Genomic DNA, 55,800 nt, shown 5'->3' on the forward strand with positions numbered 1-55,800 from the left:
TCGAGTCCTGGGATGGAACCGTGGCGGCCCAGAAGGCCCTCTCGACCATCTTCCGGGTGCAGGAAGGTTTTGGCGCGGGGCATCTGGCCGACGTGCTGGTCGGCAAGCTGACCAAGGCCGTCGAACGCTGGGGTCACGAGGCGGTCTCGACGTTCGGCATCGGCACGGAGCTTTCCCGGCCGGAGTGGCTCAGCGTCTACCGCCAGCTGGTGGCGGCAGGGCTGGCCGACGTGGACATGGAAGGGTATGGGGCCCTGAAGCTCAATGCCCACAGCTGGGAAGTCATGAGAGGCGGGCGAACCGTGGCTTTGCGCCGCGATCCGGTTCCGGTCAGGGGAGCGCAAAAGCCCCTGGCGCCCAAGATGGCGGAGGTGTCCTCGCCCGAGGCCCGGGAACTGTGGGAAAGTCTGCGCGCATTGCGGCTGGAGATTTCCCGCGAGCAGGGCGTTCCGCCCTACGCGGTTTTTTCGGACCGGACTCTTTTGGAGATGGTCCGCTACAGGCCACGGGCCGTTGCGGACCTGCATGGCATAAGCGGGGTGGGGCGGATGAAGCTTGGAGCTTACGGGGAGCGCTTCGTCGAGATCCTGCAACGGCACGAGTCCGAATACGGCCGCCCCGAGGACGTGCCGGTCGCTCCTGCGCCGCGCGTCCAGAAAACGAAGCCCGGAGCTCAGGTGCTGTCCGGCACGGAACAGACCAGTCTGGATTTGTTCCGGGAAGAGGGCGCTGTCGAGGCGGTGGCCGGAGCCCGGGGGCTGAAGCCCGCCACGATCTACGGGCACCTGGTCAAGGCCATCGCCCTGGGACATGTCTCGGCGGCGGAGGTGACGGGCCTGTCCCGTGGGCAGCTCTCGCGCATAGAGGACATGATCGGGTCCATGCGGGTGCGCGGCGTGGCCTCGCTTGGCGCGGTGATCGAGGCGCTCGATGGGGAATTCAGCTACGAGATCCTGCGTTGCGTCCAGGCCGGGATGCTGAGGGAACAAGCGGAGCAGGCATGAAAATCTATCTTGTCGGCGGGGCGGTGCGCGATCAGATGCGGGGGCAGACCCCCGTGGATTTCGATTTCGTGGCCATCGGCGGAGATGAACGGGAACTGCGCAGGCGGGTGCCGGGCCTGACCAGGGTCGGGCAGGGCATCCCGGTCTTCGTGCGCGGGAAAAGCCAGTACACAATCTCGGATTTTTCGAGCATCGAGGACGACCTGTGTTCCCGCGACCTGACCATAAACGCCCTGGCCAGGGATGATTCCGGCCAGATTGTGGCCCACCCCAAGGCGCTTGCCGACCTGCGCGATAAGATTCTGCGCCCCGTAGCTCCGGCCAATTTTTTGGCCGATCCCTTGCGGGTCATTCGCGCGGCCCGTTTTGCCGCCGCGTTTCCTGATTTCACGGTGCATGAGCAATTGCTGGCGGCCATGAGCGGCGTTAGCGCCGACGCGCTTGGCCGCGTGGCGGCGGAGAGGGTCGGGCAGGAGGTTCTGAAAGCCTGCGCCGCACCCGCACCGGGAAATTTCCTGCGCGTATTGCAGGCCGGGGGCAGGCTTGCGCCGTGGCTGGCTGAATTCACGGACGCGCACTCCATACCGGCCGGTCCTCCTGAGTTTCACGATGCGAGCGTGCTGGAACACACCGCCCGGGTCATGGACAGGTGCGCCGGAGACGCCCTTGGGGCCTGGATGGCGTTGTGCCACGACCTGGGCAAGACCGTGACTCCAGCCGAGCTTCTGCCCCGGCACCACGGGCACGAGGCGGTCGGCCCGGACATGGCGCAAGGCCTGGCCCTGCGCTTGCGCCTCCCGAACCGTCACGGCGCGGCCGGACGGTTGGCCGCACGCTGGCATATGGCCGCCGGACGCTACTCGGACCTCAAGCGGTCAACCCGGGTGCGCCTGCTGCTGGAACTCGACAAGGCCGGGATCATGAAGAATTTTTTTCGGCTGGTGGCGGCGGATCGTGGCGGCGAGCAGCTGGAGCTGGCGCGGCGTGAACTGGCTGTGATCAAGTCCGTTCGACTGCCGGAAAAACATCGTGACCTGGGTCCAAGGAGCGCGGATATTCTTTTGATGCTGCGGTGCGAGGCGCTCAACGAAAATTCCAGGGCCCAAGGGGCCAGCGAAGATGGAAGTGCTGGCATGCGGGGGTGAATCCCGGAGGAGGTCTCATGAAGTGGTCTGTTGCAAGCGGTACGGCGTCGATTCTTGTTTTCTGTCTTTTTGCGCTGACCGGACAGGCCGCTTCCGGGGCGGCGGACGATGTTCTGGTCTATGAGCGTCAGGGCTGGATCTGGAGCTGCGATGGCGAAGGCGGCAAGCAGAAGCGTCTGATCCGGGGCGCAAGGCCAGGTGTCAGCCCGGACGGACGGCTGATCGCCTTTTTTCGGCCTAGCGAGGCCGGGCATGAGGACATGTCCGACTTGTGGATTTTCGCTCCACAGAGCGGAAGGGAAACGCGGATCGCCTCGTCGCTTTTCGCCGCATCGGCTCCGGTCTGGTCCGGGGTGGGCGCCTGGCTCGCCTTTTTGGCCCGTGACGCCCGCGCGCTCACCAGTCTTGTGGTCATGACCGCCGACGGCTCGGTAATGAGCACTCCCTTGCGGGAGGACGGCGAGGGCGTGGGGTTTCTTTGCGCACTGTCCGTGACGCCGGAAGACTCGCTGCTGGTGCATGACATGGTGAATGCCTACTGGGTGGACCCTGATGGCGGGGTGCTCAAAAGCGTTCCGCTGGCGAAGATCATGGGCTCAAGGGCGCAAGGCGTCACCAGTCTGGACAGCTTCTCGGTTTGTCCGACGGACCTGACGGTGCTGGTCTTCAGCCACGCGGTTTCCGGGACCCCGCGTTTCGAGAGCGTCATGCATGAGCCGAGTTCCGCCCTGTCTCTGCACGACAGCTGGGTCGGCGTGGGCAAGAACATGCAGATCACGCCGCGTGAGATCACCGCCTTTGATCCGGTCTGGTCCATGGACGGTAGGCGAATCTATTTTGTCGGCTACCGGGATACCCAGGCCGCCGATGCGGAGCTGTTCCGGATTTTGCGTGTCGACCGTTTCGGTTCGGGGCTCAAGGAATTGACTCTGGGTGAGAGCGTAAGCGTCGGGTCAAGGTCCGCCGGGCGTTGATGGGGGGCTTTGGTCTTTCTTATCTGATCTGGCGTCTGATGGCCGCGAAACACAGGAACAGCCCGGCTGCCAGGATGGCGACCTTGCCGAAGTCAAAGCGGGCGTCCCTCTCCAGGGCGTTTACGTAGGGCAGGGCGGGCAGGTAGAAAACGGCGCTTCTGCCCTTGGAGATGCCTGCGCTCATGGCAGTGCCGATGGTCTTGGTATTGCCGGGGATGATCCGTCCGTCGGGGAGGGTGAACTCAAAGCCCACCGAGTAGCTGTAGCTGTTGGCCACGGGCGCCTGGCGGTCGCCGAGCTCGCGGCGGATGACGGTGATTTCGCCGGAGGCCCGTGCGCCGATCACGGGCAGCAGGGGAATGAACGTGCCGTAAAGAGTCAGGAGCAGTCCCACGACAAAGACGATGATCCTGGGGAGAAGCGGGGTGTTTTTCGGGGTTTTGGGCATGTCGTTATGTTGTGACGTCCATGCCTATTTTTGATATTTCCTCGGCATGGGCAGCCGCCATTTTTCGTAGATCGGGGCCAGTTTGCCCTGATCGGCCAGTTCGCGCATGCCCTCTTCAAAGATCTGGCGCAGCTCCCGGCCGCGTTTGGAAGTGGAGAAGACGGGGAAATACTGGCGAAACCCCACGGATTCCATGCGGTAATCATTTTCATCGAAGGGCGTCTTGAGCGCTCGCATGGATTCTGTGATGAGGTTGCGGTCGTCGACGTAGAAGTCGGCCCCGCCGCGGACGACCCGCTCCAGGGCTTCGATTCCGCTGGTGGTTTCGCTGAACTCGATAGGCACCGGGAAATCCTTGGGGCTGTAATATCCGAGCCTCCAGACCAAACGTCTGTTCGTCATGGAAGACACTCCATCCCAGAAGGGGAAGGCGGCCTTGCGGAAGATGGCGTGGAACTCGCCTTCATACATGGGTTCTTTTGCCAACTCCAGGCCGTCCACGGGGTCCGACAGACATGTGTAGGTGTCGATGGTGCCTTCGCGGACCATGATGAGCCCCCGCTTGGCCGGCACCTCCAGGTGACGGACCGTATTTCCGCCGGGGCCGTAGATGGCGCGCATCAGGTCATGGTAAAGTCCCTGGCCGTCGTGGCTGGTGAAACCATCCCAGAGCGGGGACCCGGTGAGCACCTGGTCGGCGCGCCCGGACGCGGGGATCGCCAGGAAAACGAGCATGGCAAGGAGGAGCCGGTACGGGTTTCGGGGGCTGATCATGAACAATGCGCTTACCGCAGCCTGCTTTCACGAACAAGAAGAATCTGCTTTTTTGTGCCGATTGTCGCCATTGCGGGCTTGCGTCCGCGCTCCCGACATGATTTGTTTTGCCTTGACTCAAAAGGGACATATCGGTCCCGGCCCGCGTTGATCCGCTTTGCGTCAAGGTCAAGGCCGCGCGTGTTTCATCATTCAACCGTTGAAGGCTTTCATGCAGGATATTCTGAATCGATCCGGGCAGAAGATGGTTTCACTTCTGGATCTGACCTCCCTGACCGGCGTCGAAACCGAGGCCGATATCGAGGCGCTTTGCTCCCGGGCGTCCGGACCGTGCGGCCAGGTTGCCGCCATCTGCGTCTTTTCACGCCACCTGCCCTGGGCGATAGCCGCCCTCAAGCGCAGGTCTCTTGAGCGGATCGGTCTGGCCACGGTGGCGAATTTTCCGGGAGGCGATCTCGACCCGGCGGGGACCGTGCGCGAGATCGACGAGGCTCTTGCCCTTGGCGCCACGGAAGTGGACCTTGTCTTCCCTTACCGGGCATTTCTGGATGGCCGCGAGAGGGAGGTGAAAGACTTTCTGGATGCCTGCCGCCGGGCCTGTCCGGTGCGGCTCAAGGTCATTCTCGAGACCGGAGTGCTCGGGAGCCGGGAGGCGATCCATGCGGTCGCCAGCCTGGCCGTGGATCACGGCGCGGATTTTTTGAAGACCTCCACGGGCAAGGCTGCGGTCCACGCCACGCCCGAAGCGGCCCGGGTCATGCTTCAGGTCATCGCCCAAAAGGGCACCCCGACAGGTTTCAAGGCTTCGGGCGGATTGCGTACCATGGCCGATGCCCAGGTCTATCTGGATTTGGCGGAGGAGATCATGGGCAAGGACTGGATCGGTCCGCACACTTTTCGCTTCGGGGCCAGCAGTCTGCTGGATGATATCCTGGCCCGGACGAACTCGTCGGAGAGTGCATGAGGCGGGTCTGCCTGCTTGTGCTCGACTCCCTGGGAGTGGGCGGTGCTTTGGACGCGGAACAATTCAATGACCTTGGCGCAGACACGCTGGGGCACATCGCCACGGCCTGCGCCCAGGGATTGGCCGACGTGGGTCGCAAGGGGCCGCTTCGGCTCCCGACACTTTCTTCGCTGGGGCTGGGATTGGCGGCCGAACTGTCCACGGGTGAGCTTCCTCCCGGCCTTGAGGTGTCCGGACCTGTTTCCGGCAAATATGGATGCGCCTCGGAAATCAGCCGGGGCAAGGACACTCCGAGCGGTCACTTTGAAATGACCGGAGCTCCGGTGCTCCAGAATTGGGGGTATTTCACGCCGGACACGAATTCCATCCCGAAGGAACTGCTGGACGAGCTGGTGGCCCGCGCCGGTCTGCCCGGAGTGCTGGGCAACTGCAAGGCGTCGGGTATCGAGATCCTGGCCCGCCTCGGCGAGGAACATCTGCGCAGCGGCCGTCCCATCGTCTACACATCCGTGGACTCCGTTTTGCAAATCGCGGCCCATGAAGAGGCCTTTGGTCTTGAACGCCTGCTCGATGTTTGCGCCATCGCCCGGGAACTGGCGGACAAATACCGCATCGCCAGGGTAATCGCCCGGCCCTTTGTGGGTGACGGCGGCACGTTCTCGCGTACCGGCAACCGTCGCGATTTCTCCATCCCCGCGCCCTCGCCAACCATCCTTGACCTTCTGACGGCGGCTGGAGGGACGGTCTTGTGTGTTGGCAAGGTCGGAGATATTTTCGCCCATCGGGGAGTAGGCAAGAGCATTCGCGCCCATGGCCACGACCACCTCATGGACGCGACCCTGGCCGCCTGGGAGGGTGCCGGAGACCGGACGCTGGTCATGACGAATTTCGTTGATTTTGATTCGGTTCATGGTCATCGTCGGGATGTGGCCGGGTATGCCCGCGCGCTTGAATCCCTGGATGCCCGTCTGCCCGAACTCTTGTCGCGTCTCATGCCGGGCGACCTGTGCATTTTGACCGCCGACCACGGCTGCGACCCGACCTGGCCCGGCACGGACCATACCCGGGAGCGGGTGCCCGTTCTGGCTTATGGTCCCGGAATTGTCGCCGGATCCATGGGGGTCCGCGACTCGCTGAGTGATATCGGGGCCTCCGTGGCGCATTTTTTCGGCATCGACGGAACCGGACATGGCCGGTCGTTTTTTGCTCACGATGAGCTCTCAAACCTTTCCTAAGGAATACTCATGACCCCTGATTGCGGCCAAGGACCGGCCAATTTAGCCGAACGGATCATGCCCGCGCTGATCAGAATCCTGGTCTGGGGCGGCGTGTTCGCAGTCGTTTTCATACTGCGTTCCTTCTTTTTGCTTCTCTTTTTGACCTTTGTGTTCGGTTATATCCAGAATCGCGGCGTGAACAGGCTGCAGGGGCTGATTCCGAACCGACCGTTCCGGGTCGTGCTGGTGGCGAGCATATTCCTGGGTGTGCTCATTACCGTGGGAGTGTTTCTGGTGCCTCGGGCCAAGGAGCAGACCGTTCTTTTCATCACCGAGCTTCCCCAATATGTGGAGCGCCTGGACCAGGAACTTGGTGTCCTGGGTGAACGTTATCCCATGATCGCCAATGCCATCCCGGAGCTTGGAGCCCTGGCCGAGCACACCACGCCGAGCCTCGGCAGTTCGAGGGTCGCGGCCCTGGTACAGCAGCTCTTCGGCATGATCGACCATCCCGAAGGGCAGCACAAGGTCAATCAGTTGCTTGATCTGGTGCGCGGCGTGGGTGGCCGGATCGCGGCCATCGCCTCGGCTTTTCTGCTGGCCCTGCTCTTCTCTTTTCTCATAGTTCTCGATCTGCCCCGGCTTTCGGCCAGCGTGTGCTCCCTTGAAAATTCCAAGCTCGGTTTCGTTTATCGCGAGGTGGCCGGCAGCATCCAGGATTTTGCCATGGTCTTGGGCAAGGCCTTGGAGGCGCAGTTCGTCATCGCTTTGGTCAACGCCGTACTCACGGCCATTGGCGTGTCGTTGCTGGGTCTTGGTTCGACCATGGCTTTTTTGACCGTCATCGTCTTTTTGTGCAGCTTCATTCCGGTGTTGGGCGTTTTCATCAGCTCGGTGCCCATCTGCCTCATCGCCCTGCAAAGCTCGGGGCTGACCACCATGCTGCTGGCCATCGTCATGATCACGGTGATTCACCTGCTTGAGGGATACGTGCTCAACCCCAGGATCTATGGCTCCTACATGCGCATAAATCCCGTCATCGTGCTCGTCATTCTGACCATCGGAGCCAAACTGTTCCAGATCTGGGGCCTGGTGCTGGGCGTGCCCATCTGCACCTATATTTTTGGACATGTCATCCAGCACAAGGAAGAGGAGCCCCAAGCCTCCCTTGAATGCACCCGGGAAGACATGCCGGATTGAAATCGGGTCAGCCGTGCGCGTTCGCTACAGTCCACCCAAAATGCAGCGTCGATGAATGACAAGTAAATATTGATGGAGCCAAGAGTGGAAAATGCACTGCACATCGTGATTGTCGAGGAGCCCTGCCTGTCGCGCAATGTTCTGGTCAAGGCGCTCGGGAGCTGGGGCTATTCGTGTGAGGCTGTCGAGGACGAGGATGGAGCCTGGAAAGCTGCCCTGGCCGCGACTGTTCCGGTGCTGATTCTGGCGGACTGGCATTCGGATTTCATGGGCTGTGACGAGTTTTTCTGGCGGGTGCGCAACGAGCAGGCCTTGCAGGGTGCGTATCTGCTGGGCGGAATCCCGCGCGGGGCCGTGGGGGCGATCCGTCAGTGCATTTCCTCCGGAGCCGACGATTACGTCTATCGTCCCTATGACCTCGATGAAGTGCGCGTGCGACTGCATCTGGCATCCAAGGTCATGGGCCTGTCACCGGCAGGGGGCGTTTTTCCGGACTGATCCCCTCCCGTTCCCTTTTTCACCTTGTGGCGAAATCAGCCGGTCTTGGACCAGCGGATTTCGCCTCTTTTTTTCAGAGGGTCGTGGACCAGAAGAGGGCGTTTTTCTGGATCGCCATGTTCATCTCGGGCTGGACGAATTCCCTGGGACCTTCGACAAAGGGCAGATATTCGATGCTCGCCTCGCCTGCGCGCAATGATCCGCCCTGGATTTTGGGAAACAGGTTCTTGCGTGCCGGAGCCAGACGACCAAGGACCACGGGCAGGGCCTGGAAGGCCTCTTCCCTGGGCAGGGTCACGGGATGCAGGGGCGTGCGGGGCAGGATCTCAAGCGCCGGGGCTTCGGGCTGGTACAGGCTGACCTGGGCGCTCAGGTTCAGGAAAAGCCCGGGCCTGATCTTGAAGGCTGGGACTCGAAAGGAAAAGGCCGTCGATTCCATCCAGGGCAAAAGGGCGCGGGGCAGGTTGGTCAGACGGATCAGGTCGGCCCAGGTCTGGAGCCTGAATCCCCTGGCCTGGACGCTCAGATTCCAGAAGGGCAGGTAGATGTCCGGCTTCTCCTGCGTGTGCAGAAAATGAGGGGTGATGGGCTGGCCTCCCTCGGGACCGGGCTCCCATGCCGTGTCGCAGTGCGGACAGGTCTGCACCAGGCTCTGGCGGTCCCCGATCAGGTCCCAGCCGCATTTGGGGCAAAGGGTCGAGCTGAATTTGAGATTGCCGGGGGCCTTTTGCGCCTCGGAAGGGTCGATGCTGGCCGGTCCCAGATGTTCGCCGGTGATAGCGTCTACAAGCTCGTGGCTTTGAAAGACGGGCTGGTAGACAAGCGAGAGATTGTCGCCCACGCAGGCCGTGAGTTTGGGTCCCCTCTGGGCGGGCAGGCCGGGGAGGGCGCGCAGGAGCCGGGATTTGAAATCAGCGCTTGGTATGGTCGGGGGCAGAAAGAGGCCTTCCGTCGTCGGTTCCACGAAGGACAGTTCCATGGCCTGAGCGCGCAGCCCAAGAGATGGGGGCAGGGCCGGATTGTCCACGGCCAGGAGATTTGAATCGAGAATCTTGTGCTGCGTGTTTTGCGGTCCAAGCACAAAGGCGTTGCCCCTGAATCGCCAGTAGGGGACATGAATGAGCGTGCCCGGATGGCTGATGCGCGGCTTCAGACGATACTCAAAGGGTCCGCTGGAGTGAATGAACAGGCGGACCTGACAAAACGGACAGGAAAAAATCCTGTCCGTTTCCTCAAGCGCCACCGGCGCGCCGCATTGCGGGCATTGATGGGAGAGATGGCCGGTCATGGTCAGGCCATGCGCTCCCCGCAATGGTTGCAGAACGTGGATGAGGCCAAATTTTCCTGACCGCAGGACGGACACTTTGCCGTCTCGCGGATGCTGCCCGCCTGTCTGCCGCAGCGGGGGCAGAAGCGCGTGCCCGGAGCCAGATTTTTCCCGCACCCCTTGCACTTTTCGAAAACGACCAGCTGGTGTCCGCAGGAGGGGCAGAACTTGTCGTCCTGGCGGATGGACTGGCTGCATTCCGGACATTTGAGGCCGTTTGGCTGCGCGGCCGGAATCGTGGCGGACTGTCCTGCCATCTGCATGGCCTGGGCCATGAGCGAAGGCATCATGAAGCCCACCCCGAGGCCCATGGACTCGCCCGCGCTGCCGGGGTTCGCAGCCGCCTTTTCCATGGCGGATGCGGCCTTGAGCTGCATCAGCTTGTTCATGTCGTCGAACATGCCAAGCTTGGTCTTGTCGTCCATGGCCTTCTGGACTTCGGGCGGCGGTGTGATGGCGTTGATGAAGAGCTGGTTGAGCGACAGCCCGAAATGGCGGAAATCCTCCTGCAGACGTTCCCGCAGGCCCGCGGACCATGCTTCGTAACGACTGGGCAGGTTCAGGATGGTGTCCATGTTTTCGCCCAGGTAGTCATTGAACCTGGAGACGATGACCTTGCCCAGATAGTCGCTCAGGTCGGTCACGGAAAAGGAGCCCATGGTCCCCACCAGGGAGTTGATGAAGAGCAGGGGCTGCACGATCTGGATGTTGAACATGCCGTAGGCGCGCAGGCGAATGAGCCCGAGTTCCGAGTCCTTGAAGGCCACCGGCTCCCGGGTGCCCCATTTGAGGTTGGGGAAGACCTTGGTGTTCACCATGTAGGCTTCCGCCCGCAGCGGGCTCTCAAGCCCCCAGGGGATGCCCATGATCTTGTTCAGGATGGGGATGTTGGCTGTCTTCAGGGTGTGCCTGCCCGGTCCGAAGACATGCACGGCCTTGCCGTTGTAGAAGAAGATTCCGGCCTGGGATTCGCGTACGACCATCTGCGCGCCGTACTTGATTTCGCCGGAGCCTTCCTTTGGAAATCGCTGCGCGAATTCCTGCCCGCTGTCGTCAAACCATTCGATGAGCTCAAGAAAGAAAAGATTGTCGACGCCCATGTATCCTCCTGAATGTCCCGGAAATTTATCGTCACGAACCATAGGACGATTCACTTGCAATTACAACTTGGGGCCCTTAGTGAACAAGGCTTGTCACACGAAATGGAGGGGATCCCATGCACCGCAGCAAGGAAATCATGGCCGCTCGCGATATCGAGCGCACGCTTGACCGTCTCGCCTGTCAGATTCTGGAACAGATCACGGACCACGAGTCCATCGCCCTGGTCGGCATCCAGCGGCGCGGCGCGGACCTCGCATGCAGGCTGTGCGGCCTTCTGTCGGAACGGACCCGGCGGAAAATTCCCTGCGGTGAGCTGGACATCAATCTGTACCGCGATGACTGGACCTCTTCCACGGCCACTCCGAACATCAACGCCACGCGCATCGATTTTTCCGTGGAGGACAAGACCATCATCCTCATCGACGATGTGCTCTTCACCGGCCGCACCATCCGGTGCGCCCTGGAAGCCATTCTGGATTTCGGCAGACCCGAGGCCGTGAAACTTCTCGTGCTGGTCGACCGCGGGCATCGCGAACTGCCCATTCAGGCCGATTTTGTCGGCAAGACCGTGGCCACGGAACGGGACCAGCAGATAAATGTTTTCCTGCAGGAGCGCGATGACAAGGATCAGGTCGTGCTGGGCTGATTCATTTTTGCGTCAAAAAGATAAAGGCCGCCTCCCCATTGGGGAAAGCGGCCTTTTTTCATGTCGTGCCGGGTGGATCAGATCAGTCCCTTGTCGGCCAGAAATCCGCGCAGTGTCTCGGCGTTGGCCGGACTCATGGGGGTCAGGGGCAGACGCATTTCAAGGTTGATACGACCCATGAGAGAGAGGGACGTCTTGACCGGAATGGGGTTGGTTTCAATGAACATCATGCGTGAAAACGAGGCCAGCAGGAAGTGCATTTCCCGCGCCTTGGGCAGATCGGCCGCGAACCAGGCCGAGCAGAGCGCGCTCATCTTGTCGGGCAGGATGTTCGAGACCACCGAGATGACACCGCATCCGCCCACGGACAAAAGCGGCAGCACAGTGAAATCATCACCGGAGAGCACCTGGAAGTCGGGACCGCAGAATTCCAGAACCTGCGAGACCTGACTCAGATCTCCCGTGGCTTCCTTGATGCCCACCACGTCGGGGATGTCCTTGTTCAGCCTCGCCACCGTGTGCGGAAGCATGTTGACGCTGGTGCGACCGGGGACGTTGTAGAGGATGAAGGGCATGGACACTTCTTCGGCGATACGCTTGAAGTGCTGGTAGAGACCTTCCTGGGTCGGCTTGTTGTAGTAGGGCGTGATCAGCAGCGCGCCGTCGGCGCCTGCTTCCTTGGCAAAACGGGTCAGTTCCACCGCCTCGGCAGTGTTGTTTGATCCGGCTCCGGCCAGAACCGGCACCCGGCCCTTGACCTGGTCCACGCAAATTCGGATCACCCGCTTGTGTTCGTCGTGGCTCATGGTGGCGGACTCTCCGGTGGTGCCGCAGGGCACTACGCCATTGATCCCGCTCTGAATCTGCCATTCGATCAGTTGTCGATAGGCTTCCTCGTCAAGCTGGCCGTTTGAAAACGGGGTGACCAGGGCTGTAAACGCTCCTTTGAATTGCATCGTTTCCTCCCGGATTGGGGCTGTGGTTTATAAGCTGGCCGTCTTGCGCCTTAAAGGCCCAGGGCGGCAGGGCAGAACTCGCCCTTGTAGACGAGCTGGGCTTTGCCGCGCAGGAAAATGTCCGAGCCGTGAACCTTGATTCCGAGCACCTCGGACCCCGAGGTGGTCACTCGGGCCTCGGCATCGCAGAGATTCAGCGCGTGGGCCACGGCCACGGAAGCGGCGGCGCCGGTTCCGCAGGCGTAGGTCTCGCCCTCCACGCCACGCTCGTAGGTGCGCAGCAGGAGTTCCTGGCGGCTTAAGACCTGAATGAAGTTGGCGTTGGTCCCGGCCGGGGCGAAGCGGTCGTGATAGCGGACCTTGGCTCCAAGATCCTTTATATCGAGATTCTTGACGTCGTCCGTGACGATGACCGTGTGCGGAACGCCGGTGTTGGCGAAATGGGCCGTGAAGGTTTCACCGCCAAGATCAAGGGTGAAATTCAGGGCCATGTCCCGCGCCGGGGTCAGCTGCACTTCGACCTCGTCAGCTTCGGGGAAGACTTGGGCGTACACCGTGCCCGCGTCGGTGAGCATGAGGTGTTCGGCCGGGGCCATGCCCAGCTTGTGGGCCAAGAGGGTTGCGCAGCGCGAGCCGTTGCCGCACATCTCGGCGCGGGAGCCGTCGGCATTGAAAAAGTGCCAGCGCGTCGCGGCCTGCCCTGAGTTATCGATTTCAAGAAAGATGATGCCGTCCGCGCCGATGCTGAAGGCGTGCGGGCACAGCGTCTTGGCCCAGCGGGGCATTTCGGCGGGGGATATGGTCTTGGCGCGGTTGTCGATGACGATGAAATCGTTGCCGCTGCCTTGCATCTTGTAAAAAAATTGGGTCGGACCCGTGAAAATGGACATGCGTGTTCCTTCAGATATAATTTATTATGCGTGTCAAATTATGGGGAATTGCGCCAAAATGCAAGGAATTGGCTAGGGATTGAAGATGGCGTTGATTTCCGGGTCCGATGCGACGTCGCCGCCAAGAGGCGCGGACGTCGGCAAAACAGTGGTCTGCGGTTCCCAGACGATCTTGGCGCCTGGCTTGGGCAGACTCGGGATGGTCACGCCGAGGACGCTTCTGCCCTTGGTGAAGGCCCGCACCCAGAGCAGCGAGTTGTCGCGCAGGTAGAGACCGGCATAGCCCGGGCCGGGTCCCGATCCGAGAATGATGTCGAAAGCCGCGCCGTGGCGGTCGATGAAATCCTGTTCCCGGTTCGCACCCCAGGTGCTGACTCCGATGATCAGGTTGTACTTGCCGTCCTTGCGCACGGACTCGGCCAAAGCGGCGGTCTTGTCCTCGATATCGGGGTCGTGCTGACCGCTGTCGGGGAAAAGGATGAAGGCCAGACTGCCGTCTTGGACTTTGCGGGTGACCAGTTGCGGTTCGTCGAACGGGCCGACCCACTGACCGGCTTCGATACCTGCGTGTTCAAAGGCGACGGCGTCGTTGGGCGCGCGCAGCGCGATGTCGTAGCCAAGCAGGTCGTATGCCCTCTTGAGCATCGAGATGACCGAAGGATGTCTGTCCCTCTCCAGACCGAAGGGGGAAAACTCGTACCCGCCGCTGACAATGACGGTGTCCGCGTTCTCGCGCGCGGCTTTGAAATAGGTGGCCCGCCGGGCCAACCCTCCGTAGGTTTTACCCCCTCAACTGGGGCAGGGGGCGAATTCGCCCAGGCTGTTCGCGGAAAATATGATTGTCGTCTCGGCTCCGGCGAGGGTGGGCACGAAAAGGCCCAGGGCCACGATGATCCAGAGTGCGGCGCGGATGCTTGTTTTCATGAAAGTCTCTTTAGATCAGGGGTTTGAGAATTGGGCTGCGGGAGATGAGATCTTTGAGTCTGATGCGGCGTTCCATGATTTTCTTGGCGATCTCGCGAATGTCCTGCGCCGCCTGACAGGTGGGCGCGAATTTCAGGAGCGGAACCTGATGGCGGACGGATTCCGTGACCATGGGGTCGCGGTGAACCACGCCGAGCAGGCTGATGGGCAGGCTCAGGAAATGTTCGCAGGCCTGGGCCAGGCGGTTGAAGGCGTTTTTGGCTTCCTTCTGCGATTCGGCCATGTTCACGATGATCTGGAAATTTCTGATCTGACGCTGGGTGCAGAGCACCTTGATCAGGGCATAGCTGTCCGTCAGGGACGTGGGTTCGGGGGTGATGACCACGATCCGTTCCTGGGGCATGGCCGCGAACGAGAGCACCGTCGGACTGATGCCGGCTCCAAGATCGAGGATCAGGAAGTCGTAGCGCCGGAACAGGGCGTCGAGCTTGCCCAGCAGCAGACTCTGGACGTCATCGTCCATTTCCACCAGTTCGGCCACGCCCGAGGCCGAAGGGAGCAGGACAAGACCGTCTCCCGCCAGGGGAATGACCACGTTTTCGGCCGAGGTATCGCCGAGCAGGTCTTGCAGGTTTTTTTCAGGGGAGAGGCCAAGGAGCACATCCAGGTTGGCCAGTCCGAGGTCGGCGTCCAGCAGGACGAGGGTGTTGCCGAGTTCATGCAGGGCAAGACAGAGGTTCAGGGCGAGATTGGTCTTGCCCACGCCGCCTTTGCCGCTGGCGACGGAGATGCTGAGTGTCGTGTTGGCTTCGGTCATGTCGGTCCTTGTTCTACTCCGCGCTTGAAGATGGATCGGAGAATGAGGAAAAAAGAAAGCGTTTTTCGTTCTGGTGCACCAGCGACTGTTCCTCTCCGTGGACGAGGTCCAAGATGGGCGAGGTTTCGATCCTGTTTTTTCCGGCCCGCTTGGCCCGGTACAGGGCCTTGTCCGCCTCGGCCAGAAGTTTGACCGGGTCGGGGGTGAGTTTGCCCCGATAGCTCGCCACGCCCATGGACATGGTCATGGAGATGCGTGCGTCGCCGCAGATGATCCCAAAGCCCTGAATGACCGCCTGGACGCGCTCCAGGAGTTTCAGGGCCCGTGCCTGTCCCGTGCCCGGCAGCAGAAGGGCGAACTCCTCGCCGCCGATGCGGGCCGCCGTGTCGATCATTCTCATTTCGGCAAGCAAGATCGACGCCACGGCCTTGAGAACATCGTCTCCGCAGGGATGCCCGTGAGAGTCGTTGACGGCCTTGAAGTTGTCCAGATCCATGATGCACAGCGTCAGAGGCGTCTTGAAGCGCGAGGAACGTTCCACCTCCATGGCCATGGCCTGGTCGAACCCCCGGCGATTGGCCAGGCCGGTCAGTGCATCCAGGCCCTGCAGGACGGTCAGATGCTCGATGTGCTTCTTGAGCCCGACCAGCGCCGGAAATTTGTCGCCCTGCAGGGGCAGGACGACCCACTGTCCCAGTTTTTTCTGACGCAGTCGTTCGGCCCAGGACGGATCGGAGCCGATCAGGCGGACCAGGGCCGCCACCTCGGAGCTTGCCTGAGGCAAGCGCAGTTCCTTTTCCAGGGTCTCCAGCTCTTCCAGCAACGCTTCGTCAGGGGGGAGATTATGATTTGCCATGCAGGTACAGGAGATAGTTGTGAATGAATGCATCGATGTTGCCGTCGAGGACCGCGTCGACATTGCTGGTGTCCGTGCCTGTGCGGTGGTCCTTGACCAGACGGTAGGGCTGCAGGGTGTAGGTCCTGATCTGGGAGCCGAACGCGATGGCTCCCTTGGCGATATACTCGGCCTGCCGCTCGCTCGCGATTTTTTGCAGTTCAAGCTCGTAAAGGCGGGCTTTAAGGACTTTCATGGCCGCCTCCTTGTTCTTGTGCTGGGACTTTTCGTTCTGGCACTGCGCCACCAGGCCCGTTGGGATGTGCGTCACGCGCACCGCCGAATCCGTCGTGTTTACGGACTGACCTCCCGGTCCGCTGGAACGAAAGATATCGACCCGGATGTCCTCGTCGCGGATTTCGATTTCGATGTCCTGACCTGCGTCAGGGTAGACGTCGACGGAGGCGAAAGAGGTGTGCCGCCGACCGCTGGAATCGAAGGGCGAGATGCGGATCAGGCGGTGGGTTCCCTTCTCGCCCTTGAGTTGGCCATAGGCGTAGGGGCCGTGAATGTGCAGGGTCACGCTCTTGATGCCCGCCTCGTCGCCGGGCAGAAGATCAAGCAGCTCGACCTTGAAACCCGTCCGCTCGGCGAAACGGCGATACATGCGCAGCAGCATCTCGGCCCAGTCCTGGGACTCGGTCCCGCCCGCGCCGGGATGAATTTCGAGGATGGCCTCGCTTATATCCTCGGGATCGCTCAGCAGGGTGCGCATCTGGGCGGCCTCCAGCTTGGCGCTCAAGTCCTCCAGGGCCTCATCCAGCGCATGCAGCATCTCTTCGGTCTGCTCCGAGGCGGCCATCTCGACCCATTCCAGGGCGTTGTCACGGGCTTGCAGAAGGGCTTCCCATTCATCGACACGGCTTTCGAGCTGGGTCTTTTCCTGGAGTACCGGGGTCAGCAGTTCGGGTTTGTCCCAGGCTCCCGGCGAGGAAAGTTGTTTTTCTATTTCGTTGAGGCGTTCCTTGCTCCTGCGCAAGTCAAAGCCGCCTCCAGAAGTCGCTGAAGCGTTCGTCCAGTTGCGCGGCCCTGGCCTTGAGTTCTGAATATTGCAGCATGATGTTCTCGATTATGTGTGTGTTTGTCGACCTGCCCGCCAAAGCACCCAAAGAAAGGCGATCGTCAGGATGGGAAAGGCCATGTGAATCAAATAGAAATGTTCGTGGTAAAAGGTCTTCTCTGTCAAGAGCGGTATGGCCGGATCGTGCGCAATTTTGGTCGAGAAGAGTGTCGTTGGGCCGCGTAGGCTTCCATCAGGACCGATAAAGGCGCTCACGCCGGAGTTGGTGGAGCGGATGATGGCCCGGTTCTGCTCCACTGCGCGCAGTACGGAGAGATGCAGGTGTTGCCACGGCGCTGACGAGTGGCCGAACCAGGCGTCGTTGCTGATGTTGACCAGTACGTTGGCCCCAAGCTCGACCTGCCTTTGGGCCAGTTCGGGAAAGATGGCTTCGTAGCAGATCAAGAGGCCCATTGCCATCGGGCCGGACTGGAGCGGTTCGGTGTTGCGGCCGGGCCTGAATTCGAACTGCCCCGGGACCAGCTTGGTGATGAAGGGCAGCCATTTGCCCAGGGGCACGTATTCGCCGAAGGGTACGAGGTGCTCCTTGTCATAGGCGGCCAGGGGTTCCCCGTTTGCGCCCAGAAGATAGGCGCGATTGTGCAGGACATACGAGGGCGCATCCGGTTCCATGGGGATGGAGTAGGCCGGGGCTCCGGCCAGGACCGGCACCTGCATCCGCGCCACGCCAAGGCGCATGTTCGTGGTCAGGTCGGACGGGTCCTGGAAATAGAAGGGCATGGCAGTTTCCGGCCACACGACAAGGTCCGGCGCGTTTTCGGCGACGGCCTTGAACGAAAGGTCCAGATAGGTTTTAAGGATGTCCGCCTGCATGCCCACATCCCATTTGAGGCCCTGATCGATGTTACCCTGGATCATGGACACCGAGGCCGTGGCCTCGGGATTTCGGGGGCTGGACGTCAACCCGGGCAGCAGGCACAGGCCGATCAGGGGGAGTATGGCCACGCGTGTGGCACTATTGCCGATGAGAAGGCTATGGCTCACGCACACAATCAGTCCGGATATCCCGAAGCCGCCTACCCAGGCGGCCAGGCCCAGGGTCGTAGGCCAGGGGGCCATGGCCTGTGCCAGGGTCAGCCAGGAAAAGCCGGTCAGGAAATGGTTGCGAACCAGCTCCAGACTGGCCCACAGCAGCCCAAGGGTAAGCATGGCCAGGGGCTGGAATATCTGGGGTTTGATCAGGTGCACGCCCATGCAGAAGAGCCCTGCGTAAGCGGCGAGCAGGGCTCCGACCAGGACCGGGCAGGGCAGGGCCAACACCCATGGCAATCCGCCGTGGTCGTGCACGGGTATCGCCAGCCAGTAAAGGCTGGCGGCATATCCGGGCAGCGCGGTCAGGAATCCGTTTTTGAAGGCCTGGGCATGGCTTTGGGCCCAGAGCGCAGACAAGATAAGCGCGGCGGGCAGCAGCAGTATGGCCATGGGAAAGTGCAGGAGCGGATTGGCAAAGCCAAACCAGGTCCCAGCGAGAGCCATGCCCATGGGACCGAAACGGTTCAGGAGAGAATCATGACACTGGCTTTGAGACGATGACCCATTGGATTTGTTTGACATCTGCTTCCTTGATGAGAAACGTGTAACCCTGCAGCTCCAGGGATTCGTCGGTCTCGGGAACGCGGCCGAGCTGTTCGCTGATGTAACCGCCCACGGTTTCGACCTGTTCGGATTCCAACAGGATGCCGCATTCCTCGTGCAAGTCTTCAAGGATGGTTCGTCCTGAAACCAGATACGTGCCTTCATCCATGGGCTGGATATCCTCGGGGCGTATGGGGTCGTATTCGTCCTCGATGTCGCCGACGATTTCTTCCAGGACGTCTTCGAGAGTGACCAGCCCCGCCGTTCCGCCGTATTCGTCCAGAACGATGGCCATGTGCTGTTTGTTGCTCTGGAAATCAAGCAGGATGTTTTTGACGTTCTTGGTTTCCGGAATGAAATATGGTGGCCGCAGGACGGACGCCAAGTCCGCCGGGGCCTCTTCGTCGCCGACAAAAAAGCGCAGCAGCTCCTTGCAGTGCAGCACGCCTACAATCTGATCCTTGGTTTCCTTGTAGATGGGCAGACGCGAGTGCCCGCTTTCAAAGAATTTTCTGGCGACTTCCGTGATTGTTTCGTCGATTTCGGCACAGACGATGTCCGTGCGGGGAATCATGATTTCGTATGCTTGTTTGTCATCAAGCTGCAGAACGTTCAAAAGCATGGACATTTCATCGTTCTGCAGTTCACCGCCGTCTTTGGCTTCCTGTATGGCTTCTTCCAGATGGCATTCGCCCTTGCGTGAAAAAAAGCGTCTCAGTGTAGTCCAAAGTCGACTGTCAGGGCCCTCATCCATAGATACGTAGTCCTCCAATGGAAGGTTTACAGGTTGAAAAACGATTGTTCATCTAAACAATTTCCCGTTCCCGGTAAAGCTCCAGGTGGCGCTTGAAAACCCAGGTGACCAAATCGTCGATGCCGCGTTCGGGATCGATCTTGACCCAGTCTATGGTTTCCGTGCCATCGGTTGAGCAGCATTCCACGAATTCGTAGCCGAGCATTATGACCCCATGATCGGGGTCATGGGCCTTGGTGCGCAGTCTGGCCGCCATGAAGTACGGAGGAAACTCCATTTTATCGGTCCGCTCAAGCTCCAGACGCATGAACAGGACCGGATGCCTGGCCACGAAATCATCCAGCCCGTCGTAAAGGTGTGGATCAAAGGACAGCTTGATGCCGCCGCCGGAAAGGTCCAGCACCTTCAGTCCTTCAGGGGCGTTGCGGGTATAGACGGCCAGGGGGGCGGGCCAGTTTTTGGGGTCTGCCTCGAAATGGAAGCTCCCGTCCTCGGTTGCCGGCCAGATGCGAAAATCCTTTATGTCTCTGGGTGGAAGCTCCAGCCGCAGATGCTTGCGTTTCTGGCCAAGCTCGATTTTGGGTGGCAGGCCGAGGATCACATAGGAGATGTCCCCTTTCTTCCAGACGCCGACCACCTGGGATGCGAAGGTGTAGTAATAGGGCTGCTTGTTTTCCCGGGGAATGCGGAAATAGCATACCATGAGCTTGCCGATCCATGCGTCGGACGGATTCACGCCAAGGGGCATCTCAAGGGTGATGCCCGTGTCCGCCAGTTCGAAAAGCGTGCACGAGATGGTCTGGCGGGATGTGGTTATGGGATGGAAGCTCATGTCGATGCGGCTGCGCAGGACCATGGCCTGTTCCATGATGGAGGAGATGTCTTTGGGTATTACGGTGGCCCCGGACTGCCGGTTCCAGGGCGCCCCCCCGCCGAGACGTTTCCAGATGATGTAGGCCAGAATGACCGCCCCGACCAGAACCGCCGTGGTCACGATGCGGCTTTCTTCAGGCTGATGTCCGCCGGAATTGAAGAAGGCCAGGGATATCTGCCGTAGCGGGTTTTCCGAGGCCTGAATTGAAAACAGGTCGATCATCTTCTGTCTCGCTCAAGGTTGTTCCGGTCGGTGAATGGCAGCCAATGTGCATACTGGGTTGTCCGGCGAATGTTTCGCGGTGGCCAAGGCGGGGGCCATGCTCCGTCGCATCGTTGCGCGCCCCGTGTTTCTTGCATTGCGCAGGCCCTTTTGCATGGCCGGATATGCGAAAAAAAGCAAGAATTGAAGCAACAAGGGCCAGACTCAAAAGAATGTGTCCGTTTGCGATTAAAGCGCGGGCGGGCGCAAAAGCATCTTAGAGCAGGCCCGGCATTGCTCCGGGCGTGTTTCGGTCCAGCGCTCCGGATTCAAGCAGTTCGCTCAGTTCTCCCAGAAGCCTCACCTTGTCGCGGGGCAATCGTCCGGCGAGGGGCAGGATGTTGGAGCTGTGGTCGGCCCGAAACACGGTTCGTGCAAGCTCCAGACCTAGAAGGATGTCGCGCAGTTCGCGCACGGACTGCTCTTCGGTGAGTTCCGTGAAACTCCCATCCGCGATGCGGCGCGCAAGGGCCGTGCCCGCAATGGGGACCAGACGCAGGCAGGACAGCAGGGACGGCTGCATCGCGTTCAGCGCATCTGCGGTCTGCCGGGCATGCATCGCGGACAGCTCCTGTCCGCCAAGCCCGACGAGGACCATGACCGAGACGGTCAGCCCGGCGTTTTGGGCGCGCAGGCAGCCGTCGATCATTTCGTGGACCGTGCCGCCTTTGGCCATGCGGCGTAGGACTTCGCCCGAACCGCTTTCAAGGCCGAGATACAGCGTATGCAGGCCTTTTTGGCGCAGGCGCTCAAGCTCGGCATCGCTCTTTCCCGCCAGGGCCTGTCCGGAGGCATAGCAGTTGACCCTTGAAAGTCTTGGAAAGGCCGCGCGCGTCGTTTCCAGAATGGTTTCCAGCATCGTGGCTGGCAGGGCCAGGACATCGCCGTCGGCCAGAAAAATCCGCCGGGCGTCCGGGTCCCGCGCGGCGGCCAGGGCGATGTTCCGGCTCACGGCCGCCTGGTCGTGCACGCGGTAGGCAACGCCCCTGTACATGGCGCAGAAAGCGCAGGAATTGTGCGGGCAGCCGTCGGCAACGCGGATGAGGGCGCTTCCTGCTTCGGCGGGCGGCCTGAACATGGTGTGTCCGTTTTGGGTCATGCCTGCCGCGCCGTCGGCATTGAGCGCAGGAACCGCTCCAGATCCTGTTGGGAGATGGGCTTGGCCAGATGTCCGTTCATTCCAGCGGCCATGAAACGCTCGGTGTCGGAAGGGAACGCATGGGCGGTCATGGCCACGATGGGTGTCTCACCACCCTCGGACTTTGGCCAGGACCGAATGATGCGGGTCGCTTCCAATCCATCCATTTCAGGCATCTGGATGTCCATGAGCACCAGATCAAAAAACTCGTTGCGCATGCATTCAAGCACTTCCTGCCCGGTTGTGGCCAGAGTGGGCGTGTGCCGCATGCCTTCGAGGAACTTCATGGCGATGGTGCTGTTGACGGGATTGTCCTCGGCCACGAGCACCTTGAGCGGAGCCATGGGCTGTTCGTCGTCGAGCTGCGGTGCCGGGGTGTTCTTGAGCTCGCGCGGCGGCGCGGATTGCAACGGCAGGCAGACGGCAAAGAGCGATCCGCTCGGGCTCGATTCAAAGGCCAGGGAGCCGCCCAGCAGTACAACCAGATGTTGGGTGATGCTGAGGCCAAGGCCCGATCCCTCGAATTTGCGGGTCTGGGTCGAATCGGCCTGCGCAAAGGGCGCGAACAGGCCGGGCTGGGCCTTGTCGGGGATGCCCACCCCCGTATCCTCCACCTCGATGAAGACGCGGTGCTCTCCGGGTTTGACGGGAGTCAGGCTTGAGACGCGAATCTCGACCTTGCCGCGCAGGGTGAATTTGACCGCGTTGCCGATGAGGTTGGTCAGGATCTGCCGGATGCGCACCGTGTCCCCGAGCAGGGCCGGGGGGACGGTTTCATCGACAGTGCCGCGCAACGCAAGACCCCGGTCCAGGACCACGGCCTGAAAGCTGTCCGTCAATTCTTCCATGAGTTCGCGGAGGTCGAAAGGCTCCTGCATGACTGGCATGCGTGAGGCTTCCAGCCGGGACAGGTCCAGAATGTCGTTCAGAAGCCGGAGCAGGCTGCGGGAGGAGCGCATGGCCGTTTGCAGATACTGCTGGATGACGGCCGGATCGGAGTTGTCCATGGCCAGCTGGAGCATGCCCATGACACCGTTCATGGGCGTGCGGATCTCGTGACTCATGTTGGCCAGGAATTGGGTCTTGGCCTGGGTCGCGCTTTCGGCCTGCTCCTTGGCCAGCGAAAGTCTGGATTCGGCGATGCGCCGCTCTTCGACCTCCTCGCTCAGTTTGGTGAAGGCCTCAAGCAGTCCGCGTCGCATTTTCTCCAGCGAAGCGGTGACCTGATCAAGTTCGTCGTTTCGAAATTTTTTGCCCAAGGCGATGGGCTGCTCAAGATTGACGGGGGAGATGTCCCGGACTTGGGCGGCCAGGGCATGCAGATGCATGCCCACCTGGCGGTGAAAAAGAAATAGCAGGGCCGAGACCAGCAGCAGTGCGACAATGGTTTCGCCCACGAGGAGGTCCAGGAATTCGCGGCCGACCTGGGCCCTGATCCTGTCTAGAGATGCGACCAGCACCAGTTTGCCAAGCGCATAGGGCTGATCATTGAAGGAAAACGTGAGGTCGAATTCACGCCTTATGGATCTCTTGGCATCGACACGGCCGGCCTCGGCGATGGTTTTGCCGGACTGGACAATGGCCGCGTGCACGAAGTTCGGCCGCGCAACGAGTCCTTGCAGCTGGATGTCCAGCAGCGTGGTGTCGAGCTGCCACAGACTCGCGGAGATGCTGTTGAGATCGCCGGATGCCACCTGATCCATCGATCCATGCACGGCCGCGATGTTGCTTTTGTATTTGAAATGAAGCTGGGCGGCGGCCAGGATGGTGCTGGCCACCAGGCTCAAAAGCCCCATCGAGATGATCAGGCGCAGGCTGAGGCTGTGGCGGGTAGAAAACATGCAGATCCTTGGAGTGGTGCTCCAGCGGGGGGTAACGGCGATAACGAAGTCCATGCCAGCGTGTGCCGTCTTAAAGGAGGGTGAACGCTAGCGTTTCATGTTTTTTTTGACAAGAGCGCAATTTTTGCCCGGGTCTCTCTTTTGCCAACAGGCCTGCGTGCTGGTAAGGCTGCTGGTCATGAAACATGGCATGCACTTTGGCGACTATCTCGACCTGGAATGGTTCCTGGAAAAGGACAGGATTCTTGATCCCGGAGAAATCCTGGACCGGGATCGTAAAATCGGGCTGGCGGCCCAGGCGGACTCAGTGCCTCAGACGCTGCAAGGCGCATACTGGCTGGAGCGTCGCCGGGACACAGGCACCGGGGGGCTGCCTTCGCACTCGCTGAACTCGGTCCTGATCGCACTGCGTCTGCTGTTTGGCTTCGGCGGCCTGCTGGCGGGCATATCCCTGGTGCGGGCGCTGCTCATGTATTCGGGAGTCGAGCCGGTCAATGTCTCGGTTTTTTTGCTGCTGGCCGTCCTGCCCCAGGCTGGTCTCAGCCTGCTGGCCGCCGGACTGCTGCTGTTCAGAGGGCTGCGCCGGACCGAATTTCGCATTCCGCTGCGCCCCCTGTTCGATCTTGTCTGGCGCAGGCCAGGCAGCCTTTCGCCCCAGGCCGGATTTGTCCGTGCACTTATTCTGCGTCGAGGCTGGCCCGCGCGGATGCTGGGCTGGGAAAGCTTGCGGCTCATGCATCTTGGTGGTTCCTGTCTGGCTTTCGGCTCTTTGGCGGGATTGACCGTCAGCGTCGCGGTCACGGATCTGGCGTTTGGCTGGCAATCGACCCTGCGGGTCGGGGCGCAGGGCATGCACACCCTGGTCATGGCCCTGTCCACGCCGTGGTCCTGGCTGCCTGCCCAGTGGGGCCTGACACCGACCCTGCTCCAGATCGAGGGCAGCCGCATCATCCTGAAGGACGGCATTCAGGCCCTGGCCAGCGCGGATCTCGTCGCCTGGTGGCCGTTTCTGTGCATGTGCCTGCTGGTCTATGCCTTGCTGCCCAGACTCATTCTGCTGGCGTCGGCCCACTGGATGCTGCGCCGCGCGGAACGGCGTTTTGTCCATCCCGACCTCGGGCGCATCGTCGATCGCATGCAGGCGCCGTTGCTTGGCTCTGCCAGGGTCGGGGAGATCCCGGCCGCGCCTTTGCATCTTGGCGTCAACGCGACTGCGGGTACGGAGCAATCCAGAGGGCAGGACCAGACCGGAATCGGCTGCGTGCTGCTTCTGCCGCCGGAGCTTCTGGGGCGAATCAGGGATGATCTCCTTTCCGATTTGACACGGCGGGTCTGTGGCTATCCTCCCGGGCGGGTGATTCCCGTCAGTCTGGAAGTGGACGGAATCCGGCAGATGCTGGACGATTGCGCCGGACTCGACTGGGCCGGAGGCTTCGAGCGTTATGTGGTGCTTATCGAGGCTTGGCAGCCGCCCATCCGTGAAAACCTGCTGGCCCTGACGCTGCTTGGTCAGGAAAACGACCGCGGCCGGAATCTGATCCTTGTTTTTTGCGGCCGTCCCTCCGGTGGTGACTGGCTGACCGCCCCCGATGAAGCCGCGCGGGAGGTCTGGACCGATGCCGTGGCGCGTCTGGCCCCGCTGCGTGTTGACATTTTTGGAGCAAGCACATGAAATCCATGCCCATTTTTGCCGTCATAGGTCACCCCAACGAAGGAAAATCCTCGGTGGTGGCCACCCTGGTCGAGAACGACCGGATCCGCATCAGTCCCCGTCCGGGCGAGACCATGGAGTCCATGACCTATCCGGTCAGCATCGACGGAGAAGACGTCATCGCTTTCGTGGACACCCCTGGTTTTCAGAACCCGGTGCAGACCCTGGGCTGGATGCGAAAATTCCGGGGACCGGAAAGCGAGGTTTTCGCGGCGTTTCTGGCCGAGTTCAGGGACGATCCGGGCATGGCTCACGAGTGCGAATTGCTGACCCCGGTGCGCGACGGGGCCGGGATCATCTATGTGCTCGACGCCTCCCGGCCCCTGCGGCAGGTCGACAAGGCCGAGATGGAGATTCTGCGCCTGACCGGCAGGCCACGCATGGCCATCCTCAACTGCAAGACCGGGGAGGAGCAGTTTCTGGAGGAATGGAAGACCGAGCTACGCAGGCATTTCAACATGGTGCGGACCTTCAACGCCCTGCGCGCGACCTTTGCCGAGCGCATGCGCCTGCTTGAAAGCCTGCGCGCGCTCGAACAGGACTGGGAGGATGCGCTGGGTCTGGTGGTGGATGTTTTCGCGCGTGACTGGCAGCGCAGGAATGCGGAGTGCGCGGCCCTGGTCTGCGATTTTCTGCGGCGGGTGCTTGGCATGGCCGAGACGGCGAGTCTTGCCGACCCAGACCGCAGGGCCGAAGTGGAGGCCCGCCTGGTCACGCGACTGGAAGAGCGAATCCGGCAGGAGGAGGAAACCTTGCACGAACAGGTCTGTCTGCAATTCCGCCATGACCGGCGTTCCTTTGTGCTGCCGGAACAATCGGTGCTGCGCCAGGATCTGTTTTCCCGCACCACCTGGACCGTCCTGGGCCTCAGCAAGGGCAAGCTCGTGGCTGCGGCCGTGGCCGCCGGTGGAGCGGCGGGGGTCGCGCTTGATCTGGCCACGCTTGGCAGCAGCCTGGGGCTTTTCGCCGCCGTGGGCGGAGCCACCGCCGGACTCGCGGCCCTGTTTCAGGGCGAGCGGCTGGTGCGGGGCAAGGTTCTGGGGCTGGGCATCGGACAGCGCAGCGTGCAGGTCGGTCCCCTGGACACGGTGCAGTGGGTGTTCGTTTTGCTGGATCGTTTCCTGCTGCATTACTGGTACGTGATTCACTGGTCCCATGCCTTGCGGGACGAAGACTTTCTGCCGGCCCTCGCCGACGAGGGCGGCAAGCAGGGATTCACCAGCACCTGGAACAGGGAGTCGCGCGGTCTTTGCGCGGAGTTCTTCAAGGTCGCCACTGCGGGAGATGACTCCCGGGCCATGGAACTTGAAGCGGAACTGCGTCGTTTTCTGGAGGAGGAACTGGAGCGAATGTCCAGGCTTTAAGGCGATGCGATCCGTTCGGCGGGTCGGCGCATGAAGCGTGTCATTTCCTGCTCGCCGCCCACAGGTGCAGCGACAGGACGAAGGTGGCGGCGGTCTCGAAGCGCAGGATGCTCGGACCCAGACTGACCGGGGTGAAACCGTGATCCAGGAAGAGGCGCGCCTCCTTGTCGTCAAGTCCGCCCTCGGGGCCCAGAACCGCCACGCTGCCCCGCGAATCCATCAGCGCCTCCGGGTCCATGAGGCGTGCGTCCTCCTTTTCCCAGCACAGCACCCTCGATCCCATGTCCCCGGCGGCCCGGGCCACTTCGAGAGGTCCCCTGAAGGTCCGGATGCCCGGCAGCCAGACGGCTCCGCATTGCTTGGCCGCCGCCGCGAGCTGCCGGTCCCATCCCTGTTTTCCTTCCTCCGGGATGTCCCCCTGCGATCTGGCGGCCTGCCAAAACCAGATGGCCGAAGCGCCGAGCTCAACGGCCTTTTCCAGCAGAAATCCGCGCCGCAGCCCTTTGGACCAGCCCACGGCCAGGGTCAGGGGCGAGGCTGGCGCAGGAACAGCGTATTCCTCGATGAGGTTCAGGCCTGCGTCCCGTTTGTCTATCCGATCGATGCGAAAAAGCCCCCAGCGCCCCTGGCCGTCGAAGAGGCGAACCGTTTCCCCGGCCTTGGCGCGCAGCACGCGGGTCAGGTGGTGAAACTCCTCCCCTTCGAGCAGAAAAGGCTCCCGCCACAGGACGGGAGCCAGATAAAAGGAGTTGAGGCGTGACATCTAGGAGAGTTTCCTGCGGGCCGTGCCGGCGGTGTAGAAGGGCATGTCCGCGCGTGTGGCTTCAAGGGTGGTGCGCGGTCCCTTGACCGTGAAGTTTTCGGCGTCGGCCATGTCCTCGCGGACAAAGGCCATGGCCACGCAGTAGCCAAGGCTTGGGGCGATGGAGCCGCTGGTGACCGTGCCGACCTTGGTCTCGCCCACAAAGACCTCGTCGTGATGGCGGGCGCTGCGGCGGCCGTCGATGCGCAGGCCGATCAGCTTCTCGCGCATATTGCCGAGCCCGGATTTGCCGATGTACTCCGCTTCGCTCTTGAGCATGCCGCCATAGCCTGCCTCCACCGGGGTGTGCTGCGTGTCCAGGTCCTGGCCGTAGAGGGGTAGCCCGACCTCAAGGCGCAGGGTGTCGCGTGCGCCAAGGCCCGCCGGGCGGACGGTTTCGTCGGCCATGAGCTTCTCCCACAGCACTTCGGCCTTGTCCCAGGGCAGGTAGAACTCGCAGCCAAGCTCGCCCGTATAGCCTGTGCGGCTGACAATGAGCCTGAATCCTTCAAACTCCACTTCGCGGAAGGCGAAGTAGCCAAGGCCGGTCCAGTCTCCGGGCATGACGCGGGCCAGCACGTTAAATGATTCCGGGCCCTGCAGGTCGATCTTGGCGATGTCGAAGCTCTGGTCGATCAGGGTCAGGCTTGCCGGGAGGTGGCTTTTTATCCAGGCGAAATCGGATTCGATGCATGCTCCGTTGACCACGAGCATGTATTTTTCCGTATCCAGCCGGTAGACGATGAGGTCGTCGAGCACGCCGCCTTTTTCATTGAGGAGGAATCCGTAGCGGCACTTGCCCGGGGCCAGGGTGGCCAGGTTGTGGGTCACCACGGTGGCCAGCGCTTCGGTCGCGCCGTCGCCTTCAAGCAGGAATTCTCCCATGTGGGAGATGTCGAAGATGGACGCGTGGGTTCTGGTGTGCTTGTGCTCCTCAAGGATACCGACATATTGGACAGGCATGTCCCAGCCCGCGAAAGGGACCATTCTGGCCCCGTTGTTCTTGTGCCAGGCATGAAGGGGGGTGGTCAGCAATTCGGACATAGGTGTTTCCCGCTGTTATAGGGTGATGGGGTTACGCTTCGGTCTTTGTCTTGCGTATGGCTTTGAGTTCGTCAACCAGGGAGACCAGTCTTCGGTACAGCTTTCTGATCGTGACGCCGTTTTCGGTCAGTTGGTCCTCTTTTGGCGTCATGTAGGTCTTGATCAGGTAGCGGTCGTTGAGCATGGCTTCGGAATAAAAGATGGCCTTGGAGACCAGTGGTGCGAAATAATTGGCGAATTCAAATTTCAGGTCGGCCAGGATGCCGGTGCTCAGGCGCAGCATCTCAAGATAGGAGATCTTTTTCCCCTTATGGGTACGGTTTTTCAGGTCCTCAAGTTCTTTGATCTCCCTGGCCTGCTTGATATAGCTGTACGTGGTCCAGACTTCCTGATGGAGTTCGTGGTGCTCGCTGAACTCCTCGGCCAGCGCGGGGTTGTTCAGGTATCCGTCCAGCACGCGAACGATCTCGCCATAGAATTCATCCGAATATCCGATCATGCGCCGTTGGTGCTTGCTCAGCCATGAATGCAGGAATTTGAGGCGCTTCTCGTGGGTCTCGGTGTTTTCGACGATGTCGTTCTTCTTGTAGACCACACGGCCCAGAAACTCTCCGCGCACGATGTCGTTGAGTTTGAGGCTCATGGTATACGTGTCTTTCAGCAGGTTGACAGAGGTGCAGACCTGTCCCGTGAGGGGATGGATGATCTCCTGCCGCCAGACGGACAGGGCGCGGTCCTGGCGGACGTTGTTGATGTCGAACTTGTGCTGCCGGTACACCACCCGTAGGATGACCGTGCGTCGCTTGCGGTCGAAGAAGTAGCCTTCCTTGTCCAGGTAACCCAGCACATCCATGCCGCGAATTTCCACGGGGACCAGGGCTATCTTTTCCACGCGCGGATAGGGGTGTCCGGACTGCGTGCTGAAAATGGAGGTCAGGGTCCGGTCCGACTGACCCAGGGCCTTGATCAGGAAGTTCTCTCCCATCTTGTGCAAACGCCTGGCGAAAATGGCGGCCGAGGTCTTGCGTTCCGAAGAGATGGGGTAGCCGTAGAGTTCCATGAGAAACTGGTACACGAATTCGCGGTTGTTTTCGTAAAGCAGGTTGTCGTTGGACTTGAATTTGCGGCTCCTGAGCCCGAAACGCTTGAGCTCCGTGTCCAGATCCGAGGGCAGGGACGCGTAAATTCCGGACAGGTAGAATTGCCCGTCGCGATCCAGCGAGAGGACGTGGGCGCGGTCCATGCGGCTCAAAAATCCGACAAGCAGGGAATAGGAGGCGATGTCCGAGATCTGGTGGTTTTTTGTAGCTTCCTTGAATTCCTCGCGCATCTCTTTTGACATGTGAGCCAGGAAGCAGGCCAGGTTCTTGCAGTGCAGCGAGGACTCCAGCACGCAGCTTTCTCCGAGTATCCGGCTGCCAGGGTCGCGGCAGGTGTGCAACAGGTCGAACTGGAAAATTTCGTTGAAGTAGTCCAGGGAACGCCCGAAGGCGACCATGGAGAAGCCCGGAAGCTCCGGAAATTCGGTCAGGGATGGCTCGAATGAAGGCAGGAGGTCTCGCGCGTCGACCATGGGATAGCCCTTGATTTCGGCGTATGGTTTGAGCAGGCAGAATTTGATGTGGATGAAATCCAGGAAGCGCCGCAGTTCATCCAGGTCGCGCAATGGAGATTTTGGCAGCAGGTGCCCGTTTTTCAGGGCTTTGAAGGTCGGGATCTTGGAAAACGCGTTTTGCCATTTCATGCTGGTGCCAACTATCTCATTGTGTTTGTTACGGTAGTGTGTAGACTATTTTTCATGTTTTGCGTTGCCAGTAAACAGGATTTTCAGCTCGTGCCACCGGCCGCTCCGGTGGTTGAAGAGCGTTCTCATTCCCTGTATGTTCGAATTTTTGCCTTGATGCGTGTTTCGAACCTTAGGCACGCCGTGAGAGTGTTCATCCCATGACCATGAAATACCCTTCCCTGGACAGATTGCTGGAGAGCATCGGCAGCGTTTTTGACGCTTATTCGGTGGTTCTCTTTTGCCGCAATTCCGTCGGGACTTTCGATTTGACCACCGCCTTCAGCCTTGGAGACTCCATCCGCAAGGGCGCGAAGATCGAGCCGGGACAGGGCCTGGTGGGCTGGATTCTCAAGAACGACTCGCCGCTTGTCGTCGAGAAGTTCGACGAGAAGAATACCTTTCTCGGCTATTACGGCATGGAGCAGGACGAGCAGATCAAGGTTTTCGTTGGCTGCCCCCTGCCCGGCGGGCTAGGGGCCCTGTGCATGGACAGCAAGAAGACCTACGCCTTCACTTCCAAGGACCAGCGTCTGCTGTCCCTCTTTGCCCTGGTCGTGGCCGCCATCATTGACGATGTCGGAGAGGGGGGGGTCTCCTGCCAAGAACAGGCCCTGTATCGCGTGCTGCAACAGGTCTATGCCCTGCGCGAGGAGCATCCCAAATGGACGGATTTCCTGAACCGCTATCTGGCTCTTCTGGCCGGGGCCAGCGGTTACGAATACGCCTTCCTCGTGGTCAGCGACGAGTGGGGGAACAACTACCTCCTTGAAGGCAGCAATAAACCCTTCATGCCCGAGAATTTCACTGCCAGGCAGTCGTTCAGCACGGGCAGCGGACTTTTGGGCTGGGTCTTCAAGAAGAATCAGCCTGTCTTTTTCGGCGACGGCAAGAGCGAGCTTGGCCGCACGCCTCTTTTTGGCCGCGACATCCCGGGCCCGGTGTTGAACACACTTATGGCTTTCCCTCTCAAGGTGCATACCCGTTGTCGGGGCGTACTGGTCTTCGGGGATCGCGAAAGCCGGGTCATCAGTAATGAAATCCGGGCCTTTGCCAACATGGCCGCGGATTATCTGGCTCTTTTTCTGGAGAATCTGTATCTGAGGAACAAGGTCAGGCGTTTTGCCCCGCCCAGCGTAAACGATACGGGCGACGCCCTCGATTTCGACAATTCCGATTATCACCCTTAAGTCAGGCAGTGCGAATATGTTTTTCAGCAAGCTTTTCGGTTTTCTCGGTAAAAATCTGGCCATGGACCTTGGCACGGCCAACACGCTTCTCTATTCGCCCAAGGATGGGATCGTGCTCAACGAGCCTTCGGTAGTGGCTCTCGACATCCGCAATGACGCCATTCTGGCCGTGGGCCGGGAGGCCAAGGAATATCTGGGCCGCACCCCGGAGCGGATTCGCGCCGTGCGTCCCCTGAAGGATGGCGTCATCGCCGACTTCGAGGTCACCAAGGCCATGATCTCCTATTTCATCAAGAAGGCCATTACCGGCATGCGCATCGTCAAGCCGCGCATGGTCATCTGCGTGCCTGCGGGAATAACCCAGGTGGAGAAGAGGGCGGTGATCGAGTCGGCGCTGCAGGCCGGAGCGCGCGAGGTCAAACTCATCGAGGAGCCCATGGCCGCGGCCATCGGCGCGGGCCTGCCCATCCACGAACCAAGGGGCAACATGGTGGTCGATATCGGCGGCGGAACCACGGAAGTGGCGGTCATTTCGCTTTCCGCCGTGGCCTATTCCGAATCCGTGCGCATTGCCGGGGACGAGATCAACGACGCCATCCAGCGCTACGTGCAGGATGAATTTCAGCTTTTGATCGGCGAAAACATGGCCGAGGCGGCCAAGATTCACATCGCTTCGGCCGTGCCCCTGCCCGAGCCTCTTCAGTATCGGGTGGCGGGAAAGAACCTGGTCGACGGCAACCCCAAGTCCGTCATCCTGAACGACTCGCACGTGCGCGAGGCCATCAAGGAGCCCGTCGCGGCCATAGTCGCGGCCGTGCGCAGGGCCCTTGAGAAGACCCCGCCCGAGCTGGTCGCGGACATCGCCACCAACGGCCTGCTTCTGGCCGGAGGCGGGGCGCTTCTGAAGGGCCTGGACAAACTCATCACGCAGCAGAGTTCGCTCATGGTGCATATCGACGATGACCCCCTGACCACGGTGGTGCGCGGGACGGGGCGTTCTCTTGAGGATGAGGCGTGTTTTTCGAAGGTCTATATCAACTAGATGTGTCCGGACGATGCAGGCGTGCGTTCCATACGGTCAGCAGCGTCGGGGAGAGCTGGTCTGGATAGGATGTTGCCAGGGCGCCGAGTTCGTCCGGGTCCACGGCCATGAAGGAGAGATCCTGAAGCAGGAGCTTGGCGGCCTGGCTTGAAAGTCCGGCGCAAAAGACCTCCACGATTTCGTTGCCCGTTCCCGCCCCTTCGGTCAGAGTCCGCGCATGCCGCAGATTTCCGGTCAGATCGGCCGCGACGGGGGGCAGATGCCGTTCGGCGGCCTCCTCGGCGGCCTCCATGGCCAGGATGTGCCCGCTTCCCACGATGTCCCAACGCCCCGGATACAGGGGGTGGCTTTTGCTCAGCCTGCGCAGCAAGAGGCGGCCCTGGGCATCCGTCAGCAAGAGCAGAAAACCCCTGTGCCTGAGTCCCTGCAGATGGACCTGCTCCGAAGCCATGATGGCCAGGGGCAGGTTGTTTTCGTCCACGACGTGAATTTTTTCCTGGCCTGTTTCCAAAAACATGAATTCCCGCGCTGGTAAGAGGTGGAAATGGTTGAAAAGGGTCTTGAGCTGCGCTTGCTTGAGCCTCGGGATGCATCGGCGCTTGCCGCCCTGGAGGCCCGGGTTTTTGCCGATGCCTGGGACGCGGAGCATTTCAGGGAGCTTCTTGGGCAGGATCGCTTTTTGGCCGTGGGCGCCTTTGAGCCTGACGGACTGTGCGCATATCTGACGGCATACAGTGTGGCGGGAGAGCTTGAAATAGTCAACGTGGCGGTGGCTCCCGCGCTGCGCGGTCAGGGCATTGGCCGGTCGGTGCTGCATTTTTTTCTGGAGCAGGGGCGCCTGGGCGGCGCCCAGCGTGTGGTTCTTGAGGTTCGCGCCGGCAATCTCGCGGCCCGGGCTCTTTACGGGAGCTGCGGTTTTGTGCAGGTGGGGGTGCGTAGGGCATATTACGCCGACAGCGGCGAGGATGCCCTGGTGCTGGAGTGGACGACGTGCCCAGGCTCGTGAAAGATCCGCACGCCAGTTTTCGCGCCCTGGTTCCGGATGGGGAACGGGGCCTGCGCAGGCTGGCCGATGAAGCAGCCGCACGCGGGATTCCGGTCATCGGGCCGGTCATGGGCGGTCTGCTTGCGCTGTTGTGCCGGATCATGGGCGCTGTGCGCGTGCTTGAACTGGGTACGGCCGTGGGCTATTCCACGACCTTTCTGGCCAGGGCCGTGCGAGATACGGGCGGGATTGTCCTTGGCGTGGACATGCACGAGGCCCATTGCCGCGAGGCGCGGGCCAATCTTGCGTCCTTCGGATTGGGGGAGAGCTGCGCCCTGCTGTGCGCTGACGCCCGCGCCCTGCCTTTCGGAGATGCAGGCTTCGATCTGGTCTTTCTGGATGTGGACCAGCGCTACTACGCGGAACTTGAACCCGTCTGTCACCGCCTGCTTCGCCCCGGAGGGCTGCTGGTCGCGGACAACACCGCCTTTGCCGACGCCGAAACCTTCAACGTCCTGATCCAGGACGACAGTCGTTGGGACGCGGTCAACATTTACGCATTCTTACCGAATCATGCGCCGGAGCAGGACGGAATCTGCCTGGCGCGCAAGAAATAAACAGGAGACTCAAGAAATGATAGTAATGGAAACTTCCAAGGGTACGCTGAAGATTGAACTGTTCGCGGACAAGGCCCCCCTGACCTGCGAGAATTTTCTCAATTATGTGCGCGAGGGCTTTTACGACGGAACGATCTTCCATCGCGTCATCCCCAATTTCATGATCCAGGGCGGCGGGATGACCGAGACCATGAGCGAGAAGAAGACCGGCGATCCGATCAAGAACGAGGCCGACAACGGAATCAAAAACCAGCGCGGCACCCTGGCCATGGCCCGAACCCAGGCCGTGGACAGCGCGACTTCCCAGTTTTTCATCAATCTGCGCGACAACGCGTTTCTGGATCACGGCTCGCGGGATTTCGGCTACGCCGTGTTCGCGCGGGTGGTCGAGGGGATCGAAGTCATGGACGCCATCGCGGGCGTGCCCACGGGCAGCTTCGGCTTTCATCAGGACGTGCCCAAGGAGCCGGTCATCATCACCCGGGTCAGCGTGGAGGAATAGACGTTGGTGCGGCTGGCGAGAGCCTTTCCCTTCTCCTCGGGGCATGTCCAGACGCTTTTCCCGCCGTTGTTCCGCCCCATGGCGGACGCGTGCTACGAGCGGGAGCGTCTTGAGACCTCGGACGGAGACTTCGTGGACCTGGACTGGTCCCGGGGGGAGGGGAGCCGCAGTCTTGTTTTCATCATGCATGGCCTTGAAGGGCACTCCAGGCGCAAATACGTGCTGGGCATGGTCAAGGCCGCGCGGGAGCGCGGGCTTGACGCCGTGGCCATGAACTTCAGGGGGTGCAGCGGGGAGCCGAACCGCAAGGTCTCCATGTATCATTCGGGCTGGACCCGCGACCTGCACGAGGCCCTGCTCATGATCGAGGCCCTGGGTCGCTACAACTGCGTGCACCTGGTCGGATTCAGCCTTGGCGGAAACGTCATTCTCAAGTATCTTGGAGAGGACCCATCCATCATTCCGGAGTTCGTGCGCTCGGCCGTGGCCATTTCCGTGCCCTGCGATCTGGAGGATTCTGCCCGGGCCCTGGCCCGTCCGCAGTGCGCCTTCTACACTCGCTACCTGCTTGACCAGCTGCGAAAGAAGATTATCGAGAAGGGTCGGCTTTTTCCGGGAGCCCTCGACCTGAAAGGCGTGGAGACGCTGCGCACCTTTCGCCAGTTTGACGACCGTTTCACGGCCCCGCTGCATGGTTTCCGCGATGCGCTCGACTACTGGCGACGCTCCAGCTCTCGGCAGTACCTGACCGGGATCGACCGGCGGACATGTATCATCAACGCCACCAACGATCCTTTTCTGGGGCCGCGCTGCTATCCCGCCGAAGAGGCCCGCGCCAACGATCGCCTGACCCTGCTCACGCCCCCGACCGGCGGTCATGTGGGTTTCGTGGGCTCGGGCTGGGGCGGGATGTACTGGTCGGAGTGGATGGCCATGCGCTTCCTGCTGGAGCCGGGCGCTTCGCAAGTGCAGAAATGAGGCGTAAATTTCTGTTGCCGATTGCAGATGTGCGGGATTTTGCACGACAAGCCGAGGCACAATTTTTTTTTCCTTGCCGATCAGTGGATTGACTCTGGCATGATCGATGCTTTTCGCAGGTTGTCAACAAGACACGGAGGTCTCTCATGAAATATGCAATTCGACTCCTTACCATCATGTTCGTGTTTGTGGCCTCGGCCTCCATGGCCGCGCAGCTGCCGGATTTCACGGAGCTCGCGGAAAAGTCGGGCCAGGCGGTGGTCAACATCAGCACCGTCAAGATCGTCAAAAATCAGCGCAACATGCAGCAGTTTTTCCGGCAGGGGCCGCAGGGACAGCACCCGTTCGGAGATTTCTTCGACCAGTTCGAGCGCTTTTTCGGGGAGCAGGGACAAGGCGTTCCGCGCGAGCAGCGCTCGCTGGGATCGGGCTTTGTATTCTCCGCTGACGGGTACATAGTCACCAATAACCACGTCATCGAAGGCGCGGATTCCATCAAGGTCAACCTGCAGGTCGACAAGAACGGCGACCGTTCCTACGACGCCGAGGTCATCGGTACGGACAAGGAGACGGACCTGGCGCTTCTGAAGATCAAGACCGACAAGCCCTTGCCGTTTCTGACCTTCGGGGATTCCGACGCGCTCAGGGTCGGGCAGTGGGTCATGGCCATAGGCAACCCCTTCGGGCTTGACCACACCGTCACGGCCGGAATCGTCAGCGCCAAGGGTCGTACCATCGGCGCCGGTCCCTACGACAACTTCATCCAGACCGATGCCTCCATCAATCCCGGCAACAGCGGCGGACCGCTCATCAATATGGACGGCCAGGTCATCGGCATCAATACGGCCATAGTGGCTTCGGGGCAGGGCATCGGCTTTGCCATACCAAGTCATCTGGCCCGGCAGGTCATCGAGCAGCTCAAGGAACACAAGATCGTGAAGCGGGGCTGGCTCGGCGTGTCCATCCAGGACGTGGACGAGAATTCCGCCAAGGCCCTGGGACTTGATGTGGCGCGCGGCGCTCTCGTCTCTTCGGTTACCGCTGGAGACCCGGCGGAAAAGGCCGGAATAAAGGCCGGAGACGTGATTGTCGCCGTGGATGGCGTGCCCGTGGCCGACGCCGGCGATTTGACCCGCAAGATCGGTGATCTGCTGCCCGGCGTGAAGATCGACCTCTCGGTCTGGCGCGAGGGCAAGACCGTCAAGATTCCTCTGATTCTGGGCGAGCGCAGCGCGGAAAAGGTGGCCCAGGGAAGGCCCGGCGCTCCGGGCAGCCAGGGCGAGGATGTCCTTGGACTGAGCGTTAGGCCCGTGACCGAAGCCGAGGCCAAGGCGCTGGAACTTGAGCAGGCTCGGGGGCTTCTTGTCGTTGAGGTGAGCGAGGGTTCCAAGGCTGCGCAAAACGACTTGAGCGCCGGCGATGTGATCCTCGAAGCCAACGGCAAGGCCGTGAATACGGTCAAGGCATTGCGGGCCGTGATCGAGGGAGACGGCAAGGAAAAGGGCGTTGTCATGCTGCTGATCAAGCGTCAGGGACGCAACGTCTTCCGCACCGTGCCCTTGCCCTAGAAACACGAACCGGGAGCACATTGGGATGAGCACGCAAGGATGAGCACGGTCTGGAAGCTTCGGGCAGGTTGCAAGGTCAACCTCTATCTGGACATCGTCGGGGTGCGGGAAGACGGCTATCATGAGATTGAGAGCCTCTTTTACCCGCTCCCCGCGCCTTGCGACATTCTGGACGTGCACCTGTCTGACGGGCAGGGCCTGCGCCTGTCCTGCACCGCTTCGGATCTCGGCACCGAAGAGAACATCCTGTCCAGGGCGTACCAGAGGTTTGCCGAGACGACAGGTTTTGCTCCGGGCGTGTCGGTGCATCTGCACAAGAACATTCCCATGGGTGCAGGCCTGGGAGGCGGCAGCAGCGATGCGGCCGCCTTTCTTTCCTGGCTCAACGCGCGGGCCGGTGACCACGCCCTGGCCAGGGGTGATTTGGCCGGACTGGCCCTGACGCTGGGGGCCGACGTGCCCTTTTTTCTGGGCAACGCACCAGCCTGGGTCACAGGGATTGGCGAGAAGCTCGAACCGGTGGCCTGCGATCTGGCCGACTACACGCTGCTGGTGGTCTGTCCCGCCGTACACGTCAACACCAGATGGGCCTACAGGCGATGGGACGAGATGCGCGCAAACGGAAGCGTGCGCCCAAGAAAAGAGTTGACACCCGAAAACAGCCCTATTATGAGTCTTTGCTTCACGAAACCGCCCAAGCTTTGGAATGGATTTGAAGAAGTCGTTTTTCATGAATTTCCAGCGCTTTACGAGGTCAAAAAGCAAATACTGAATCACTTTCCGGACGCATGCGTCATGAGTGGAAGCGGTTCAAGTTTTGTGGCTCTTTTTTCTTCCGTGGAGTGTGCGAACCGATGTGCCGGCGCCATGCGGGCCATGGGGCACGCATGCCACGCAAGCAGGTCCGGTGAACCTCTGGGTTTGAATTCGTGAAGGTTGAGGGTTGGGCTGCGGGTCTGCAAACCCGACGCTCTTTTTCTTTTACTAAAGGAAGCCACAGGCCTAAAAAACCGGGCGACCTATGTTGGGGCGTCGCCAAGCTGGCAAGGCAACGGATTTTGGTTCCGTCATCCGGAGGTTCGAATCCTCCCGCCCCAGCCATTTTTTTATCCAAGGACAGATTATGCCACGCATGGGCGAGCTGAAAATCGTCACGGGAACCGCCAATCCGGCTTTGGCTGCCCGCATTTGTGATCATCTGGGCTGCAAGTTGACCCATTCTCTGGTCGACAAGTTCAGCGACGGAGAGATCCGCGTCGAAATGGGCGACAACGTTCGGGGTGACGACGTGTATGTGGTGCAATCCACCTGCGCTCCAGTCAACCATAACTTGATGGAACTCTGCCTGATGCTCGACGCCCTGAAGCGCGCCAGCGCGGGCCGGGTCACGGCGGTGGTGCCATATTTCGGCTACGCCCGTCAGGACCGAAAAGTCGTGCCCCGTGCGCCGATCAGCGCCAAGCTGGTGGCTGACTTCATCACGGTGGCCGGCGTGGACCGCGTTCTGACCATCGACCTGCATTCCGGGCAGATCCAGGGTTTCTTCAACAAGCCCGTGGACAACCTCTATGCGGCTCAGGTTCTGCTTGAATATATACGTAAGCTCGGCGATAATCTGATTATCGTTTCGCCCGATGCGGGTGGCACGGAGCGGGCCAGAGCCTATGCCAAGCGGCTTGGTGTCGGGCTGGCCATCGTGGACAAGCGTCGCGAAGGACCGAACAAGGCCCATGCCATGCAGCTCATCGGCGACGTCAAGGGCAAGATTGCCGTTGTTCTTGATGACATGATCGACACTGCCGGCACCATGACCGAGGCCGGAAACATGCTGGCCGAAAACGGTGCCGAGGATGTCGTTGCCTGCGCTTCCCACGCGGTCCTGTCAGGGCCTGCCGTGGAGCGTCTGAACAACTCGGCATTTTCGCAGGTCATCGTGACCGACACCATACCGCTCAATGCCCAGGCTCTGAGCAGTGACAAGTTCAAGGTAATTTCCGTTGGCAGTCTTATTGCCAAGGCTATACATAATATCCATTCTGAATCTTCCGTCAGTGTTCTGTTCAGCTGAACCCGGACAGACAAGAGATTGATTTTTAGTTGATGAATAAAGGAGAAAAGCATGTCTGAAGTCGCAAGTTTGCAGTTAACGCCTCGTGAGGAAAGGGGAAAAGGCCCTTGCTCCCGTTTGCGTTCCAATGGTTTGGTTCCCGGCGTGTTCTACAACTCTAAGGGTGAAAATATCTCCTTTACCGTAGACAACCTGGCTTTGGGCAAGGCTTTCGAAAAGGTTCGCTACTCAAAGATGATTGAGCTGCAGATCGAAGTTGACGGTCAAGTGCAGAAGCGCAACGCCCTGTTCAAGAAGCTCGTGAAGCACCCGGTCAAGCGTCGCTATGACCACGTGGACTTCATTGGTATCGAGCTTGACAAGGAAGTGCAGGTCACCATCCCCGTCGAGACCGTCGGTCGCGCCAAGGGCGTCGTGCTGGGCGGCAAGCTGGAGATCCTGCAGGAACGTGTCATGGTGCGCTGTTTGCCGACCGCCATCCCCGATTCCGTTGTCGTCAACGTGACCGAACTTGAAATCGGTGGCAAGGTGCTTGTCGATCAGCTCGTTCTGCCCGAAGGGGTCAAGGCTGTTTACGAGCGCAACTTCCCCGTTGTCGCGATTCAGACCGCCCGTGGCGCCAAGGCCGGCGAAGAAGAAGAATAGTTTGACATTCCCGGGGTCCTGCCTTGGCAGGACCCTCTTTTCTTTTTCGACCACCCTCTTTTCTGACGGTTCCCCATGACATATGACGGCCTGATAGTAGGTCTGGGCAATCCGGGTACAAAGTATGCCCGGACCCGGCACAATTTCGGTTTCATGCTCGCGGATCACCTCCTTGAGTACTGGGCCGGTCAGACCGGAACTGTCTGCACCGCCCGCAGCGCGCGTCTCAACGCGCAGCTTTGGGAGGTAAACGAGGATTACGGTGCCCGGCGCTGGATCGTCGTCAAGCCGCTGACCTTCATGAATCTGAGCGGTCAAGTGGTGGGAGAGCTTAGCAGAAAGAACGGAATCCCAGCGGATCGGATACTCGTCGCCCACGACGAGCTCGACCTGTCCTTGGGTACGGTTCGTCTCAAATTTTCCGGTGGACTGGCCGGTCACAATGGGCTCAAATCCGTGGCGGCGCATCTTGGCACCCGCGATTTCGCCCGGATACGTCTGGGTATCGGACGTCCGGAGGGCAGCGAGGCCATGGCCGATTACGTGCTGCGCTCCTTCCTGCCCGCCGAATGGGAGCTGGTCGCCGAGACCCTCGACATCGCGCGTGACGCGGTCGTGCATTATTGCCGAGAAGGTCTGACAGCGGCCACGAGCCGTCTTCATACCCGCTGAAGCCAGTTGTCTGTTCCAGCTCCTAGTGGACGCCGTCTTGATTTTGATCTATAGTCATCTTCCTTTGCAGTTCGATTACGTATTTCTGGAGGTCACTTGTGTTTTCAGTTGATGAACTTGTCGTCTATCCCGCTCAGGGGGTCGGTAAGGTCGAAAGGATTGAGACCCAGGAGATCGGCGGCGTTGCCACTGAACTGATCATCGTGCGTATATTGAGCAATAACGTCACCTTGATGGTCCCTGTGAAGAACGCCCGAAATGTCGGACTGCGTGGTGTCTATTCTCCTGAGCAGGCGGAGGAGATTCGCGTCTACCTCCAGGACAGGAGCGACTTTACAGGCTATTCCGGCCAGAACTGGAATCGCCGCTATCGCGAATATTCCGAAAAACTCAAAAGCAGCGATTTGCGCGATGTCGCATATGTGCTGAAAGAACTCATCCTCATCGGCAAGGACAAGGAACTGTCCTTCGGAGAGCGGCGTTTGCTGGAGCAGGCCATGGGCCTGATCTCTCTTGAACTCTCGTTTGCCTTGAAGCAGGATCAGGCTGAAGTGAAGAAGTCCATTGAAGACTTGTTTGCCGACATTCTCCATGCCAAGGACGCAGAAAGCGAGGCCGAGGTTGATTAGGGGCCATTGGCCCCTTGTTTTTTATTCTGCGATCAGCTAAATATTTAATCCATTCCTGCCTGACACTACAAGTCCGCAAGCAGATGTTCATAATTTCCTTATTGATCCCTTGAAGGGCTTCATATTCATATCAGAGTACTCCTATATTCCATTATTATTTTTCGAATTTTGCATTGTACATGCTTTTTTCTTTTTGGTCTGTTCCATTTCTGCGGTCTCAGGTCCCAGCCATTTCATTGTTATGAGGGTTTGTTATGAATCTTTCTGAGTTGAAAACCAAGTCCATGTCCGAACTTATGGACATTGCCGGCGAGTATCAGATTGAAAATATGAGCGGTCTGCGTAAGCAGGAGCTTATTTTCGCCCTGCTTCAGGCCTGCGCTTCCCAAAACGGTTCCATTTTCGGCGAAGGCGTGCTTGAAATCCTGCCCGACGGATTTGGTTTTCTGCGCTCGCCCATGTACAGCTACATGCCGGGCCCTGACGATATTTACGTTTCGCCTTCGCAGATCAGGCGCTTCGGATTGCGCACCGGCGATGTCATTTCCGGGCAGATCCGTCCGCCCAAGGAAGGGGAGCGCTACTTCGCGCTGCTGCGGGTCAAGGAGATCTGTTTCCGCGAACCCGAAGAAGCCAAGCGCATCGTTCTTTTCGACAACCTCACCCCCATCTATCCCGACGAGCAGTTCCGCCTGGAAAACGGCGACAAAAACTACTCCGCCCGCATCCTCGATCTCATGACTCCCATCGGCAAAGGCCAGCGCGCTCTCATCGTGGCCCCGCCTCGTACCGGCAAGACCATGCTCATGCAGGCCATCGCCAACTCCATCAGCGTCAACCATCCCGATGCCTACCTCATCGTCCTTTTGATCGACGAGCGGCCCGAGGAAGTCACGGACATGGAGCGCACGGTCAGGGCCGAGGTCATCAGTTCAACCTTTGACGAGCCGCCGCAACGGCACGTGCAGGTGGCCGAGATGGTGCTCGAAAAGGCCAAGCGTCTTGTCGAGCGCAAGGTCGACGTGGTGGTCCTGCTTGATTCCATCACCCGTCTGGGCCGGGCCTACAACGCGACCACGCCGTCCTCGGGACGCGTTCTGTCCGGCGGCCTTGACGCCAACGCCCTGCAACGGCCCAAGCGCTTTTTCGGCGCGGCCCGCAACATCGAGGAGGGCGGCAGCCTGACCATCATCTCCACCGCTCTTGTCGACACCGGTTCGCGCATGGACGAGGTCATCTTCGAGGAATTCAAGGGCACGGGCAACTGTGATATTTATCTTGATCGCCATCTTTCCGACAAGCGCGTCTTCCCGGCCATCGATCTCAACCGTTCCGGCACCCGCAAGGAAGAGCTCCTGCTTGCCCCCGATGTCCTGAACAAGGTCTGGATCCTGCGTCGCATCATGGCCTCCATGAATTCCGTGGACAGCATGGATTTCCTGCTGGACAAAATGCGCGGAACCAAGAGCAACAAAGATTTTCTGGACATGATGAATTCCTGAAAAAGGAGGTTGCATGGCTGCCCTGCCCCGCATGGAATGTCCTCGCGACGACGATTTTGCTTTGTGGCTCGATCTGCTTGCGATCGAGCCTTCCGAACAGCTCCTCGATGCCTTGGGCGATTTCCTGCAGGAATACCTGCGCAGCTCGGGCCTGAAGGCCTACGTCATGGGATTGTCCGGCGGAATCGATTCCTCCTTTCTTGCGGCCTTGCTGCATCATCGGCGCATTCCATACCTGGGTTTTTGCCTGCCCATCGCGACAAACACCCCCGAGGAGACCGCGCGAGGCTTGAGCGTCGCCCAGGCCTACGGCAATCCTCCCAAGGGCGCTTCCTTTGCTCATCTTCAGGATTTCACCGCGCTGTACCAGCAGATCTCAAGCACCTTCGCAGGCATCTGCCCCGGCTCCTCCCCCGTGGCAGAAGGCAACCTGAAGGCCCGCACCCGCATGCTCTTTCTCTACCACATGGCCCAGATTCACGGTGGATGCGTCCTTTCCACGGATCAACTCGATGAACTTCTGACCGGGTTTTGGACCCTGCATGGCGACGTGGGGGATGTCAGTCCCATTCAGCTCGTGCCCAAAAGCGTCGAATACGACCTGGCCCGCATGCTCTGTGCGCGCCTGACCGATCCTGCGCCCCTGCAGGCAGCCATCGAAGCCGTGCCCACGGATGGGCTCGGCATCAGTCGTTCCGATCTGGATCAGCTCGGGGCCGAGTCCTATGCCCAGGTCGAAGACATCTTTCGGGAGTATTTCCAGCTGCGGCTCAAGGAACGCGATGGCGAGCTTTCAGCAGACGAGGCCTTGCGTCGTGGCGAGCTTGAGCAGATGGGCCCCGTGCGGCGTTTTCTGCTCAGCGGCTTCAAACGAGGCGGTGCGGTACTCGTGGACCCGAGGAGGGTCGTGTCATGACCAGTGTCCGGGGCATGCGCAAGCGGGTTCTTGTTTTTGCCTGCCTGATTGCCCTGGTCTTTCCCAGTTCTGTTTTTTCAAATTTCGGTGAATTCACCATTCGCGATGAGCTTGAGCTTGCGCGTAAGTTCGATCTGGTTATCGAGACTCGCTTTCCCGTGATCCAAGACACCCGAATCATTGGTTACGTGCAGTCGCTGGTCGATCGTCTGATCGCGGCCATGCCTCCCCAGCCTTTTCCCATCAAGACGACCGTGGTCAGGAATTCCGCCCTGAACGCCTTTGCCTCGGCAGCAGGGCACATCACGATTTTTACGGGTCTGATCGCCAACATGGACAACGAGGACGAGCTGGCCAGCGTCATCGCCCATGAGCTGGCGCATGTCTCCGAACGGCATATCGCCAAATCCATAGAGAAGAGCCAGCTGGTCGGGGCCGGCTCCCTGCTCGGAATCCTGGCCGGCGTGCTGGTCGGTTCCCAGGGGGGAGGGGATGGCGCCGGGGCCCTGGTACTCGGATCCGTGGCCGGGGCCAAGGCCATGCAGCTCAAATACACCCGTGAAAACGAGAAGGATGCGGACCAATACGGCCTCGGCTATCTCGTTGATGCCGGCTTTGCTCCGGCGGGGATGACCAGCGCCTTCAACAAGATCCGTAAATTGCAGTGGCTTGGCGGCGGAGGGGATGTCCCCTCGTACCTGTCCACGCATCCGGGCATGGATGATCGCGTGGTCTACATGCAGGAGCGCATTGCCCGGCTGCCCGCCAACGTGCGAAACCGCGCCTCCGACAACGAGGCCTTCGAACGCGTCAAGCTGCTGGTCCAGGCCTGGTACACGGATCCCAACACCGCCAAGGCCATTTTCACGTCCTCCGGGAAATCGACGTGTCCCTTTGTGCTTGGCGAAGCCATCGCCCTCAGCAGATTGCACCAGATCGAGGCGGCCAAGATCCGCTTTGATGAAGCTCTGGCATGCAACGGCAATGACCCGTTGTGGATGCGTGAATACGGACGCTTTTCCTTCGAGTACGGAGACCTTGAAACCGCTGCGAAATATCTTCAGGAAGTCGTCCTGCGTGACCCGAACGATCTCTTTGCCCTCTTTTTCTATGCGCGGGCAGTGGCCGAGCAGGGGAATCACGCGGCCAGCGTTTCGGCGATGGAGCGGGTGCTCAAGGCCGTTCCCCGGGATGCCGAGGTGCTGGAATATCTCGCCCGCTACCAGGCAGCCATGGGGCGCGCTTTCGAAGCACACTTGAATTTTGCCAAGTCATTCGCATACAAAAGAAAATTCAGTAAATATAATTTTCACCTGCAAAAGTCCGAAGCATTGGCCCAGACCCCTCCGCAGCAGGAACAGCTTCGCAAAGTGCGCGAGGAGATAGCCGAGTTTCGGGAGATTCTGGGGATCTAGTCCGCTTTGGCCTTGTATTTCAGGCTTTGCCAGTGTAGCCAGACCGCAAGTTTTCGCGACAATTCGTAATGGAGGAACACCATGTTTTTTGAAAATCTCGCCCATGCCATGGGACAGGCCCCTGCGGCCGGAGGTCAGCCCGGCAATCCGCTGATGACCTTCATGCCCCTTATCTTGATGTTCGTGATCTTTTATTTTCTGCTTATCCGCCCGCAGCAGAAAAAGCAGAAAGAGCACAAACAGATGCTTGAGAATCTGACCCGCGGCGATCGCGTGGTCACCGCCGGTGGATTGCATGGCCGCGTGGTCGAGGCCAAGGAAGATGTCCTGACCCTTGATCTCGGCAATGACATGCACGTCCAGGTCGGTCGCGGTTTCATTTCTGGTCTCGTCCCTGCCGATGGCGGCAGCAAGCCCAAGGACAAGAAAAAGTAGCCTTTTCATACGGCATACGATAAGGCAGGCCTGTTTCCGTAACCGGGAACAGGCCTTGTTTTGTATGCGTGACCGGGGCTTTGGGTTCCGGCTGCTGATTGAGATTTTGGCAACATTCAACCTGTTTGATTTGGATAAGGATGATGCTCATGGGTAGTTTGCGCTGGAGGGCATTGCTTGCCGCGTTCGTGATTTTTTTGGCCCTGATACATGTTCTGCCCTCAATTCCCTCGGTTCGGAATTCATCGCTGGGGGCGCTGCTTCCTTCTGATGAAATCGGCCTAGGACTTGACCTCAAAGGCGGAATTCATCTGACTCTGGGTGTGGATCTTGATGCCGCTTTGGGCAATGCCGTCACCAGCATTGGGCAGGATCTGCGCCTTGAAGCCCGGGAAAAGAAAATTCCGGTCCTGCGCCCGCGTCTTCTGGACAGTCGAAGGCTCGAATTCACGCTGCTCAAGCAGGAGCAGCGGACGGAACTGGATGCGCTGCTGGCTGCCCGCTTCGGCAGCATGGAGATCATTTCCACCGACGATGGCGGTAACGGGCAGCTGCGCTATGTGCTGGGCGTCACCCCTGAGTATGTGAAGTATCTCCAGGATCTGACCATGGATCAGGCCCTCAAGACCATCCGCAACCGCATCGACCAGTTCGGAGTTGCCGAGCCCGACATCCGCAAGCAGCAGGGCAATCGCATTATCGTCCAGCTGCCGGGCCTTGACGATCCCAAGCGGGCCATCAACATCATCGGACGCACCGCACATCTGGAATTCAAGCTGGTCGACGACGGCGCCGACGTGCAGGCCGCAGTGGCCGGAACGGTTCCTGCCGAGAGCGAGCTTGCCTATTTGCAGGACAAGAGGGGCGCCTCGGAAGTCAAGACGCCCATCGTGCTCAAATCCGAGGTCGTGCTCACCGGCGAGTACATCACCGACGCCAACGTGCAGTTCGATTCCTACGGGCAGGCATATGTAGGCATGAATTTCAACGCGCGCGGAGCCCGCATCTTCGAAGAGGTCACCGGCGCGAACATCAAGAAGCGTCTGGCCATCGTGCTCGACGGCACGGTTCATTCCGCGCCCGTCATCCAGGACCGCATCGGCGGCGGCCGTGCATCCATCACCGGACAGTTCACCACCGAAGAGGCCCATGATCTGGCCGTGGTGCTTCGGGCCGGTTCCCTGCCCGCTCCGGTGAACATTCTCGAAGAGCGATCGGTTGGACCTTCCCTTGGACAGGAATCCATCGACAAAGGCATTATGGCCGCATCGATCGGCGGCTTGCTGGTGGTGGTCTTCATGTCGATCTACTATCGCCGAGCCGGACTGATCGCGGCATTCGAGATCATCCTCGACATTTGCCTCATCCTGGCTGGCCTTGCGGCGTTCGGTGCCACGCTGACCCTGCCCGGCATCGCGGGCATCATCCTGACGCTGGGCATGGCCGTTGACGCCAACGTGCTCATCTACGAGCGCATCCGTGAAGAGCTCCGGCGCGGCGAGTCCGTGGCCGCCGCCATCAACAACGGCTTCAACCGGGCGACCCAGACCATCATCGACTCCAACGTGACCACGATCATCGCCGCAGTCATCCTGTACCAGTTCGGTACCGGCCCTGTGCGCGGCTTTGCCGTCACCCTGACGCTCGGCATCCTGGCGTCCATGTTCACGGCCATTTTCGTGTCCCGTATCTTCTTCGACTCCTGGCTGGCCAGACGGCAGCCCGGCACCCAACCGAGCATTTAAGGAGCAGACCATGTCCTTTGAAATTATCAAACGCGACACGAACATCGACTTTGTCGGGATGCGTAAGTACGCGTATGTCCTTTCCGCCGTGCTGCTTCTGGCCGGGTTCCTGTCCCTGCTCGTCAAGGGCGGCCCGCAATACGGCATCGATTTCGCCGGCGGCTTCAACGTCCAGGTCAAGTTCAGCCAGTCCGTTGAGCTGGACAAGATCCGCATGGCCCTCGACAGCCCCGCCCTGACCGGTCTTGTGGTCCAGGATTTTGGCGACGCCGGGGATCACGAGATCCTGCTGCGGGCGTCCTTTTCCGAGCAGACCGCCAATCAGGTCCGTGAAGCCGTGAATACCGGGCTTGAGTCCGCCTTCCCCGGGGTGACCCATGAAATTCAGCGTCTTGAAATGGTCGGCCCAAAGGTGGGCGCCGATCTGCGCGAGAAAGCCCTGGAGGCCATTTTCTACGCGGTCCTGCTCATAGCCACCTACATCTCCGGACGTTTCGAGCAGAAGTGGATGGTTGCCGGACTCATGGCCGCCGGACTGGCTTCGGTTGTCTACGTGCTTGATTTTCTCAATGCGCCCACAAGCCTGTCCGTCATCGTCGCGACCGTCGCGGCCCTGGTGCTGTGTGTCGTCTTGCGACTCAAGTACGCTCTTGGAGCCATTGTCGCTCTTATCCATGACGTCATGATTCCGCTGGGACTCTTCTCCCTGCTGAACAAGGATGTCGATCTGACCATCATCGCGGCGCTCCTGACCATTGTCGGCTATTCCCTGAACGATACCATCATCATCTACGACCGCATTCGTGAGAACATCCGGGCCAAGGTTTCGCCTTCCCTTGACGTTGTCATCAACAAGTCGGTCAACCAGACCATGTCCCGTACGCTCATCACCGCAGGCACGACCTTCGTGGCCGTGTTCTCCCTGTATGTCTTTGGTGGCGGCGTGATTCATGATTTCGCACTGACCATGCTCGTCGGTGTTGTGGCGGGCACCTATTCGTCCGTATTCGTGGGCGCTCCGATTCTGGCCTTCTTCAAGCCCCGCATCGATGTCGATGAGCATCCCGCACCTGCCACTGCCTGAAGTACGGTTCTTTCCTGACATTCAGTAAGGCGCTCTTCGGGGCGCCTTTTTTTATTGGCATTGTGGATTGTTTTTGGGGGATGTCGGGATGTAAGACACTGAGTTTTGCAAGGGTAGTAATTGTGAAATTAATAACGAGTGAGAGGGGTTTGGAAGGGCGATTTGGAGGAAAGTTTGGTGAAAAATGTGACAAAAGGAGCAAAGCTGGCTATGAAAAATCTTAGTTTGCCATTTTCCTTGAAACAGTGGTAGGCGAAACAATCTTTTCAAGACGAGCCGAGTCTGGTGGTGACGTCCGATAACTGCTCGGAAATTTTCAGCTTAGTTTCATTTTTTAAATGGGAGAAAAGGGAGGATTTATGTCTAAACGTTTTCGTGTTCTGGTTTTGTCCGCTCTGTTTGTGCTTGTGAGCGTTGTCGGCCCTCTCTGGGCGCAGCAGGAAGCTGGCGCACCCGCCGCTGCTCAGACAGAAGTAACCGCCCAGGCCGCTGCCGCGCCTGAAGCACCCAAGGCAGCCGTCACCGGTTCCAAGCTGGAGCAGGCCATTGCCAAGGCTCCCGTGGGAGCAGAACCCGGTCAGATCGATACAGCCAAGCCCGCCGGTTTTCTGGGCATCCCCGGCGCTCCCCAGATCAATCCCATCATGGCGCTGCTCTGGGCGGTGTGGGTAGGCTGGATTTTCTCCACTGTCGGCGCTTTTGGCGGCGTCATGGCCGGTGTCGGCCACGTGACTGTTTTTGGACTTGGCGCCTACGCCAAGGGCTTCAAGAGCACCGCTCCCGATCTGAACAAGACCGTGACCGACTCCATCCGCGCGTCCAACCAATTCCTTGTAGGTCTGTCCGCCCTTATTTCTTCCATCAACTACGGCAAGATGGGACGCCTTGTGCTGCCTCTGGGCCTGGCCCTTGGCGCCGGTTCGCTGCTTGGCGCATGGGGTTCCGCAACCCTGTCGGCTGGCAAGGTTTCCTTCTCCGCGTATCAGGGTTGGTTCGGTTTCTTCGTGTTGGCTCTTGGTTGCTACCTGTTGTGGGAGACATCTCCTGCCGGTCAGTCCAAAAAGGTCAAGGCCAAGCAGGCCGCGCAGGCTTTTGAAGCCGCTGTCAAGGCTCAGCGCACCGGCGGCGGCCCCGCCCCGACCGGCGTCAAGGTTCTCGGAATCACCTTTTCCAAGGTTCAGTTCACGTTCTGCGGCGTCGAGTTCAGCTTCAACCCCGTGCTGCCCGTCGTCGGCGGTGTTGTCATCTCCGCCCTGGCGGCCTTCCTGGGTGTTGGCGGCGGCTTCCTGCTGGTGCCTTTCCTGACCAGCATTACCCAGCTGCCCATGTACCTGGCTGCCGGCACCTCCGCCCTGGCCGTTCTGGTCAGCATGGTCACCAGTATCCTGACCCTCATGACCAAGGGCACTCCCGTTGACTGGGTTCTCATCGGTACGGAAATGGTTGGTGTCGCCATCGGCTCCATCGTCGGTCCCCATACCTCCAAGTACTTTTCCGACAAACTGCTCAAGCGCATCTTCATCGTTCTTGCCTTCTATGTAGGCATTGACTATATCTTGAAGGGCTTCTTTAACGTCCGCGTTATCGAACTTCTGTTCGGCTAGGCGCCACTTGTAAAAACGAACACACCCAATGGCCCCGGCTCTGTCGGGGCCATTTTTGTTGCATGGAAACACTACGTAATATTCTTTTGATGATGGACCCCATGTTTATCTGGGGATTTCGACTCTTCGCTCACCCCTGGGGCGGTTTTTTGACGGGCCTCGCCGTGCTGTGTCTTCTTTGTGTGATCACGGGAGATTTCACATCGCATTTGGCCCGCAGGCTCAATCGCAAGGTGTATGGCAAATACCGTGATGAAATGGTTCGACAGCACAACCTCTCCGTGGAGGCTTTGAAGCATTCCGACAAGGAAGCGTACAAGGCCGTCAACAGACAGGCGCATGAGGCATTCGGAAAGTATTTTTTCAGCCAGGCCGGAGCGTTCACCCTGTCCATCTGGCCGCTGCCTTTCGCCATGGCCTGGCTGGATATCCGTTTTGGCGGCATTGCGCTCACTTTGCCTTTTGCGGTGCCGGGCATCGGTGATAGCGTCTTTTATCCGTTTTTCTTTTTTCCCATATACATTGCCGTGCGGATTTCTTACGGGAAAATCATGCGCCGTTTTCCGTTCTATCGGCGCATACTGGACTGGAGCAAGCACGGCAACGAAACGCAGATGGTTCCCTTCATGGATTTGCTCAAGCCTTCGACCGGGGCAACCCCTGGTAAACTTGAAGAGGATGAGCGTCCGTCCGGCGGGCCTGACGATACACCCCGAAAATGACCGCGCCGTGTGGCGGCGGCATCCTTTTGGGCCGGGCCGCGCGTTTGCGGGAGCGACGCCTGGTGGATTTGGCAAGGGGAGATAGATGATGCGACAGTCAGGACTTTTTTCGCACTGGAGTTTCGAGTCGTTCGCGCCCGGATCGATTCCCCGGCCCAAATACAATGCCTTTTGCCGGATACATCGGCAGACCAGCACCTGTCTTGAACTCCTGGCCCACTTCGAGGACCTGTCCATGGGCGGGGCGGTGGTGGACTGGTGCCGCATTTCGGGGTTGGCGAATCAGCTGTGCACCGGCATTCGCGATCTTGTGGACCAGTTGCAGGTCATGAACCCCGTGGAATTCATGGACGCCCACGACTGGGTCGCCAAATTGAGCTTTTATACCCGTCTGTCCACCGAACACGCGGCCACGTCCGCCAATCCCCCGTATCTGCTGACGCTCGATTCGCCGGAAGGCAAAGCCTCCTTCTCCTGGATTTCCAAGGGTCTTGGTCCATTGGTCCCTGGCCCGGTTCTCGTTCTCACGCCGTCTTTGTTTCAGTATTTCATTGAAGCCAACGACATGCGTCATAACTTGGACGAATTGTTGCGTCAGTTGGACTTGATGGATGAGCCTGCCACCGAAGATTTGGGTAAGCGTGCCCGTGAGCTGATACGCGGGGGATCGTTGCCGCACCGGCTGCTCACCGAGATGGAGATCGCGGCCGTGGAGCTTGCTCCGGGCGGCAGATTTCTCGAATTGCGCGTGTTTGCCGGCAGCGGCGACGATGCCGTCATGATAGGCAAGGTCGGAGGAGTGCGGCCCACGGAGTTCCTTGAGGCCTGGCTTGAGGCCACAGCCTGCAAGTTTTCACCATCGGCGCTCGCCCTGCGCCTTTCCAAGGGGCTTGCCGATGAGGAACATCCACTCACAGTGGCCGTCTTTCCCGCCGATACGGCTTCGAAAGAAAGGAATTGCGCCCTTTGGGAAGGCGTTCCCGATTCAGCGGCCCTGGTCGCGCGTCTGGACCAGGTTCTGCCCCGCATCACCAGGCTGCACGTTTTCAAGGATCAGGGCGAGGCCTTGCGTCCTGAGCATTGTCGCTCCCTGCACGATCTGATTTGCCTGTGCATGGAACGGGGTCTGGCCCAGATTTTTGCCTTTGCCGGGGAACCTGCCCGGGGTCTGGCCGGAATCAAGCAGCTGCGGCTTGAAATCCCCGTGGTCATCAACATCTTCAATCTGGGCGGCGGGCTTTTTCCGTCAGCGGCGGAGCGGGCCGTCATCTCCACGGAGGATGTCCGTTCCATCCCTGCCTGGTCGTTGCTGCTGGGGCTGGTCTGCCCTGCCGTTTCCTGGTCCGCCGCGCGTCACGAAGAGACCCCGTCGGTGCCGCATTACAGCAGCTACGCGGTTCTTTCCCAGTTTTTCATGCACTGCACCTTGCGACTTGAGCAGAATCTGTATGTTGCGGAATGTTCGTGCGAGGACGGCGTGGAGAAGTACGTCCGTTTTCGTTTCAAGGGCGGGACGGGAACCAGGGCGCAAAGGAGGAGCAGGCTCGGGATCATGCGCCTCATCCTTGAAAGGGAGGGGTTCACGGTCAGTTCGCACGGAGATTATCTTCAGGCCCTGCGCAGCGGTGAGGAAGATGTCCTGCTGCAGCGCAATCTCGTTTGCCTGGGCCTTTTGACAGCCTGGGTGCAGTCTTCGGGAGTGGAAGTCCTGGGGGGCATGTCACCGGAGCAGGGGCGCGACCTTTTTCGCGAGCTGTTTACCGATTTCCTCTTTGATCCAAGCTAGTGCCCTGCCGGGTCTGACTTCGGCCGCGATCAGCCGGGCCTGCTAGTTCTTGCGAAAGTGGCAGCCCCGGCTGGTCTTGTTGCGCAAGGCCGCCGTGGTCACGATGTAGGCGGTCTGACAGCCATGGAAGAGGTCCACCGACTCCTTGCAGATGCGGATTGATTTGTAGAAGGAGTGCAGCCTCTTGTTCAGGTTGCGCAGGTCTTCGAAGGCCCGCTCCAGGCGCGGGGTGGTGCGCATGATGCCCATGTAGTTCCACATGGTGTGTCGGATGGTAGCCCAGTCTTGGTTGATGAGCGCCGGGTCCTCCATCTCGGTCCTGCCGGAGGTGATCCAGTCGGCGATGGAATCCTGAAGTCGCTGACACAATTGGCATGATCCTTCATAGCGTTCATGGATGTCTTCCGCCGCGGCCATGCCCCACAAAAGCCCTTCCAGAAGTGATGTCGAGGCCAGACGGTTGGCCCCGTGCACGCCCGTGCAGGCGATCTCACCGGCCGCATAGAGTCCGTCGAGGGTGCTTCGGCCCCTGTTGTCGACCAGCACCCCGCCGCAGGAATAATGTGCGGCGGGCACCACCGGGATGGGATCCTTGGACATGTCCACGCCGACTTGCTTGCACTTTTCGTGAATTGTCGGGAAGCGTTTGCGCAGGTTCTGGTCCACGTAGTTGGCGGCGTCCAGAAACACGCAGTCCTCTCCGGTCTTGAGCAATTCGTCGACGATGGCCCGGGTCACGATGTCGCGGGGGGCCAGTTCCATGCGTTCATCATAGCGGGCCATGAAGCGTTCGCCCTTGGCGTTGAAGAGACGGGCCCCTTCGCCGCGCACGGCCTCGGAGATGAGAAATTTGCGATCCGCGCGGTGGAAAAGCGAGGTGGGATGAAACTGGATGTATTCCAGGTTCATGACCGTCGCGCCCGCGCGGTGGGCCATGGCCATGCCCGATCCGATGGAGGACGAGGTGTTGGTCGTGTGCAGGAAAATCTGTCCCAGTCCGCCAGTGCACAGGACCGTGTAGTCGGCCAGGATGGTGTTGGGTTCGTTTGTCTCCGAATTGAAAACGTAGGCTCCGACGCACTGGTTGTTCAGTTGGTAGCGGAATTCCAGTTTGGTGGAGTGGTGGCGCGTGGCCAGAAGGTCGATGGCCGTCCGGTTGTAGAGGGTGCGGATGTTGGGATGGATCAGCACTTCGCGGACCAGGCTGTCCTGGATTGCGCGTCCGGTGTAGTCGGCACAGGTCAGGATGCGATGCACCCCGTGGCCGCCTTCCTTGGTCAGATACCAGTCCCCCTGTTCCGTGCGGTCGAAGGGGACCTGCACGCGCTCAAACAGGATCTTTTCCACCGCCTTCGGGCCGTCCTCGCACAGATGGCGCACGGCCGGTTCGTAGTTGTACTCCCAGCCGGCGGTGCCGATGTCTTTCGCCAACTTTTCAGGAGAGTCCTCGCTGCTGCCGTAGACGATGCCGCCCTGTGCCAGGGCTGTATTGCCGTTGTCCAGAGAGGGGCCCGAAGAGAGCAGGGTCACTTCGTGGCCCTTGTCGGCCAGACAGATGGCCGCGGTGCAGCCTGCGATTCCCGAGCCGATGACCAGAACTTCAGTTTTCATGCGGGTGGGTGTCATGACGTATTTCCTAACTGCAGGCGGTCAGCATGCGCTCCAGGGCGATGCGGGCGGGCCGGGCTATGTGTTCCTCGACCCGAACCGGCAGGGCGGTATCAAGCTCCTGCAACATGCGGGCGAGGTTTGTTTCGTTGACCTTGGCCATGTTCGAGCACAGAGCCCTGCGCAGTGGCCGGATGGTCTTGTCGGGATGTCTGGTCGCCAGACGGTTGACCAGGCTCCATTCGGTTCCGACATAGACCGTGCTGCCGCTTTTCGCTTCGGCCACGGCCTTGATGAGGAAGGTGGTCGAACCGGCCCCGTCGGCCATGGATACGACTTCAGGATCGCATTCGGGGTGCACGAAGATCAGGGCATGGGGTTCGCTTGCGCGGATGGCCGTCACCTGTCCGGCGTTGAATTTGGCGTGGACGGCGCACAGGCCCGGCCACAGGTAAAGTTTGCGTGCAGGGTCGGCTGCGGGCACGAAGCGCCCCTGACCCCGAATGTCGAGCCGCTCGATCTCGTTTTCGGACAGACCGAGGATGCGGGCCGTGTTGCGGCCGAGGTTGGCGTCGGGCAAAAAGAGGACCCCGTCCCCCTGGGCAAGGGCCCAGCGCAGCATGGTCGGGGCGTTGGCCGAGGTGCAGACGCTGCCGCCATGGTTGCCGCAGACGGCCTTCACGGCGGCGGAGGAGTTGACGTAGGTCAGGGGGATGATGCGCGCCCCGTCGCGGTTGAGCCGCGAGAGGACCTCTTCTGCCAGGAGGGCCGGAACCATCTCGGCCATGACGCAGCTGGCCCCGAGGTCGGGGATGTGCACCTTCTGTTCCGGCCTGGCCAGGATGGCTGCCGTTTCGGCCATGAAATGCACCCCGCAGAACACGATGTGCCGCGCCTCAAGGCCGTCGATGTGCCTGGCCAGTTCCAGGGAGTCTCCCAGGATGTCGGCGTGCCGGACAACCTCGTCGGCCTGGTAATGATGAGCGAGGATGCACAGCTCTTTGCCGAGCCTGTCCCTGATGGCGGAAATTTCCTGGTTCATGCATTCTCCCGGGAACTTTGTGTCAGGCGCATGGAGAAGTCCGCGACGGTGGCGGAGTGGGTGATGGCGCCGGTTGAGATGAACGTCGGCCGCAATTCGGCCAAGGCGCGGATGGTCGTCAGGGTGACATTGCCGCTGATCTCCGATTCGATGTGAGGCGGGATGAGCCGCAAGGCCTCGGCCGCAGTCCCGACGGGCATGTTGTCAAGCATGATGCGCTGGGGCGAGAGACTCACGGCCTCGCGCACGTCTTCGAGCGTGCGGCATTCCACTTCCAGGGGCGGGCAGATGTCGTAGGCGTTTCTGAGCGCGCACACGGCGGCGGTGATGGAGCCCGCCTGATCGATGTGATTGTCCTTGAGCATGAGCATTTCCTCAAGGTTGGCTCTGTGGTTGTGTCCCCCTCCCATGCGCACCGCGTATTTTTCCAGATAGCGCTGGCCGGGAGTGGTCTTACGGGTGTCCAGCACCCGCACTCCGGTTCCCTCCACCGCCTGCACGAAACGCCTGGTCGCGTTGGCCACGCCGGAGAGGTGGCAGATGAAATTCATGATGACCCGCTCAGCCTTGAGCAAGATGGGTGCCGAACCCCGGATGCGGGCAACCTCCTGGCCGCGCGTGACCGCGTCCGCGTCCGATGCGAGCAGGGTCACGAGGGGCCTTGGGCCGCGCATGCGTTCAAAGACGATGTCGATGAGCGGCAAGCCCGCGACCAGGGTTTCTTCCTTGGCCACGATGGACGCTTCCAGTTGCGAAGCGGGCGGGAACAGGGCTTCGGAGGTCAGATCACGTCCGTCTTCCTCCAGGGCGAGGTCCACGAGGCGGTGCAGCAGGGCCAGTCGGTCGTCGTTGAAATAGAGAGAAAACATGCCGGATTCCTTGCGCAGGAGGGTGATTGGTTTGGCTTGTTGACTAGGAAAAGGACCACCCGTCGTCAAGCCGTAACTGGCCCATCCGCAGGTTGCGCTTGCAGGTGCTGCGTGTCATGTTGGCGCATGCGTTGTATCCAAAAGAACCAGTCGCTTAAAGCGCGTGTG

Annotated in this window: 53 protein-coding genes and 1 tRNA gene (1 of these 54 cut by a window edge); 32 read left to right on the forward strand and 22 right to left on the reverse strand. The window is 60.2% G+C overall.

The annotated features are described in order from the left end of the window. The 3 genes in view from recQ to BMZ40_RS03825 are tightly spaced (at most 17 nt apart) and all read left to right on the forward strand, a layout consistent with a single transcriptional unit that may run on beyond the window. A protein-coding gene (gene recQ, locus BMZ40_RS03815; RefSeq protein WP_092372795.1) for a DNA helicase RecQ crosses the window boundary here: on the forward strand, positions 1-1,004 show its end. Its footprint begins 1,243 nt before the window's first position; 1,004 of the gene's 2,247 nt are visible here — the last part of the coding sequence; the start codon falls outside the window, past its left edge; it ends in the stop codon at positions 1,002-1,004. After that, complete coding sequence (locus BMZ40_RS03820) at positions 1,001-2,149, forward strand: hypothetical protein (protein WP_092372796.1); 1,149 nt, start codon at positions 1,001-1,003, stop codon at positions 2,147-2,149. The genes recQ and BMZ40_RS03820 overlap by 4 nt, the downstream gene beginning before the upstream one ends. 17 nt (positions 2,150-2,166) lie before the next feature. Next, the gene (locus BMZ40_RS03825) at positions 2,167-3,123 is read left to right on the forward strand and encodes a PD40 domain-containing protein (protein ID WP_092372797.1); all 957 of its coding nucleotides are present in this window, start codon (positions 2,167-2,169) and stop codon (positions 3,121-3,123) included. Positions 3,124-3,142: 19 nt separating this feature from the next. On the opposite strand, the gene BMZ40_RS03830 is transcribed toward BMZ40_RS03825, so the two are convergent. Together BMZ40_RS03830 and BMZ40_RS03835 are read right to left on the reverse strand one after the other, a co-directional pair. Next, complete coding sequence (locus BMZ40_RS03830; protein ID WP_092372798.1) at positions 3,143-3,571, reverse strand: hypothetical protein; 429 nt, start codon at positions 3,569-3,571, stop codon at positions 3,143-3,145. A gap of 24 nt (positions 3,572-3,595) precedes the next feature. After that, positions 3,596-4,345: a substrate-binding periplasmic protein gene (locus BMZ40_RS03835; RefSeq protein WP_092372799.1), complete on the reverse strand. Its 750-nt coding sequence runs from the start codon at positions 4,343-4,345 to the stop codon at positions 3,596-3,598. A 211-nt stretch (positions 4,346-4,556) separates the two neighbouring features. On the opposite strand from BMZ40_RS03835, the gene deoC reads away from it, so the two are divergent. The 4 genes from deoC to BMZ40_RS03855 all read left to right on the forward strand — a co-directional run bounded on the left by deoC (position 4,557) and on the right by BMZ40_RS03855 (position 8,224). Then, entirely contained in the window at positions 4,557-5,309 is a 753-nt protein-coding gene (deoC, locus tag BMZ40_RS03840) for a deoxyribose-phosphate aldolase (protein WP_092372800.1), read from the forward strand. Next, a complete protein-coding gene (locus BMZ40_RS03845; protein WP_092372801.1) occupies positions 5,306-6,544 on the forward strand; it encodes a phosphopentomutase in 1,239 nt (412 codons plus the stop codon). The genes deoC and BMZ40_RS03845 overlap by 4 nt, the downstream gene beginning before the upstream one ends. Positions 6,545-6,553: 9 nt before the next feature. Further along, positions 6,554-7,726, forward strand: a complete 1,173-nt coding sequence (locus tag BMZ40_RS03850) for an AI-2E family transporter (protein WP_092372802.1) — start codon at positions 6,554-6,556, stop codon at positions 7,724-7,726. Positions 7,727-7,810: 84 nt separating this feature from the next. Beyond that, a complete protein-coding gene (locus BMZ40_RS03855) occupies positions 7,811-8,224 on the forward strand; it encodes a response regulator transcription factor (RefSeq protein ID WP_092372803.1) in 414 nt (137 codons plus the stop codon). Positions 8,225-8,297: 73 nt separating this feature from the next. On the opposite strand, the gene BMZ40_RS03860 is transcribed toward BMZ40_RS03855, so the two are convergent. After that, positions 8,298-9,512: a TFIIB-type zinc ribbon-containing protein gene (locus tag BMZ40_RS03860; RefSeq protein ID WP_143075525.1), complete on the reverse strand. Its 1,215-nt coding sequence runs from the start codon at positions 9,510-9,512 to the stop codon at positions 8,298-8,300. A gap of 2 nt (positions 9,513-9,514) precedes the next feature. Next, the gene (locus BMZ40_RS03865; protein ID WP_092372805.1) at positions 9,515-10,651 is read right to left on the reverse strand and encodes an SPFH domain-containing protein; all 1,137 of its coding nucleotides are present in this window, start codon (positions 10,649-10,651) and stop codon (positions 9,515-9,517) included. A 116-nt stretch (positions 10,652-10,767) separates the two neighbouring features. Here BMZ40_RS03865 and pyrR point away from each other — a divergent pair, with 116 nt between their 5' ends. Then, the gene (gene pyrR / locus BMZ40_RS03870; protein ID WP_092372806.1) at positions 10,768-11,298 is read left to right on the forward strand and encodes a bifunctional pyr operon transcriptional regulator/uracil phosphoribosyltransferase PyrR; all 531 of its coding nucleotides are present in this window, start codon (positions 10,768-10,770) and stop codon (positions 11,296-11,298) included. Between the two features lie 77 nt (positions 11,299-11,375). On the opposite strand, the gene dapA is transcribed toward pyrR, so the two are convergent. From dapA to BMZ40_RS03925, 11 genes are all read right to left on the reverse strand, one after another. After that, positions 11,376-12,254, reverse strand: a complete 879-nt coding sequence (dapA, locus tag BMZ40_RS03875) for a 4-hydroxy-tetrahydrodipicolinate synthase (RefSeq protein ID WP_092372807.1) — start codon at positions 12,252-12,254, stop codon at positions 11,376-11,378. Positions 12,255-12,304: 50 nt separating this feature from the next. Next, positions 12,305-13,144 (reverse strand): diaminopimelate epimerase, encoded by an 840-nt coding sequence (gene dapF, locus BMZ40_RS03880; protein ID WP_092372808.1) that lies wholly within the window; start codon positions 13,142-13,144, stop codon positions 12,305-12,307. Positions 13,145-13,216: 72 nt separating this feature from the next. Then, entirely contained in the window at positions 13,217-14,068 is an 852-nt protein-coding gene (locus BMZ40_RS03885; RefSeq protein WP_425429351.1) for a UshA-like (seleno)protein family 2, read from the reverse strand. Between the two features lie 10 nt (positions 14,069-14,078). Continuing rightward, positions 14,079-14,885 (reverse strand): MinD/ParA family protein, encoded by an 807-nt coding sequence (locus tag BMZ40_RS03890; RefSeq protein ID WP_092372810.1) that lies wholly within the window; start codon positions 14,883-14,885, stop codon positions 14,079-14,081. 13 nt (positions 14,886-14,898) lie between these two features. Continuing rightward, the gene (locus BMZ40_RS03895; RefSeq protein ID WP_177193004.1) at positions 14,899-15,741 is read right to left on the reverse strand and encodes a GGDEF domain-containing protein; all 843 of its coding nucleotides are present in this window, start codon (positions 15,739-15,741) and stop codon (positions 14,899-14,901) included. Then, a protein-coding gene (gene prfB, locus BMZ40_RS03900) for a peptide chain release factor 2 (RefSeq protein WP_177193005.1) occupies positions 15,728-16,838 on the reverse strand; the annotation gives its coding sequence in 2 pieces (ribosomal slippage) (positions 15,728-16,762 and positions 16,764-16,838; 1,110 coding nt in all). The genes BMZ40_RS03895 and prfB overlap by 14 nt, the downstream gene beginning before the upstream one ends. 11 nt (positions 16,839-16,849) lie before the next feature. Then, positions 16,850-18,415, reverse strand: a complete 1,566-nt coding sequence (gene lnt, locus BMZ40_RS03905; protein WP_092372813.1) for an apolipoprotein N-acyltransferase — start codon at positions 18,413-18,415, stop codon at positions 16,850-16,852. Next, positions 18,369-19,190, reverse strand: a complete 822-nt coding sequence (locus BMZ40_RS03910; RefSeq protein WP_092372814.1) for a hemolysin family protein — start codon at positions 19,188-19,190, stop codon at positions 18,369-18,371. The genes lnt and BMZ40_RS03910 overlap by 47 nt, the downstream gene beginning before the upstream one ends. A 52-nt stretch (positions 19,191-19,242) precedes the next feature. After that, a complete protein-coding gene (locus BMZ40_RS03915) occupies positions 19,243-20,286 on the reverse strand; it encodes a PilZ domain-containing protein (RefSeq protein ID WP_092372815.1) in 1,044 nt (347 codons plus the stop codon). A gap of 256 nt (positions 20,287-20,542) precedes the next feature. Further along, positions 20,543-21,424: a radical SAM protein gene (locus BMZ40_RS03920; protein ID WP_092372816.1), complete on the reverse strand. Its 882-nt coding sequence runs from the start codon at positions 21,422-21,424 to the stop codon at positions 20,543-20,545. After that, positions 21,421-23,304 carry an ATP-binding protein gene (locus tag BMZ40_RS03925; protein WP_177193006.1) on the reverse strand — a complete coding sequence of 628 codons (1,884 nt, stop codon included), beginning with the start codon at positions 23,302-23,304 and terminating at the stop codon, positions 21,421-21,423. The genes BMZ40_RS03920 and BMZ40_RS03925 overlap by 4 nt, the downstream gene beginning before the upstream one ends. 178 nt (positions 23,305-23,482) lie before the next feature. Here BMZ40_RS03925 and BMZ40_RS03930 point away from each other — a divergent pair, with 178 nt between their 5' ends. Beyond that, a complete protein-coding gene (locus BMZ40_RS03930) occupies positions 23,483-24,976 on the forward strand; it encodes a DUF2868 domain-containing protein (protein ID WP_177193007.1) in 1,494 nt (497 codons plus the stop codon). Beyond that, positions 24,973-26,379 carry a GTPase/DUF3482 domain-containing protein gene (locus BMZ40_RS03935; RefSeq protein ID WP_092372819.1) on the forward strand — a complete coding sequence of 469 codons (1,407 nt, stop codon included), beginning with the start codon at positions 24,973-24,975 and terminating at the stop codon, positions 26,377-26,379. Before BMZ40_RS03930 ends, BMZ40_RS03935 begins: the two co-directional genes overlap by 4 nt. A 40-nt stretch (positions 26,380-26,419) precedes the next feature. Here the strand turns inward: BMZ40_RS03935 and BMZ40_RS03940 are convergent, their stop codons facing one another. From BMZ40_RS03940 to BMZ40_RS03950, 3 genes are read right to left on the reverse strand one after another with little or no spacing between them, the layout of a single operon-like run. Further along, complete coding sequence (locus BMZ40_RS03940; protein WP_092372820.1) at positions 26,420-27,142, reverse strand: 16S rRNA (uracil(1498)-N(3))-methyltransferase; 723 nt, start codon at positions 27,140-27,142, stop codon at positions 26,420-26,422. Continuing rightward, positions 27,143-28,225 (reverse strand): glycine cleavage system aminomethyltransferase GcvT, encoded by a 1,083-nt coding sequence (gcvT, locus tag BMZ40_RS03945; protein WP_092372821.1) that lies wholly within the window; start codon positions 28,223-28,225, stop codon positions 27,143-27,145. 31 nt (positions 28,226-28,256) lie between these two features. Beyond that, on the reverse strand, positions 28,257-29,969 hold the full coding sequence (locus BMZ40_RS03950) for a hypothetical protein (RefSeq protein ID WP_092372822.1): 1,713 nt from the start codon (positions 29,967-29,969) through the stop codon (positions 28,257-28,259). 200 nt (positions 29,970-30,169) lie between these two features. On the opposite strand from BMZ40_RS03950, the gene BMZ40_RS03955 reads away from it, so the two are divergent. Both BMZ40_RS03955 and mreB read left to right on the forward strand, forming a co-directional pair. Beyond that, positions 30,170-31,198: a GAF domain-containing protein gene (locus tag BMZ40_RS03955; RefSeq protein WP_092372823.1), complete on the forward strand. Its 1,029-nt coding sequence runs from the start codon at positions 30,170-30,172 to the stop codon at positions 31,196-31,198. A gap of 16 nt (positions 31,199-31,214) precedes the next feature. Next, positions 31,215-32,240 (forward strand): rod shape-determining protein, encoded by a 1,026-nt coding sequence (gene mreB / locus BMZ40_RS03960; protein ID WP_092372824.1) that lies wholly within the window; start codon positions 31,215-31,217, stop codon positions 32,238-32,240. Here mreB and BMZ40_RS03965 read toward each other — a convergent pair. Then, a complete protein-coding gene (locus tag BMZ40_RS03965; RefSeq protein ID WP_092372825.1) occupies positions 32,233-32,757 on the reverse strand; it encodes an NUDIX hydrolase in 525 nt (174 codons plus the stop codon). The genes mreB and BMZ40_RS03965 overlap by 8 nt on opposite strands. Positions 32,758-32,784: 27 nt before the next feature. Here BMZ40_RS03965 and rimI point away from each other — a divergent pair, with 27 nt between their 5' ends. The 20 genes from rimI to BMZ40_RS04065 all read left to right on the forward strand — a co-directional run bounded on the left by rimI (position 32,785) and on the right by BMZ40_RS04065 (position 52,113). After that, positions 32,785-33,246, forward strand: a complete 462-nt coding sequence (gene rimI, locus BMZ40_RS03970) for a ribosomal protein S18-alanine N-acetyltransferase (protein ID WP_092372826.1) — start codon at positions 32,785-32,787, stop codon at positions 33,244-33,246. Then, positions 33,231-33,842: an O-methyltransferase gene (locus tag BMZ40_RS03975; protein ID WP_092372827.1), complete on the forward strand. Its 612-nt coding sequence runs from the start codon at positions 33,231-33,233 to the stop codon at positions 33,840-33,842. Before rimI ends, BMZ40_RS03975 begins: the two co-directional genes overlap by 16 nt. A 16-nt stretch (positions 33,843-33,858) precedes the next feature. Continuing rightward, positions 33,859-34,344 (forward strand): peptidylprolyl isomerase, encoded by a 486-nt coding sequence (locus tag BMZ40_RS03980; RefSeq protein ID WP_092372828.1) that lies wholly within the window; start codon positions 33,859-33,861, stop codon positions 34,342-34,344. Positions 34,345-34,350: 6 nt separating this feature from the next. Then, positions 34,351-35,322, forward strand: a complete 972-nt coding sequence (locus BMZ40_RS03985; RefSeq protein WP_245751020.1) for a YheT family hydrolase — start codon at positions 34,351-34,353, stop codon at positions 35,320-35,322. Between the two features lie 146 nt (positions 35,323-35,468). Continuing rightward, positions 35,469-36,890: a DegQ family serine endoprotease gene (locus BMZ40_RS03990; RefSeq protein ID WP_092372830.1), complete on the forward strand. Its 1,422-nt coding sequence runs from the start codon at positions 35,469-35,471 to the stop codon at positions 36,888-36,890. A gap of 39 nt (positions 36,891-36,929) precedes the next feature. Continuing rightward, positions 36,930-37,823 (forward strand): 4-(cytidine 5'-diphospho)-2-C-methyl-D-erythritol kinase, encoded by an 894-nt coding sequence (gene ispE, locus BMZ40_RS03995; protein WP_092372831.1) that lies wholly within the window; start codon positions 36,930-36,932, stop codon positions 37,821-37,823. A 92-nt stretch (positions 37,824-37,915) separates the two neighbouring features. Continuing rightward, a tRNA-Gln gene (locus BMZ40_RS04000) sits at positions 37,916-37,991 on the forward strand. 22 nt (positions 37,992-38,013) lie between these two features. Next, positions 38,014-38,958, forward strand: a complete 945-nt coding sequence (locus BMZ40_RS04005) for a ribose-phosphate diphosphokinase (RefSeq protein ID WP_015772896.1) — start codon at positions 38,014-38,016, stop codon at positions 38,956-38,958. Positions 38,959-39,009: 51 nt separating this feature from the next. Then, positions 39,010-39,603: a 50S ribosomal protein L25 gene (locus tag BMZ40_RS04010; RefSeq protein ID WP_092372832.1), complete on the forward strand. Its 594-nt coding sequence runs from the start codon at positions 39,010-39,012 to the stop codon at positions 39,601-39,603. Between the two features lie 75 nt (positions 39,604-39,678). After that, complete coding sequence (pth, locus tag BMZ40_RS04015) at positions 39,679-40,275, forward strand: aminoacyl-tRNA hydrolase (protein ID WP_092372833.1); 597 nt, start codon at positions 39,679-39,681, stop codon at positions 40,273-40,275. Between the two features lie 98 nt (positions 40,276-40,373). Then, positions 40,374-40,904, forward strand: coding sequence for a CarD family transcriptional regulator (locus BMZ40_RS04020; protein ID WP_092372834.1), 531 nt, complete (start codon positions 40,374-40,376; stop codon positions 40,902-40,904). Between the two features lie 254 nt (positions 40,905-41,158). Continuing rightward, on the forward strand, positions 41,159-42,406 hold the full coding sequence (gene rho / locus BMZ40_RS04025; RefSeq protein ID WP_092372835.1) for a transcription termination factor Rho: 1,248 nt from the start codon (positions 41,159-41,161) through the stop codon (positions 42,404-42,406). Positions 42,407-42,419: 13 nt separating this feature from the next. Further along, complete coding sequence (nadE, locus tag BMZ40_RS04030; protein ID WP_092372836.1) at positions 42,420-43,322, forward strand: NAD(+) synthase; 903 nt, start codon at positions 42,420-42,422, stop codon at positions 43,320-43,322. Then, on the forward strand, positions 43,319-44,737 hold the full coding sequence (locus tag BMZ40_RS04035) for a beta-barrel assembly-enhancing protease (protein WP_092372837.1): 1,419 nt from the start codon (positions 43,319-43,321) through the stop codon (positions 44,735-44,737). Before nadE ends, BMZ40_RS04035 begins: the two co-directional genes overlap by 4 nt. A gap of 81 nt (positions 44,738-44,818) precedes the next feature. Beyond that, a complete protein-coding gene (gene yajC, locus BMZ40_RS04040; RefSeq protein WP_092372838.1) occupies positions 44,819-45,172 on the forward strand; it encodes a preprotein translocase subunit YajC in 354 nt (117 codons plus the stop codon). Positions 45,173-45,321: 149 nt separating this feature from the next. Then, entirely contained in the window at positions 45,322-46,917 is a 1,596-nt protein-coding gene (secD, locus tag BMZ40_RS04045) for a protein translocase subunit SecD (RefSeq protein WP_092372870.1), read from the forward strand. Between the two features lie 10 nt (positions 46,918-46,927). After that, positions 46,928-48,001 carry a protein translocase subunit SecF gene (gene secF, locus BMZ40_RS04050; RefSeq protein ID WP_092372839.1) on the forward strand — a complete coding sequence of 358 codons (1,074 nt, stop codon included), beginning with the start codon at positions 46,928-46,930 and terminating at the stop codon, positions 47,999-48,001. Between the two features lie 359 nt (positions 48,002-48,360). Continuing rightward, complete coding sequence (locus tag BMZ40_RS04055) at positions 48,361-49,605, forward strand: sulfite exporter TauE/SafE family protein (protein WP_092372840.1); 1,245 nt, start codon at positions 48,361-48,363, stop codon at positions 49,603-49,605. A gap of 101 nt (positions 49,606-49,706) precedes the next feature. Further along, entirely contained in the window at positions 49,707-50,327 is a 621-nt protein-coding gene (locus tag BMZ40_RS04060) for a hypothetical protein (protein ID WP_177193008.1), read from the forward strand. An 85-nt stretch (positions 50,328-50,412) separates the two neighbouring features. Further along, entirely contained in the window at positions 50,413-52,113 is a 1,701-nt protein-coding gene (locus BMZ40_RS04065) for a hypothetical protein (RefSeq protein WP_092372842.1), read from the forward strand. A gap of 42 nt (positions 52,114-52,155) precedes the next feature. Here the strand turns inward: BMZ40_RS04065 and nadB are convergent, their stop codons facing one another. Genes nadB through nadC form a run of 3 tightly spaced genes read right to left on the reverse strand, consistent with a single transcriptional unit; the run spans position 52,156 to position 55,632 of the window. Further along, complete coding sequence (gene nadB, locus BMZ40_RS04070; RefSeq protein WP_092372843.1) at positions 52,156-53,739, reverse strand: L-aspartate oxidase; 1,584 nt, start codon at positions 53,737-53,739, stop codon at positions 52,156-52,158. Between the two features lie 10 nt (positions 53,740-53,749). Continuing rightward, complete coding sequence (gene nadA / locus BMZ40_RS04075) at positions 53,750-54,763, reverse strand: quinolinate synthase NadA (RefSeq protein ID WP_092372844.1); 1,014 nt, start codon at positions 54,761-54,763, stop codon at positions 53,750-53,752. Then, positions 54,760-55,632, reverse strand: a complete 873-nt coding sequence (nadC, locus tag BMZ40_RS04080; protein WP_092372845.1) for a carboxylating nicotinate-nucleotide diphosphorylase — start codon at positions 55,630-55,632, stop codon at positions 54,760-54,762. The genes nadA and nadC overlap by 4 nt, the downstream gene beginning before the upstream one ends. Positions 55,633-55,800: the final 168 nt, after the last annotated feature.

The organism is Desulfomicrobium apsheronum (genome assembly GCF_900114115.1).
GTDB lineage: Bacteria > Desulfobacterota > Desulfovibrionia > Desulfovibrionales > Desulfomicrobiaceae > Desulfomicrobium > Desulfomicrobium apsheronum.

What these genes read in the sequence shown, in the direction of transcription:
- BMZ40_RS03820 (WP_092372796.1), top strand. Translation starts at nt 1,001, where the DNA reads ATGAAAATCTATCTTGTCGGCGGGGCGGTGCGCGATCAGATGCGGGGG.
- BMZ40_RS03825 (WP_092372797.1), top strand. Translation starts at nt 2,167, where the DNA reads ATGAAGTGGTCTGTTGCAAGCGGTACGGCGTCGATTCTTGTTTTCTGT.
- BMZ40_RS03830 (WP_092372798.1), bottom strand. Translation starts at nt 3,571, where the DNA reads ATGCCCAAAACCCCGAAAAACACCCCGCTTCTCCCCAGGATCATCGTC.
- BMZ40_RS03835 (WP_092372799.1), bottom strand. Translation starts at nt 4,345, where the DNA reads ATGATCAGCCCCCGAAACCCGTACCGGCTCCTCCTTGCCATGCTCGTT.
- deoC (WP_092372800.1), top strand. Translation starts at nt 4,557, where the DNA reads ATGCAGGATATTCTGAATCGATCCGGGCAGAAGATGGTTTCACTTCTG.
- BMZ40_RS03845 (WP_092372801.1), top strand. Translation starts at nt 5,306, where the DNA reads ATGAGGCGGGTCTGCCTGCTTGTGCTCGACTCCCTGGGAGTGGGCGGT.
- BMZ40_RS03850 (WP_092372802.1), top strand. Translation starts at nt 6,554, where the DNA reads ATGACCCCTGATTGCGGCCAAGGACCGGCCAATTTAGCCGAACGGATC.
- BMZ40_RS03860 (WP_143075525.1), bottom strand. Translation starts at nt 9,512, where the DNA reads ATGACCGGCCATCTCTCCCATCAATGCCCGCAATGCGGCGCGCCGGTG.
- BMZ40_RS03865 (WP_092372805.1), bottom strand. Translation starts at nt 10,651, where the DNA reads ATGGGCGTCGACAATCTTTTCTTTCTTGAGCTCATCGAATGGTTTGAC.
- pyrR (WP_092372806.1), top strand. Translation starts at nt 10,768, where the DNA reads ATGCACCGCAGCAAGGAAATCATGGCCGCTCGCGATATCGAGCGCACG.
- dapA (WP_092372807.1), bottom strand. Translation starts at nt 12,254, where the DNA reads ATGCAATTCAAAGGAGCGTTTACAGCCCTGGTCACCCCGTTTTCAAAC.
- dapF (WP_092372808.1), bottom strand. Translation starts at nt 13,144, where the DNA reads ATGTCCATTTTCACGGGTCCGACCCAATTTTTTTACAAGATGCAAGGC.
- BMZ40_RS03890 (WP_092372810.1), bottom strand. Translation starts at nt 14,885, where the DNA reads ATGACCGAAGCCAACACGACACTCAGCATCTCCGTCGCCAGCGGCAAA.
- BMZ40_RS03895 (WP_177193004.1), bottom strand. Translation starts at nt 15,741, where the DNA reads ATGGCAAATCATAATCTCCCCCCTGACGAAGCGTTGCTGGAAGAGCTG.
- lnt (WP_092372813.1), bottom strand. Translation starts at nt 18,415, where the DNA reads ATGTCAAACAAATCCAATGGGTCATCGTCTCAAAGCCAGTGTCATGAT.
- BMZ40_RS03910 (WP_092372814.1), bottom strand. Translation starts at nt 19,190, where the DNA reads ATGGATGAGGGCCCTGACAGTCGACTTTGGACTACACTGAGACGCTTT.
- BMZ40_RS03915 (WP_092372815.1), bottom strand. Translation starts at nt 20,286, where the DNA reads ATGATCGACCTGTTTTCAATTCAGGCCTCGGAAAACCCGCTACGGCAG.
- BMZ40_RS03920 (WP_092372816.1), bottom strand. Translation starts at nt 21,424, where the DNA reads ATGACCCAAAACGGACACACCATGTTCAGGCCGCCCGCCGAAGCAGGA.
- BMZ40_RS03925 (WP_177193006.1), bottom strand. Translation starts at nt 23,304, where the DNA reads ATGTTTTCTACCCGCCACAGCCTCAGCCTGCGCCTGATCATCTCGATG.
- BMZ40_RS03930 (WP_177193007.1), top strand. Translation starts at nt 23,483, where the DNA reads ATGAAACATGGCATGCACTTTGGCGACTATCTCGACCTGGAATGGTTC.
- BMZ40_RS03935 (WP_092372819.1), top strand. Translation starts at nt 24,973, where the DNA reads ATGAAATCCATGCCCATTTTTGCCGTCATAGGTCACCCCAACGAAGGA.
- BMZ40_RS03940 (WP_092372820.1), bottom strand. Translation starts at nt 27,142, where the DNA reads ATGTCACGCCTCAACTCCTTTTATCTGGCTCCCGTCCTGTGGCGGGAG.
- gcvT (WP_092372821.1), bottom strand. Translation starts at nt 28,225, where the DNA reads ATGTCCGAATTGCTGACCACCCCCCTTCATGCCTGGCACAAGAACAAC.
- BMZ40_RS03950 (WP_092372822.1), bottom strand. Translation starts at nt 29,969, where the DNA reads ATGAAATGGCAAAACGCGTTTTCCAAGATCCCGACCTTCAAAGCCCTG.
- BMZ40_RS03955 (WP_092372823.1), top strand. Translation starts at nt 30,170, where the DNA reads ATGACCATGAAATACCCTTCCCTGGACAGATTGCTGGAGAGCATCGGC.
- mreB (WP_092372824.1), top strand. Translation starts at nt 31,215, where the DNA reads ATGTTTTTCAGCAAGCTTTTCGGTTTTCTCGGTAAAAATCTGGCCATG.
- BMZ40_RS03965 (WP_092372825.1), bottom strand. Translation starts at nt 32,757, where the DNA reads ATGTTTTTGGAAACAGGCCAGGAAAAAATTCACGTCGTGGACGAAAAC.
- rimI (WP_092372826.1), top strand. Translation starts at nt 32,785, where the DNA reads ATGGTTGAAAAGGGTCTTGAGCTGCGCTTGCTTGAGCCTCGGGATGCA.
- BMZ40_RS03980 (WP_092372828.1), top strand. Translation starts at nt 33,859, where the DNA reads ATGATAGTAATGGAAACTTCCAAGGGTACGCTGAAGATTGAACTGTTC.
- BMZ40_RS03990 (WP_092372830.1), top strand. Translation starts at nt 35,469, where the DNA reads ATGAAATATGCAATTCGACTCCTTACCATCATGTTCGTGTTTGTGGCC.
- ispE (WP_092372831.1), top strand. Translation starts at nt 36,930, where the DNA reads ATGAGCACGGTCTGGAAGCTTCGGGCAGGTTGCAAGGTCAACCTCTAT.
- BMZ40_RS04005 (WP_015772896.1), top strand. Translation starts at nt 38,014, where the DNA reads ATGCCACGCATGGGCGAGCTGAAAATCGTCACGGGAACCGCCAATCCG.
- BMZ40_RS04010 (WP_092372832.1), top strand. Translation starts at nt 39,010, where the DNA reads ATGTCTGAAGTCGCAAGTTTGCAGTTAACGCCTCGTGAGGAAAGGGGA.
- pth (WP_092372833.1), top strand. Translation starts at nt 39,679, where the DNA reads ATGACATATGACGGCCTGATAGTAGGTCTGGGCAATCCGGGTACAAAG.
- rho (WP_092372835.1), top strand. Translation starts at nt 41,159, where the DNA reads ATGAATCTTTCTGAGTTGAAAACCAAGTCCATGTCCGAACTTATGGAC.
- nadE (WP_092372836.1), top strand. Translation starts at nt 42,420, where the DNA reads ATGGCTGCCCTGCCCCGCATGGAATGTCCTCGCGACGACGATTTTGCT.
- BMZ40_RS04035 (WP_092372837.1), top strand. Translation starts at nt 43,319, where the DNA reads ATGACCAGTGTCCGGGGCATGCGCAAGCGGGTTCTTGTTTTTGCCTGC.
- yajC (WP_092372838.1), top strand. Translation starts at nt 44,819, where the DNA reads ATGTTTTTTGAAAATCTCGCCCATGCCATGGGACAGGCCCCTGCGGCC.
- secD (WP_092372870.1), top strand. Translation starts at nt 45,322, where the DNA reads ATGGGTAGTTTGCGCTGGAGGGCATTGCTTGCCGCGTTCGTGATTTTT.
- secF (WP_092372839.1), top strand. Translation starts at nt 46,928, where the DNA reads ATGTCCTTTGAAATTATCAAACGCGACACGAACATCGACTTTGTCGGG.
- BMZ40_RS04055 (WP_092372840.1), top strand. Translation starts at nt 48,361, where the DNA reads ATGTCTAAACGTTTTCGTGTTCTGGTTTTGTCCGCTCTGTTTGTGCTT.
- BMZ40_RS04060 (WP_177193008.1), top strand. Translation starts at nt 49,707, where the DNA reads ATGTTTATCTGGGGATTTCGACTCTTCGCTCACCCCTGGGGCGGTTTT.
- BMZ40_RS04065 (WP_092372842.1), top strand. Translation starts at nt 50,413, where the DNA reads ATGATGCGACAGTCAGGACTTTTTTCGCACTGGAGTTTCGAGTCGTTC.
- nadB (WP_092372843.1), bottom strand. Translation starts at nt 53,739, where the DNA reads ATGACACCCACCCGCATGAAAACTGAAGTTCTGGTCATCGGCTCGGGA.
- nadA (WP_092372844.1), bottom strand. Translation starts at nt 54,763, where the DNA reads ATGAACCAGGAAATTTCCGCCATCAGGGACAGGCTCGGCAAAGAGCTG.
- nadC (WP_092372845.1), bottom strand. Translation starts at nt 55,632, where the DNA reads ATGTTTTCTCTCTATTTCAACGACGACCGACTGGCCCTGCTGCACCGC.